The organism is Pseudomonas sp. zfem005, from assembly GCF_032621735.1.
Taxonomy (GTDB): domain Bacteria; phylum Pseudomonadota; class Gammaproteobacteria; order Pseudomonadales; family Pseudomonadaceae; genus Metapseudomonas; species Metapseudomonas solani.
On sequence record NZ_JAVYJE010000011.1, the window covers coordinates 1 to 54,524 of the forward strand.

62 protein-coding genes (1 of these 62 running past the window's edge) are annotated in these 54,524 nt (G+C 63.0%); 19 read left to right on the plus strand and 43 right to left on the minus strand.

The genetic code is table 11. The features are described from left to right. The 3 genes from RTW82_RS23220 to RTW82_RS23230 all read right to left on the minus strand — a co-directional run. The coding region (locus tag RTW82_RS23220) for an acetyl-CoA C-acyltransferase (protein WP_316926632.1) at positions 1-732 on the minus strand (732 nt) is incomplete at its 3' end. 106 nt (positions 733-838) lie between these two features. Then, on the minus strand, positions 839-1,495 hold the full coding sequence (locus RTW82_RS23225; protein WP_173180323.1) for a CoA transferase subunit B: 657 nt from the start codon (positions 1,493-1,495) through the stop codon (positions 839-841). 30 nt (positions 1,496-1,525) lie between these two features. Beyond that, the gene (locus tag RTW82_RS23230) at positions 1,526-2,221 is read right to left on the minus strand and encodes a CoA transferase subunit A (RefSeq protein ID WP_316926633.1); all 696 of its coding nucleotides are present in this window, start codon (positions 2,219-2,221) and stop codon (positions 1,526-1,528) included. Between the two features lie 122 nt (positions 2,222-2,343). On the opposite strand from RTW82_RS23230, the gene RTW82_RS23235 reads away from it, so the two are divergent. The 4 genes from RTW82_RS23235 to RTW82_RS23250 all read left to right on the plus strand — a co-directional run bounded on the left by RTW82_RS23235 (position 2,344) and on the right by RTW82_RS23250 (position 7,267). Next, positions 2,344-3,258, plus strand: a complete 915-nt coding sequence (locus RTW82_RS23235) for a LysR family transcriptional regulator (RefSeq protein WP_316926634.1) — start codon at positions 2,344-2,346, stop codon at positions 3,256-3,258. A gap of 108 nt (positions 3,259-3,366) precedes the next feature. Next, complete coding sequence (locus tag RTW82_RS23240) at positions 3,367-5,322, plus strand: acetoacetate--CoA ligase (protein WP_316926635.1); 1,956 nt, start codon at positions 3,367-3,369, stop codon at positions 5,320-5,322. 157 nt (positions 5,323-5,479) lie between these two features. Next, the gene (locus RTW82_RS23245) at positions 5,480-6,433 is read left to right on the plus strand and encodes a DUF4431 domain-containing protein (RefSeq protein ID WP_052351453.1); all 954 of its coding nucleotides are present in this window, start codon (positions 5,480-5,482) and stop codon (positions 6,431-6,433) included. A gap of 75 nt (positions 6,434-6,508) precedes the next feature. After that, entirely contained in the window at positions 6,509-7,267 is a 759-nt protein-coding gene (locus tag RTW82_RS23250; RefSeq protein ID WP_271660773.1) for a substrate-binding periplasmic protein, read from the plus strand. 244 nt (positions 7,268-7,511) lie between these two features. Here the strand turns inward: RTW82_RS23250 and RTW82_RS23255 are convergent, their stop codons facing one another. Continuing rightward, positions 7,512-8,717, minus strand: coding sequence for a PilT/PilU family type 4a pilus ATPase (locus RTW82_RS23255; RefSeq protein ID WP_021216620.1), 1,206 nt, complete (start codon positions 8,715-8,717; stop codon positions 7,512-7,514). A 158-nt stretch (positions 8,718-8,875) separates the two neighbouring features. Here RTW82_RS23255 and RTW82_RS23260 point away from each other — a divergent pair, with 158 nt between their 5' ends. Then, positions 8,876-9,154: a peptidylprolyl isomerase gene (locus RTW82_RS23260; protein ID WP_021216621.1), complete on the plus strand. Its 279-nt coding sequence runs from the start codon at positions 8,876-8,878 to the stop codon at positions 9,152-9,154. 380 nt (positions 9,155-9,534) lie between these two features. Here RTW82_RS23260 and RTW82_RS23265 read toward each other — a convergent pair whose 3' ends face one another. The 7 genes from RTW82_RS23265 to RTW82_RS23295 all read right to left on the minus strand — a co-directional run bounded on the left by RTW82_RS23265 (position 9,535) and on the right by RTW82_RS23295 (position 17,662). Then, positions 9,535-9,711 (minus strand): hypothetical protein, encoded by a 177-nt coding sequence (locus RTW82_RS23265; protein WP_169708300.1) that lies wholly within the window; start codon positions 9,709-9,711, stop codon positions 9,535-9,537. 42 nt (positions 9,712-9,753) lie between these two features. Continuing rightward, on the minus strand, positions 9,754-10,329 hold the full coding sequence (locus tag RTW82_RS23270; protein ID WP_169708301.1) for a DUF2790 domain-containing protein: 576 nt from the start codon (positions 10,327-10,329) through the stop codon (positions 9,754-9,756). 91 nt (positions 10,330-10,420) lie between these two features. Then, complete coding sequence (locus RTW82_RS23275; RefSeq protein ID WP_021216623.1) at positions 10,421-11,743, minus strand: OprD family porin; 1,323 nt, start codon at positions 11,741-11,743, stop codon at positions 10,421-10,423. A gap of 190 nt (positions 11,744-11,933) precedes the next feature. Further along, positions 11,934-13,169 carry a TolC family protein gene (locus RTW82_RS23280; RefSeq protein WP_031286773.1) on the minus strand — a complete coding sequence of 412 codons (1,236 nt, stop codon included), beginning with the start codon at positions 13,167-13,169 and terminating at the stop codon, positions 11,934-11,936. Beyond that, complete coding sequence (locus RTW82_RS23285; protein WP_021216625.1) at positions 13,169-13,471, minus strand: DUF3240 family protein; 303 nt, start codon at positions 13,469-13,471, stop codon at positions 13,169-13,171. Before RTW82_RS23285 ends, RTW82_RS23280 begins: the two co-directional genes overlap by 1 nt. Beyond that, positions 13,464-16,547, minus strand: coding sequence for an efflux RND transporter permease subunit (locus RTW82_RS23290; RefSeq protein ID WP_021216626.1), 3,084 nt, complete (start codon positions 16,545-16,547; stop codon positions 13,464-13,466). Before RTW82_RS23290 ends, RTW82_RS23285 begins: the two co-directional genes overlap by 8 nt. After that, complete coding sequence (locus RTW82_RS23295; RefSeq protein WP_081672010.1) at positions 16,547-17,662, minus strand: efflux RND transporter periplasmic adaptor subunit; 1,116 nt, start codon at positions 17,660-17,662, stop codon at positions 16,547-16,549. The genes RTW82_RS23290 and RTW82_RS23295 overlap by 1 nt, the downstream gene beginning before the upstream one ends. A gap of 462 nt (positions 17,663-18,124) precedes the next feature. Between RTW82_RS23295 and RTW82_RS23300 the strand changes: the two genes are divergently transcribed. Genes RTW82_RS23300 through RTW82_RS23310 form a run of 3 tightly spaced genes read left to right on the plus strand, consistent with a single transcriptional unit; the run spans position 18,125 to position 21,175 of the window. Next, on the plus strand, positions 18,125-18,799 hold the full coding sequence (locus RTW82_RS23300; RefSeq protein ID WP_031286775.1) for a heavy metal response regulator transcription factor: 675 nt from the start codon (positions 18,125-18,127) through the stop codon (positions 18,797-18,799). Then, positions 18,796-20,187, plus strand: a complete 1,392-nt coding sequence (locus tag RTW82_RS23305) for a heavy metal sensor histidine kinase (RefSeq protein ID WP_021216629.1) — start codon at positions 18,796-18,798, stop codon at positions 20,185-20,187. Before RTW82_RS23300 ends, RTW82_RS23305 begins: the two co-directional genes overlap by 4 nt. A gap of 58 nt (positions 20,188-20,245) precedes the next feature. Further along, on the plus strand, positions 20,246-21,175 hold the full coding sequence (locus RTW82_RS23310) for a zinc ABC transporter substrate-binding protein (protein ID WP_021216630.1): 930 nt from the start codon (positions 20,246-20,248) through the stop codon (positions 21,173-21,175). 9 nt (positions 21,176-21,184) lie between these two features. On the opposite strand, the gene motA is transcribed toward RTW82_RS23310, so the two are convergent. From motA to RTW82_RS23325, 3 genes are read right to left on the minus strand one after another with little or no spacing between them, the layout of a single operon-like run. Beyond that, positions 21,185-22,039 (minus strand): flagellar motor stator protein MotA, encoded by an 855-nt coding sequence (gene motA, locus RTW82_RS23315; RefSeq protein WP_021216631.1) that lies wholly within the window; start codon positions 22,037-22,039, stop codon positions 21,185-21,187. 56 nt (positions 22,040-22,095) lie between these two features. Further along, the gene (locus RTW82_RS23320) at positions 22,096-22,791 is read right to left on the minus strand and encodes a hypothetical protein (protein ID WP_021216632.1); all 696 of its coding nucleotides are present in this window, start codon (positions 22,789-22,791) and stop codon (positions 22,096-22,098) included. Between the two features lie 9 nt (positions 22,792-22,800). After that, positions 22,801-23,529 (minus strand): HupE/UreJ family protein, encoded by a 729-nt coding sequence (locus RTW82_RS23325; RefSeq protein ID WP_021216633.1) that lies wholly within the window; start codon positions 23,527-23,529, stop codon positions 22,801-22,803. Between the two features lie 657 nt (positions 23,530-24,186). On the opposite strand from RTW82_RS23325, the gene RTW82_RS23330 reads away from it, so the two are divergent. The 7 genes from RTW82_RS23330 to RTW82_RS23360 all read left to right on the plus strand — a co-directional run bounded on the left by RTW82_RS23330 (position 24,187) and on the right by RTW82_RS23360 (position 28,741). Continuing rightward, positions 24,187-24,399, plus strand: a complete 213-nt coding sequence (locus RTW82_RS23330) for a hypothetical protein (protein WP_021216635.1) — start codon at positions 24,187-24,189, stop codon at positions 24,397-24,399. A gap of 160 nt (positions 24,400-24,559) precedes the next feature. After that, the gene (locus RTW82_RS23335) at positions 24,560-24,859 is read left to right on the plus strand and encodes a metal-sensing transcriptional repressor (RefSeq protein ID WP_021216636.1); all 300 of its coding nucleotides are present in this window, start codon (positions 24,560-24,562) and stop codon (positions 24,857-24,859) included. A gap of 9 nt (positions 24,860-24,868) precedes the next feature. Further along, a complete protein-coding gene (locus RTW82_RS23340) occupies positions 24,869-25,981 on the plus strand; it encodes a nickel/cobalt efflux transporter (protein ID WP_021216637.1) in 1,113 nt (370 codons plus the stop codon). A gap of 4 nt (positions 25,982-25,985) precedes the next feature. Next, positions 25,986-26,423, plus strand: coding sequence for a YqaA family protein (locus RTW82_RS23345; RefSeq protein WP_021216638.1), 438 nt, complete (start codon positions 25,986-25,988; stop codon positions 26,421-26,423). Further along, the gene (locus RTW82_RS23350) at positions 26,420-27,145 is read left to right on the plus strand and encodes a TraX family protein (protein WP_021216639.1); all 726 of its coding nucleotides are present in this window, start codon (positions 26,420-26,422) and stop codon (positions 27,143-27,145) included. The genes RTW82_RS23345 and RTW82_RS23350 overlap by 4 nt, the downstream gene beginning before the upstream one ends. A gap of 71 nt (positions 27,146-27,216) precedes the next feature. Then, entirely contained in the window at positions 27,217-28,515 is a 1,299-nt protein-coding gene (locus RTW82_RS23355; protein ID WP_021216640.1) for an MFS transporter, read from the plus strand. Positions 28,516-28,606: 91 nt separating this feature from the next. Then, positions 28,607-28,741, plus strand: a complete 135-nt coding sequence (locus RTW82_RS23360; protein ID WP_021216641.1) for a YHYH domain-containing protein — start codon at positions 28,607-28,609, stop codon at positions 28,739-28,741. Between the two features lie 542 nt (positions 28,742-29,283). On the opposite strand, the gene RTW82_RS23370 is transcribed toward RTW82_RS23360, so the two are convergent. From RTW82_RS23370 to RTW82_RS23400, 7 genes are all read right to left on the minus strand, one after another. Continuing rightward, a complete protein-coding gene (locus tag RTW82_RS23370) occupies positions 29,284-29,844 on the minus strand; it encodes a glycoside hydrolase family 19 protein (protein WP_031286776.1) in 561 nt (186 codons plus the stop codon). 90 nt (positions 29,845-29,934) lie between these two features. Then, positions 29,935-30,498, minus strand: coding sequence for a hypothetical protein (locus tag RTW82_RS23375; protein WP_169708302.1), 564 nt, complete (start codon positions 30,496-30,498; stop codon positions 29,935-29,937). A gap of 629 nt (positions 30,499-31,127) precedes the next feature. Further along, on the minus strand, positions 31,128-31,574 hold the full coding sequence (locus tag RTW82_RS23380) for a hypothetical protein (protein WP_021216645.1): 447 nt from the start codon (positions 31,572-31,574) through the stop codon (positions 31,128-31,130). 1 nt (position 31,575) lies between these two features. Then, positions 31,576-33,123: a hypothetical protein gene (locus RTW82_RS23385; RefSeq protein ID WP_201769768.1), complete on the minus strand. Its 1,548-nt coding sequence runs from the start codon at positions 33,121-33,123 to the stop codon at positions 31,576-31,578. A gap of 91 nt (positions 33,124-33,214) precedes the next feature. Continuing rightward, positions 33,215-33,877 (minus strand): hypothetical protein, encoded by a 663-nt coding sequence (locus RTW82_RS23390; protein WP_021216646.1) that lies wholly within the window; start codon positions 33,875-33,877, stop codon positions 33,215-33,217. Further along, complete coding sequence (locus RTW82_RS23395; RefSeq protein WP_037020846.1) at positions 33,878-34,168, minus strand: hypothetical protein; 291 nt, start codon at positions 34,166-34,168, stop codon at positions 33,878-33,880. A gap of 2 nt (positions 34,169-34,170) precedes the next feature. Beyond that, on the minus strand, positions 34,171-37,428 hold the full coding sequence (locus RTW82_RS23400) for a host specificity protein J (RefSeq protein WP_021216648.1): 3,258 nt from the start codon (positions 37,426-37,428) through the stop codon (positions 34,171-34,173). 51 nt (positions 37,429-37,479) lie between these two features. Here RTW82_RS23400 and RTW82_RS23405 point away from each other — a divergent pair, with 51 nt between their 5' ends. After that, positions 37,480-38,307, plus strand: a complete 828-nt coding sequence (locus RTW82_RS23405) for a hypothetical protein (protein WP_169708303.1) — start codon at positions 37,480-37,482, stop codon at positions 38,305-38,307. A gap of 3 nt (positions 38,308-38,310) precedes the next feature. Here RTW82_RS23405 and RTW82_RS23410 read toward each other — a convergent pair whose 3' ends face one another. The 22 genes from RTW82_RS23410 to RTW82_RS23515 form a co-directional block, all read right to left on the minus strand. Then, positions 38,311-38,892, minus strand: a complete 582-nt coding sequence (locus RTW82_RS23410) for a tail assembly protein (protein ID WP_021216649.1) — start codon at positions 38,890-38,892, stop codon at positions 38,311-38,313. Then, the gene (locus RTW82_RS23415; RefSeq protein WP_316926636.1) at positions 38,889-39,671 is read right to left on the minus strand and encodes a C40 family peptidase; all 783 of its coding nucleotides are present in this window, start codon (positions 39,669-39,671) and stop codon (positions 38,889-38,891) included. The genes RTW82_RS23410 and RTW82_RS23415 overlap by 4 nt, the downstream gene beginning before the upstream one ends. A gap of 3 nt (positions 39,672-39,674) precedes the next feature. Further along, positions 39,675-40,535: a phage minor tail protein L gene (locus RTW82_RS23420; RefSeq protein ID WP_021216651.1), complete on the minus strand. Its 861-nt coding sequence runs from the start codon at positions 40,533-40,535 to the stop codon at positions 39,675-39,677. Between the two features lie 8 nt (positions 40,536-40,543). Beyond that, positions 40,544-40,885: a phage tail protein gene (locus RTW82_RS23425; RefSeq protein WP_021216652.1), complete on the minus strand. Its 342-nt coding sequence runs from the start codon at positions 40,883-40,885 to the stop codon at positions 40,544-40,546. Further along, positions 40,885-43,368: a phage tail length tape measure family protein gene (locus tag RTW82_RS23430; RefSeq protein ID WP_021216653.1), complete on the minus strand. Its 2,484-nt coding sequence runs from the start codon at positions 43,366-43,368 to the stop codon at positions 40,885-40,887. Before RTW82_RS23430 ends, RTW82_RS23425 begins: the two co-directional genes overlap by 1 nt. A 22-nt stretch (positions 43,369-43,390) precedes the next feature. Beyond that, positions 43,391-43,648, minus strand: coding sequence for a hypothetical protein (locus tag RTW82_RS23435; RefSeq protein WP_021216654.1), 258 nt, complete (start codon positions 43,646-43,648; stop codon positions 43,391-43,393). Positions 43,649-43,668: 20 nt separating this feature from the next. Beyond that, positions 43,669-44,028, minus strand: a complete 360-nt coding sequence (locus tag RTW82_RS23440) for a phage tail assembly chaperone family protein, TAC (protein WP_021216655.1) — start codon at positions 44,026-44,028, stop codon at positions 43,669-43,671. 3 nt (positions 44,029-44,031) lie between these two features. After that, positions 44,032-44,529, minus strand: coding sequence for a phage tail tube protein (locus RTW82_RS23445; protein WP_021216656.1), 498 nt, complete (start codon positions 44,527-44,529; stop codon positions 44,032-44,034). Between the two features lie 29 nt (positions 44,530-44,558). Continuing rightward, positions 44,559-44,921 carry a DUF3168 domain-containing protein gene (locus RTW82_RS23450; protein WP_021216657.1) on the minus strand — a complete coding sequence of 121 codons (363 nt, stop codon included), beginning with the start codon at positions 44,919-44,921 and terminating at the stop codon, positions 44,559-44,561. Next, on the minus strand, positions 44,921-45,454 hold the full coding sequence (locus tag RTW82_RS23455) for an HK97-gp10 family putative phage morphogenesis protein (RefSeq protein ID WP_021216658.1): 534 nt from the start codon (positions 45,452-45,454) through the stop codon (positions 44,921-44,923). Before RTW82_RS23455 ends, RTW82_RS23450 begins: the two co-directional genes overlap by 1 nt. Next, positions 45,447-45,779 (minus strand): phage head closure protein, encoded by a 333-nt coding sequence (locus tag RTW82_RS23460; protein WP_021216659.1) that lies wholly within the window; start codon positions 45,777-45,779, stop codon positions 45,447-45,449. The genes RTW82_RS23455 and RTW82_RS23460 overlap by 8 nt, the downstream gene beginning before the upstream one ends. Next, positions 45,779-45,961 (minus strand): hypothetical protein, encoded by a 183-nt coding sequence (locus tag RTW82_RS23465; protein WP_021216660.1) that lies wholly within the window; start codon positions 45,959-45,961, stop codon positions 45,779-45,781. Before RTW82_RS23465 ends, RTW82_RS23460 begins: the two co-directional genes overlap by 1 nt. A gap of 12 nt (positions 45,962-45,973) precedes the next feature. Then, positions 45,974-46,525 (minus strand): hypothetical protein, encoded by a 552-nt coding sequence (locus tag RTW82_RS23470; protein WP_021216661.1) that lies wholly within the window; start codon positions 46,523-46,525, stop codon positions 45,974-45,976. Then, complete coding sequence (locus RTW82_RS23475) at positions 46,525-46,683, minus strand: hypothetical protein (protein ID WP_021216662.1); 159 nt, start codon at positions 46,681-46,683, stop codon at positions 46,525-46,527. The genes RTW82_RS23470 and RTW82_RS23475 overlap by 1 nt, the downstream gene beginning before the upstream one ends. A 35-nt stretch (positions 46,684-46,718) precedes the next feature. Next, positions 46,719-48,029: a phage major capsid protein gene (locus tag RTW82_RS23480; RefSeq protein ID WP_021216663.1), complete on the minus strand. Its 1,311-nt coding sequence runs from the start codon at positions 48,027-48,029 to the stop codon at positions 46,719-46,721. 62 nt (positions 48,030-48,091) lie between these two features. Further along, positions 48,092-49,042: a S49 family peptidase gene (locus RTW82_RS23485; protein WP_021216664.1), complete on the minus strand. Its 951-nt coding sequence runs from the start codon at positions 49,040-49,042 to the stop codon at positions 48,092-48,094. Next, positions 49,039-50,307: a phage portal protein gene (locus tag RTW82_RS23490; protein ID WP_021216665.1), complete on the minus strand. Its 1,269-nt coding sequence runs from the start codon at positions 50,305-50,307 to the stop codon at positions 49,039-49,041. The genes RTW82_RS23485 and RTW82_RS23490 overlap by 4 nt, the downstream gene beginning before the upstream one ends. Before the next feature lie 2 nt (positions 50,308-50,309). Then, complete coding sequence (locus tag RTW82_RS23495; protein ID WP_021216666.1) at positions 50,310-50,486, minus strand: hypothetical protein; 177 nt, start codon at positions 50,484-50,486, stop codon at positions 50,310-50,312. Continuing rightward, the gene (locus RTW82_RS23500) at positions 50,483-52,156 is read right to left on the minus strand and encodes a terminase large subunit (RefSeq protein ID WP_021216667.1); all 1,674 of its coding nucleotides are present in this window, start codon (positions 52,154-52,156) and stop codon (positions 50,483-50,485) included. The genes RTW82_RS23495 and RTW82_RS23500 overlap by 4 nt, the downstream gene beginning before the upstream one ends. A 3-nt stretch (positions 52,157-52,159) precedes the next feature. Continuing rightward, positions 52,160-52,606, minus strand: a complete 447-nt coding sequence (locus tag RTW82_RS23505; protein ID WP_021216668.1) for a terminase small subunit — start codon at positions 52,604-52,606, stop codon at positions 52,160-52,162. Positions 52,607-52,692: 86 nt separating this feature from the next. After that, the gene (locus RTW82_RS23510) at positions 52,693-53,028 is read right to left on the minus strand and encodes an HNH endonuclease (protein WP_031286781.1); all 336 of its coding nucleotides are present in this window, start codon (positions 53,026-53,028) and stop codon (positions 52,693-52,695) included. Between the two features lies 1 nt (position 53,029). Then, a complete protein-coding gene (locus tag RTW82_RS23515; protein ID WP_021216670.1) occupies positions 53,030-53,350 on the minus strand; it encodes a phage holin, lambda family in 321 nt (106 codons plus the stop codon). A 126-nt stretch (positions 53,351-53,476) separates the two neighbouring features. Here RTW82_RS23515 and RTW82_RS23520 point away from each other — a divergent pair, with 126 nt between their 5' ends. The 3 genes from RTW82_RS23520 to RTW82_RS23530 form a co-directional block, all read left to right on the plus strand. Next, positions 53,477-53,662 (plus strand): type II toxin-antitoxin system HicA family toxin, encoded by a 186-nt coding sequence (locus tag RTW82_RS23520; protein WP_031286782.1) that lies wholly within the window; start codon positions 53,477-53,479, stop codon positions 53,660-53,662. Between the two features lie 50 nt (positions 53,663-53,712). Further along, the gene (locus tag RTW82_RS23525; protein WP_021216672.1) at positions 53,713-54,156 is read left to right on the plus strand and encodes a type II toxin-antitoxin system HicB family antitoxin; all 444 of its coding nucleotides are present in this window, start codon (positions 53,713-53,715) and stop codon (positions 54,154-54,156) included. Between the two features lie 224 nt (positions 54,157-54,380). Continuing rightward, positions 54,381-54,524: the 5' end (the start) of a pentapeptide repeat-containing protein gene (locus tag RTW82_RS23530; RefSeq protein WP_169708304.1), read on the plus strand. 1,389 nt of this gene lie beyond the right edge of the window; 144 of the gene's 1,533 nt are visible here — the first part of the coding sequence; the start codon lies at positions 54,381-54,383; the stop codon falls past the right edge of the window.

Consider the following 54,524-nt stretch of genomic DNA (forward strand, 5'->3'; position numbering starts at 1 on the left):
GGCGGTGACGCTGCCGTCCTTCTTGAAGGCCGGCTTGAGCTTGGCCAGGGATTCGGCAGTGGTGCCGGCGCGAGGCTGCTCGTCGGTGGCGAAGGCGACGGGCTCGCCCTTCTTCTGCGGGATCAGGATCGGGGTGATCTCATCCACGAAGCGGCCCGCTTCGATGGCGGCGGAAGCCTTCTGCTGGGAAGCGGCGGCGAAGGCATCCTGGGCTTCACGGCTGATGCCGTACTTCTCCACCAGGTTCTCGGCGGTGATGCCCATGTGGTAGTCGTTGAAGGCGTCCCACAGGCCGTCCTGGATCATGCTGTCGACCAGCTTGGCGTGGCCCATGCGCAGGCCGGTGCGGGCGCCGGGCATGACGTAGGGGGCGAGGCTCATGTTCTCCTGGCCACCGGCGATGATCACCTCGGCGTCACCGCAGCGGATGGCCTGGGCGGCCAGGTGCAGGGCCTTGAGGCCGGAGCCGCAGACCTTGTTCAGGGTCATGGCCGGCACGGCGTGGGGCAGGCCGGCGAGGATGGCGGCCTGGCGCGCAGGGTTCTGGCCGCTGCCTGCAGTGAGCACCTGGCCGAGGATGACCTCGTCCACCTGGGCGCCATCGAGGCCGGTCTGGGCCAGCAGCTGGCGGATCACCGCAGCGCCCAGCTCGGGGGCGGGGATGTTGGCCAGCGAGCCCTGGAAGCTGCCGACGGCGGTGCGGGTGGCGGCGACTATGACGACGTCTTGCATATGCGGATCTCCTGCGGGGCCACGCCGCACGGGCCTGGCCGATGAACAAAAGACCGCCCCGCGGACGAAGCGTGCGTGGCGTTTCGTCCGCGAGGCGGAAGAGCAATCAGAAGCTCATTTCGATCACGTCGTCAGGGACGATCAGCTTGCCGGCGGTCTTGGCGACGATCTCCTCGATGCTGACGCCGGGGGCGCGTTCGCGGAGGATGAAGGCGCCGTCCTCGATCTCCAGGTAGGCCAGGTCGGTGAGCACCTTGCGGATGCAGCGGCAGCCGGTGAGCGGCAGGCTGCAATGCTTGAGCAGCTTGGACTCGCCGTCCTTGGAGGCGTGGGTCATGGTGACGATGATGTTGTCGGCACCGGCCACCAGGTCCATCGCGCCGCCCATGCCCTTGACCAGCTTGCCAGGGATCATCCAGGAGGCGATGTTGCCCTGCACGTCCACCTCGAAGGCGCCCAGCACCGTGAGGTCGACGTGGCCGCCACGGATCATGGCGAAGGATTCGGCGGAGTCGAAGATCGCCGCACCCTTGCTGGCGGTGACCGTCTGCTTGCCGGCGTTGATCATGTCGGCGTCGACTTCCTCCTCGGTGGGGAAGGCGCCCATGCCCAGCAGGCCGTTCTCGGATTGCAGCATCACTTCCATGCCCTCGGGCACGTAGTTGGCCACCAGGGTGGGGATGCCGATCCCCAGGTTCACGTAGTAGCCGTCCTTCAGTTCGCGGGCCACGCGCTGGGCCATCTGTTCGCGGGTTAGTGCCATGTCGTTTTCCTCGGATTCTTCTTGTCGTGGTCAGCGAGTGGTGCGCTTTTCGATGCGCTTCTCGAAGGTCCCGCAAATCAGGCGATCGACGTAGATGCCCGGGGTGTGGATCTGGCTCGGGTCCAGCTCGCCGGGCTCGACGATCTCCTCCACCTCGACCACGGTGATGCGGCCGGCGGTGGCCACCACCGGGTTGAAGTTCTGTGCGGTGTGGCGGTAGATCACGTTGCCGTAGCGGTCGGCCTTCCAGCCCTTGACGATGGCGAAGTCGCCGGTGATGGCCGGCTCGAGGATGTAGGGGCGGCCGTTGAATTCGCGGGCCTCCTTGCCTTCGGCGACCGGGGTGCCGTAGCCGGTGGCGGTGTAGAAGGCGGGGATGCCGGCGCCGCCGGCGCGCAGCTTCTCGGCGAGGGAGCCCTGGGGGGTGAGCTCGACTTCCAGTTCGCCGCTGAGCAGCTGCTGCTCGAACAGGGCGTTCTCGCCGACGTAGGAGGCGATCATCTTGCGGATCTGCCGGTCTTCCAGCAGCACGCCGAGGCCGAAGCCATCGACGCCGCAGTTGTTTGAGACCACGGTGAGGTCGCGCACGCCACGGCGGCGGATCTCGGCGATCAGGTTCTCGGGGATGCCGCACAGGCCGAAGCCCCCGGCGAGGACGGTCATGCCGTCGGTGAGCCCTTCGAGGGCTTCCTCGTAGCTGCCTACGCGCTTGTCGAGTCCACTCATGGTGCTGCCTCTTGTGATTGTCGTTGGCCCGGCACGTGGCCGGCGAGTGGGCCCAAGCTTCTCCTCGTTCGACTCATTTGTTAATTTTGTTTTTCCTCGCTATTGATCGGCAAAACAAATCAATGACCGTCAAGCAACTGCGTGCCTTCCTCGCCGTCGCCCAGAGCCTGAGCTTCGCCCAGGCCTGCGAGCGCCTGCACCTGTCCCAGCCGGCGCTGTCCCTGGCGATCAAGAACCTGGAGGAGTCCCTCGGCGGCCAGTTGCTGGTGCGCACCACCCGCAGCGTGGCGCTGACGCCGGAGGGCGAGACCCTACTGCCCATCGCCCGGCGCCTGCTGGCGGACTGGGACAACGCCGAAGAGCTGCTGCGTCAGCACTTCACCCTGCAACTGGGCAAGGTGGCCATCGCCGCCATGCCCTCCTTCGCCGGCAACCTGCTGCCGGTGGGCCTCAAGGCCTTCCGCGACCGCCACCCGAAGGTCAACGTCGCGGTGCACGACGTGATCAACGAACAGGTGCTGGAGATGGTGCGCAACCACCGCGTCGAGCTGGGTATCGCCTTCGAGCCGGAGTCCCTCGACGGCCTGGCCTTCACGCCCTTCTACAGCGACCGTTTCGTCGCCGTGGTGCCCGGCGATTGCCCGCTGGCCGAGCGTCGGGAAGTGAGCTGGGCGGAGCTGCTGGGCGAGCCCTTCATCACCCTGCAACGCCCCTCCGCCGTGCGCCTGCTGCTGGAGGAGCGGGTGGCGGCGCGGCACGGCCGGCTGCCGGTGGCCCTGGAGAGCCACCAGTTGGTGACGGTCGGGCGCATGGTCGCCCAGGGCCTGGGGGTGAGCGCCGTGCCCAGCCTGTGCATCCAGCAGATGGAGGAACTGGGCGCCCGCTGCATCGCCCTCGGCGAGCCGCAGATCGAACGCCGCGTGGGCCTGCTGTGGCTCGCCGGGCACAGCCTCTCCACCGCTGCCCAGGCCTTGGCAGACGTGCTGCTGCACCTGCGCGACTGGAACCGCCAGGTGCCATCGGGACCCGGCGAGTGAGACCAACCCCGAACCTTGTACCGGAGCGGCCGCCCACGGCCCGTGCCATGCTGTGAACATCGCCCGCCAGCGCAGTGGGCCCAGCCGTAGAAGAAGAGGAATCGCCCGATGAACCAGCCCCTGTGGAGCCCCAGCCCGGAACGCATCGCCGCCACGCGGATGGACGCCTTCCGCCGCGAGATCAACCGCCGCCACGGCCTCGACCTGGCCGACTACGCCGCCCTGCACGCCTGGAGCGTCGAGCAGCGGGAAGCCTTCTGGCAGGCGCTGGTGGAGCTGTTCGACGTGCGTTTCCATGCACAGCCCCGCACCGTGCTGGAGGAAGGCGCGGCGATGCCCAGCGCCCATTGGTTCCCCGGCGCCACCCTGAACTTCGCCGAGCACCTGCTGCGCCGCCGTGACGACCACCCGGCGCTGGTGGCCGTGGCCGAGGACGGCCGCCGTGAGCAGCTCAGCCATGCCGAACTGGCCGCCCATGTGGCCGGCCTGCAGCAGCGCCTGGCCGCCGCCGGGGTGGGCGTCGGCGACCGTGTGGCGGCCTTCATGCCCAACACCTGGCAGACGGTGGTGGGCATGCTCGCCACCGCCAGCCTCGGCGCCACCTGGTCGTCCTGCTCGCCGGACTTCGGCACCCAGGGGGTGATCGACCGCTTCGGCCAGATCGAACCCAAGGTGCTGATCGCCGCCGCCGGCTACCACTACGCCGGCAAGACCCTGGACCTGACCGCCAAGCTCAATGAAATCCTCCAGCGCCTGCCTGCCCTCGCCCAGTTGGTGGTGGTGCCCTATGCCCGCCCCGAGGCCCGCGCGGAAGACTTCGCCACCCCGGCCCGGGTCAGCCTGTGGAGTGACTTCTACCGTCCCGGCGGCGAACCCGCCTTCGTTCCCGTGCCCTTCGAGCAGCCGCTGTACATCCTCTACTCCAGCGGCACCACCGGGGTGCCCAAGTGCATCGTCCACGGCGTGGGCGGCACCCTGCTGCAACACCTCAAGGAACACGCGCTGCACAGCGACCTGAAGGCCGACGACACGCTGTTCTACTTCACCACCTGCGGCTGGATGATGTGGAACTGGCTGGCCTCCGGCCTGGCCCTGGGCGCCACCCTGGTGCTCTACGACGGCTCGCCCTTCCACCCCGGCCCCGAGCGGCTGATGGACCTGATCGACGCCGAGGGCATCAGCGTGTTCGGCACCAGCGCCAAGTACCTGGCCGCCCTGGAGAAGGCCGGCGCCAGGCCCCGCCAGAGCCATCGCCTGGAACGCCTCAAGGCGCTGCTCTCCACCGGCTCGCCCCTGGCCCACGAGGGCTTCGACTACGTCTACCGCGAGATCAAGGCCGAGCTGTGCTTGTCGTCCATCTCCGGCGGCACCGACATCGTCTCCTGCTTCGCCCTCGGCAACCCGGTGCTGCCGGTGTGGCGCGGCGAGCTGCAGTGCAAGGGCCTGGGCATGGACGTGCAGGTGTGGGACGCGGACGGCAGGCGGCTCACCTCCGGCAAGGGCGAACTGGTCTGCGCCCGGCACTTCCCCTCGATGCCGGTGAGCTTCTGGAACGACCCAGACGGAGAGAAGTTCCGCGCGGCCTATTTCGAGACCTTCCCCGGCGTCTGGGCCCACGGCGACTACGCCGAGGAGACGGGGCACGGCGGCCTGGTGATCCATGGCCGCTCCGACGCCGTGCTCAACCCCGGCGGCGTGCGCATCGGCACCGCCGAGATCTACCGCCAGGTGGAGAAGGTGGAAGAGGTGCTGGAATCCATCGCCATCGGCCAGGATTGGCAGGGCGACGTGCGCGTGGTGCTGTTCGTGCGCCTGCGCGACGGCGTGGCGCTGGACGAAGCGCTGCAGGCACGCATCCGCCAGGTGATCCGCGCCAACACCACGCCGCGCCACGTGCCGGCGAAGGTCATCGCCGTCGCCGACATCCCTCGCACCCTCAGTGGCAAGATCGTCGAGCTGGCGGTGCGCAACGTCGTCCACGGCCGCCCGGTGAAGAACACCGACGCCCTGGCCAACCCCCAGGCGCTGGAACTGTTCAGGGACCTGCCGGAACTGGCCGAGTGAACACGGCGAGGCCGTAAGCCGGGGGGCAGACCGACGGTTCCCTGGCACTTGCGCGCGTCACCCGCCCTGCGAACCCCATCACGCTTGGACCAATGGCCAAGGGAATGGCCGGGGCACCGGCGCTACCATGGCCGCTCCACCCCACCTGGACCCCGAGATGGATCTCATCCCCCGTGCCCTGCTCTGCCTGGGCCTCGCCCTGCCCTCCATCGCCCTGGCCACGCCCTGCCAGGAGTTCGAACCCGCTACCGCGCGCCTCGAAGGCAAGCTGGAGCGCCAGACCCACCCCGGCCCGCCCAACTTCGAAAGCGTCGAAAACGGCGACGAGGCGCGCACCGGCTTCTACCTGGTGCTGGCCGAGCCCGCCTGCGTGAAGGGCAACGACTACGAGACGGACATGGGCGCCGAGCAGGACGTGCGCCTGGTGCAACTGGTGCTGGACGAAGCCGGCTACAAGAAGCTCGAACCGCACCTGGGCCAGCAGGTGACCCTCGCCGGCCACCTGTTCTCCGCCGAGACAGCCTTCCACTACGCGCCGCTGCTGATGCAGGACGTGCAATGGCTGGAGGACCAGCCGACCGCCAGCGCCGACTGCGAAGCCCTGGCCGCCAAGGCCAACGACGCTGTCGGCTTCCACCCGCCCTGGTGGGGCACGGTGAAGGGCGAAGGCCGGCTGCACTTCCACAGCGCGCCGGACAAGGCCTGCACCATCCCCGGCCTGTTCATCATCCCCGGCGACGGCGTGACCATCTACGCCGCCGAGAACGGCTGGATGCAGGTGATGTACATCAACGCCAAGGGCGAGGACTTCAGCGGCTGGGTGGAAGAAAACCGCCTGGACGCCGCCCCGTCGCGCAGTGAAGGCGACGACCAGCCCGAACCGGCCGCCAGCGGCCAACCCGAGGACGTCACCACCTTCGCCGACCGCTACGCCAACTGCGAGCACTTCCTCGGCGAGGAGCCCTACGACGCAGAGCGGGCCAAGGAGCTGGCCCAGGCCGTGGAAGAACTGTGCACCGGCATCGACGCCCAGCTCGACGCCCTGCGCCAGCGCTACAAGGACGATGCCAGCGTGACCCAGGCCCTGGCCGGCTACGAGAAGGTGGAGTGACCCCTCCGCCGCGCCACCCCGACGCGGCGGCAGCCTCTCCTATACTCCTGGCGTCGCCCTGATACGGACCCCACCGTGCTCGCCAGAACCCTGTGCTTCGCCGCCCTGCTCTGCTGCGCCCTCCAGGCCACCGCCCGGCCCCTGCAGGTCGACCTGTACCTGCCCGATGCGCCGCCGCTGACCATGCTGGAAGCCGGCAACAGCCACGGCATCGTCGGCGACGCCACCCTGCTGGCGCTCAAGCGCGCCGGTTACCAGGTGCGCATCCTCGTCGCGCCCTGGGCACGGGCGCAGAAGCGCACCATGGAAGGCCGCGACATCCTCGTCATCCCCCTGTCGCGCACGCCGGATCGCGAAGCCTCCTACACCTGGGTCGCACCGATCATGGAGTTGCAGCGCGCCTTCTTCACCCTGGACGAGCCGGTGAAGGACTTCGCCGAGGCCCGCGCCCGCTACCGCCAGGTCGGCGTCGGCCTGGGCACCGCGCAGAACGAGATCCTCCGCCGCGAAGGCTTCGACGGCGGGCAGATACGCTCCCTGGTACTGGGCGACAAGCCTGCGCAGCTGCTGGAGATGGGGCGCATCGACGCCTGGTTCACCGGCGTCCCCGAGGCGCTCTACATCTGGCCCAAGGTCTCGCACCAGCGCCTGCGCATGAGCCCGCCCCTGGCGGCTACCGACCTCTACCTCGCCTGCTCCCTGGCCTGCAACCCGCAACTGGTGGACGACCTGCGCAAGGCCATCGAAGCCCTGCGCACGGACGGCAGCCTGAAGCGCATCCAGGCGCGGTACCTGAAGGACGCGCAACCGCTACTGGAACAACAGGCTCCGTAGGTCGGGTGCAACCCGACATGAGCCCATGCAAGCCTCGCGGGTTTCACCCGCCCTACGGGTGGGCAGAAGAGTTCAGAGCACGCACACGCCCAACGAAACTCCACCCCCATCGTAGGAGCGAGCTGTGCTCGCGAAGCCCTTTCCAGAGCCCCGGGCTGAAGCCCGGGCTACAGGCCTCGACGACCCGGTAGGTCAGGTGCAACCCGGCACGGATGCGCAAACGCATCGCGGGTTGGCGGCGTGGTCAGTAGTGCTTGCCGGGGTCTTCCGGCGGCGGATCTTCTTCGGGCAGGTCTTCGAGCTTGAGCTCCAGACCCCAGCTGGCGGCATCCTGGGTCGGCGTGGCCTGGGGCGTCGGTGCGGGAGGCGGGGTCGGTGCAGCGGCGGTGGGCCGGGTGCCGGGGCCGTCGCGGTGCAACTTGAGCTTGAGGCGCAGGTTGTTGGCCGAGTCGGCGTTCTTGATCGCCTCCTCTTCCTGGATCGAGCCCTCGATCACCAGATCGAACAGCGCCTGGTCGAAGGTCTGCATGCCCAGGGCCTTGGATTTCTCCATGATCTCCTTGATCGAGCTGAAGTCGCCGCGCTTGATCAGGTCGCTGATGGTGGAGGTGCCCAGCAGTACTTCCACCGCCGCGCGGCGCTTGCCGTCCGAGGTGCGCACCAGGCGCTGGGAAACGAAGGCCTTGAGGTTGTTGCCCAGGTCGTTGAGCAGCTGCGGCCGGCGCTCCTCGGGGAAGAAGTTGATGATGCGGTCCAGCGCCTGGTTGGCGTTGTTGGCATGCAGGGTGGAGATGGCCAGGTGACCGGTGTCGGCGAAGGCCAGGGCGTGTTCCATGGTCTCGCGGTCGCGGATCTCGCCGATCAGGATCACGTCCGGCGCCTGGCGCAGGGTGTTCTTCAGGGCGGCGTGGAAGCTGCGGGTGTCCACCCCCACCTCACGCTGGTTGATGATGGACTTCTTGTGCCGGTGCACGTATTCCACCGGGTCTTCGATGGTGATGATGTGCCCGCCGCTGTTGCGGTTGCGGTAGTCGATCAGCGCCGCCAGGGAGGTGGACTTGCCCGAGCCGGTGCCGCCGACGAAGAGCACCAGGCCGCGCTTCTCCATTACCACCTTGAGCAGGGTTTCGGGCAGCTTCAGGTCTTCGAACTTGGGGATGTCCAGCTTGATGTTGCGCGCGACGATGGAAACCTCGTTGCGCTGCTTGAAGATGTTGATGCGGAACCGCCCGATGTTGGGCAGGGAGATGGCCAGGTTCATCTCCAGCTCACGGTCGAATTCGCCGCGCTGCTCCGGGTCCATGATGGATTCGGCGATACGCGCCACGTCGCCCGGCTTGAGCGGGTCGGTGCCCAGCGGCTTGAGCACGCCGTTGAACTTGGCGCAGGGCGGCGCGCCGGTGGAAAGGTAAAGGTCCGAGCCATCCTGGGAGGCCAGAACCTTGAGCATCGAGGGGAGATCCATGGGAGCGAACGTCCAAAGGGCATTTCGAATAACGGTAGGCGAATTTCGCCCGGCTTCCTGCGCGTAAACGCGCAACCGATGAACTGTATGGGCGCGCCGCGCGCTGGCACAATGAACGGCTCCACAAACCACGAGGAAATCCCATGGCCAAGGCCCTTGCCCGCCACATCCTGGTCAAGACCGAGGCGGAAGCCGAACAGATCAAGCAGCGCCTGGCCAAGGGCGAGGACTTCGCCGTGCTGGCGAAGAAGCACTCCCTCTGCCCCTCGGGCAAGCGCGGCGGCGACCTGGGCGAAGTGCGCCCCGGGCAGATGGTGCGGGTGATCGACCAGGTGATCTTCAAGAAGCCGGTGCGCACCATCCACGGCCCGGTGAAGAGCCAGTTCGGCTACCACCTGGTGCAGGTGTTCTTCAGGGAGTGATGGGCGGTACCCCGCGCGGGCGGGTGAAAACCGGCGCTCGCCCGCTAAACCGACGCGCCGCCGACAACCGACTCCCCGCCCCGCCCGCAAAACCGCTACAATCGCGCCCTTTTGCGCGTCAGCGCCCCAGCCAGCCCAGGATTCAACCGTGATCTCCACCGCCAACATCACCATGCGATGATTTTGGCGAATAAGCGCGACTCCTGGCGGGCTGAAAGCCCCGGTTTTGCTGGGTCCCTTCCCGCCACTTCCCGCTCCTTTTCGGTACCAGTGGTACAAAAAATGGTATGAGCGCTCGTTCTTCTGGGCCTAGCCATACGCTCACTAACGCGCGCAGATTGCAGGTACTCGCAAAGCACATAGATACCTTGCCCACCTCATCACGACGCTGCCTGCCGCTCCTTCGCAACACCTTGCTCAACAGCTTTCTCTTTCTGCATCCTCTCCAGATGAAACTCTCGTAGCCGATTATTCACGTTGTTGCCTTCGCCCTTCGCCATGGAGGGAGTTGAAGACATGGCCAGAACCGCGACAACAATGAATCTGATAGTTCTCATAGTGCTCACCTATGCTGGTTGATCAATACAAACCATCTCGACTTAACGCCTGTTTATGCATTCGCCCTGGGCCAGGTAACGAATGGTGTGCAGTTCGCCTTTCGAATCGGCGTAACTGAGCAGTTTCTTCACGCTGCCGCAGTACTTAACATTCGGAGAACTGTAGATAACCTTGGCCACATCGAGCTTCATTCCGTAGCCATAATCCTTTATCGCAGGAACAGATTTTTTCACTCTCCCCGCATAGTCCTGAGTCTTCTTGAGGCTGTCCTTTTCGAACTGCTGCTCTATCTCGACACTGGTGCCCATTGCGTAGATATTTTGCGACCCCATCAGCACAGACAGGACAAAGATAAATTTCATAAATTTCATGGGCATACCCTCAGAAGAAATATTCCAGAAGAGATTAACAACCCATGACTGACATGACCGTTGCGCAAACATTACGCCTTTGCAAGATGCTTTTTTACAGGCAAAAAAAAGCGCCTTGAGCCAAGGCGCTGAGGATTCACCCTTTCCAAAGGAGCAATAGCTACCAAGGTGAATATTTACATCAGCCGGGAGCATCCGGACTGTCGACACGAGATAAACTGCGGACCTGCCAGGGTAGCGTTTCATCTCGTGCCATCTGATGATAAGCAACTCAAACTAACAAGAACGTGAGTGAAGAATTACAATCCTGAAAGAATGGAGTTGCCCACCCTGAGCGTTATAGAACGGTAATCGGGTATTCCACGATCAGACGGAACTCATCAAGGTCCGACTCATATTGAGTAGCCCGGGTATTGGCCTGGCGAATGCGGAAAGACATGTCTTTCAGCGAGCCGGTCTGCACCACGTACTTGACCTCGATATCACGTTCCCAGCGCTTCTGATTGGTGAGGGGGTTACCGTCACTGTCACGGCGCATGTAGACGCTGTTCGCGTTGCTGTAGTCGGCGTCGGTACCTTTGGCGTAGCGCGTCATGAAGGACAGGCCGGGAATGCCGTAGTCCTTCATGTTCAGGTCGTAACGCACCATCCAGGACCGCTCTTTCGGCGAGTTGAAGTCGCTGTACTGGATCGAGTTGTCGAGGAAGATCGAGTCGGACTGGCGCAGGTAGTCGAAATCATCGTCGCCGTTGTTGCGCTGGTGAGACAGCGCCAGCGTGTGGGCACCGAACTGGACGCCGATCTTGCCGCTCCAGATGTCGTTGTCGAACTCGCCAAGGAGCCTCTTGCCTTCGTCGACGGCCTTGTAATAGTTGAAGCCGCCGATAAGGGCCATGTTGTCGGAAAGCGGGTAGTTGAGCGTGGTGCCGAAGTAGTACTGGTTCCAGGCGTCTTTCAGGCGGCTGGTGTACAGGCTCACACCCACATTGTCGTTGAGGGTGTAGTCGCCGCCGAAGTAGGCGATCCAGGGTGCTGCCACGGGGCCGGCGTAGAAGGTCGCGAAGTTGTCGCGCATATCGCTGGAGACCGGCTGGCTCATGGAGTGCAGGCGGCCGCCCTGAACGGTCAGGCCTTCGAGGCTGGTGTTGGTCAGCGTCACCCCACGGAAGCTTTCCGGGAGCAGGCGCGAGTCGCCGTAGGCAACGACCGGAGTCACGGGGAATACGTCACCGACTTTGACTTCGGTGTCGAAGGCCTTGACCTTCACGGCCCCGCCAACCTTGGTGTATTCGTCACGGGCCTCACCTTCGCTGTTGACCGGCAGGACGTCGAACGAACTGCGGCCACCATTGCGCCCACCACCGGTATCCAGCTTGATGCCGATCATGGCGAATGCATCGACACCGAAGCCGACCGTGCCCTGGGTGAAACCGGATTCGAACTTACCGATGACTCCGTGCGCCCAGGCTTCGGAGTAACCCGCGCCGCCGGCGCCGTTCTCGCCATTGCGGTTGTCACGGTTGAAGTAGAAGTTGCGGTTGAGAATCGTCAGGCTGCTGCCTTCGATGAAACCTTCGCTTGGCTCTTCGGCGCTCGCGAGAGGGCTGATACTTGCAAGTGCCGCGAAGACGGCAAGCGACAGCTTGGTCTTTGAGTTCATGTTTGCTCCATATTGTTCGGCAGTTTCTTGTTGATTCGTGGCGGCCGTTTTTCTTGTTGCACTGCGAATTAGTGGCCGCTCCCTATCCTTACTGCCCGGAGCTGTCGACAACATGATTGAAGAATTACAATTTTGAAAGACGGCCCGCCAAGCGAGGCTTGGCGGGCCGTCCGGGTACTGCTAGCCGTGCTCAGGACTCGTCGAGCCCCCAGATGCGGTGCGCATCGATCAGCAACGACAAGTGGGCACGCAGGGTCTCGACATGAGCATCGAGGGCGTTCGTGGAGGCGCTCACAGCCTGTCGTCGAGCCAGCAGCAGCGATTGCAGATCCGCCTCGCCGAGCTCATAGGCACGCTGCATCTGGGCCTCGTTCTGCGCCATCGCTTCGGCGCCCTCCTTGGCGATGACGTAACTGTCATAGGCACCGGAGGCGAGGGCCACGTCGCGAGCGACCCGGGTCTCCAGCTCGCGCTTGACCAGGGCGGCATCCTGGCGCGCCATCTCCTCCTGCGAAAGAGCCTGGCTATAGCGGGCACTGCGCGAACCGCTGGGGATGGGCATGCTGATGCTCAGGCCATAGATCCGCTCGCGGCTGCCCTGCTCCGATGTGGTGAACACACCGAGGGTCGGGTCGGGAATCTTGTCGGCCTTGGCCCGTACGGCCTGCCCCTGGGACTTGAGCGCAATCGCCTGCGCACGTCGCAGCTCATCGCTCTCCTGCAGGATCCTTTCGCGCCAGATCGCCAGCTCACCCAACTCCTTTGACGGGGTGGGCAGCTCTACCTTGTTGCGCTCGATGCCTGGGAAGCGGTTCGACAGGCGGGCCCAGCTCGACGCAGCGCGCACCTTCGCATCGTTACCCTGCCGCAGCTGCTCGGCCTGCTCGGCACGCGCCAAGCTCACGTCCAGCTTGGAGGCGTCCCCGGCGCGGCTGCGCTTTTCCACGGCCACCAGGCTTTCCTTGGCCGAAGCCAGTCCCTTGTTGGCAATGTCCAGGGCGTGCTCAGCGGCGAGCCACTCCAGCCACAAGGCCATCAGCTCCTGGGCGCTCTCGTGCCTGGCCTCGCCATATCCGGCATAGGCCTCCTCCACCACCGCGCTGCTGATATCCCGATCTGCACTCATCTTGCCGGGCAAACGGATGGTGCGCTCCACGCCAACATTCCACTCGTTGTAGTTCGGCCCGCTGTTCACGCGGCGCTGCTGCCCCGTCGCCGTCATCACCCACTCATAGGGCGAGTTCCGGATGATGCCGGCCTCCTGCATCGCGGCCTCCATGCTGGCCTTCGCCGATGCCACCCGGGGGTCAGCAGACAGCAGCTCAGAGACGACGGACGTCGGTAATGCCTCCTGAATGGGCAGAGGCTTTGACGCGGCCGATCCGCTGGCGCCCATCAACAGAACCAGAAGAAGAAGTCTTTCCATCAGACGAACTCTCCGAGCAGGTTGATCTGAGACGTCCAGAAGCGCAGGCCCGTCCGGGGAAACTGCTCGCGCAGGGTGTCCAGGAGCTGGATGAGGTATTGCTGCTCGACAACGAGCTGGATCTGCACCGCGCGAGCTCGTCCCATGACCTGCTCGACTGGGTCGAGCGAAGACGTGGAGAGGCCGTGTGCCGCAACGGGCGTGCTGGTGAAAACCTGCGTGCCGGTGGTCACGAGCAACTGGTCGATAAGCTTTTCTTCAAGGGTTGGCGGGCAAAGCAGGGTCAGCCAGATATTAGGCATTCGAGGTCTCCCTCTTGGGATGAGCGAATCGGAGGTAGAGGATGGGCAGCAGCATCAGCGTGAGGGCGGTCACGGTGATGAGCCCGCCGATGACGACGATGGCAAGGGGACGCTGGATCTCGGAGCCGGGGCCCGTGGCGAACAGCAGCGGCACCAGGCCGAATGCGGTGATGGAGGCGGTCATCATTACCGGGCGCAGCCGGCGCTGAGCGCCTTGAACAACGACATCCCGTAGGGCCAGGCCCTCACCGTGCAACTGGTTGAAGTAGCTCACCAACACAATGCCGTTGAGCACCGCGATACCCAGCAAGGCGATGAAGCCCACCGACGCTGGCACGGACAGGTATTCGCCGGTGACCCAGAGCGCGACGATGCCACCGACCAGTGCGAAGGGGATGTTGCTGAGGATCAGCAGCGCCTGGCGGACCGAGCCAAAGGTGGAGAACAGCAGTACGAAGATCAGCCCCAGCGCGACCGGGATGACCACCGAGAGCCGGGCAGCGGCGCGCTGCTGGTTCTCGAACTGCCCGCCCCAGCTGATGCGGTAGCCATTGGGAAGCTCGACGTTCTTGGCGACAAGTGCCTTAGCCTCCTCGACGAAACCGACCAGGTCACGCCCGCTGACGTTGGCGATGACCACGCTGTAGCGGCTGCCCATTTCGCGGTCGATCTTCACCGGCCCTTCGGCCCGCTCCAGCTTGGCGACGCTGCGCAGCGGCACGCTGCTGCCGTCCGGCGCGGTGATCCGCACGGCGTCGAACTCGGCCGGCGATACCCGCACCGATTCCTTGGCCCGGATGAGTATCGGCGTGCGCTGGTTGCCCTCGATGACGATACCGGCGCGCTGGCCTTCGATCTGCGCGCGCAGCGCATCCTGGATGGTCTCCACGTCGAGCCCGAAGCGGCCGGCCTGCAGGCGGTCGATCTCGACGCGCAGGTACTGCACGCCATCGTTCTGCACGGTGTACACGTCCTGGTTGCCCGGCACCGTTTTCAGCAGCCCTTCGATCTGCCCGCCGAGCTCATTGAGTTTCGCCAACTCGGGGCCGTAGACCTTCACGGCCAGATCCCCGCGCACACCGATGATCATCTCGGAGACACGCATCTCGATGGGCTGCGTGAAGCTGTAGCCGATACCCGGCATCGGATCGAGCACCTTGCGGATTTCGTCCATCAGCTCTTCCTTGCTGTCCATCCTCCATTCACTGGTGGGCTTGAGCAGCAGGTAGGTGTCGGTCTGGTTGAGGCCCATGGGGTCGAGGCCGATTTCGTCCGAGCCCGCACGCGCCACGATTCCACGGATTTCCGGAATGGCCCCCATCAGGGCCTTGTGAATCTTCTTGTCCAGCTCGGCGGTCTGCTCCAGGCTCACCGACGGCAGCTTCTCGATGCCGACGATCAGGTCCCCTTCATCCATGGTGGGCATGAAGGTTTTGCCGACCTGCGTATACACCAGGCCTGCGACGACCAGCAGCGCAGCGGCGAGGACTCCGACCACCTTCTGCCGACGCAGCCCCCAGTCGAGCGCAGGCGTGTATGCAGCGAGAAGCTTGCGGGCCAGCCAGGGGTCCTCGTGCTTGACCTCGCGCAACAGGTAAGAGGACAGCACCGGAATCACCGTCAGGGAGAGCAGCAGCGAACCGGCCAGGGCGAAGACGATCGTCAGCGCCACAGGCACGAAGAACTTGCCTTCCAGCCCCTGCAGGGTGAGCAGCGGGAGGAACACCGTAATGATGATCAGGATGCCGGAGGTAACCGGCACCGCTACCTCACGGACCGCACGGTAGATGATGTGCAGGCGCGGAAGCTTGCCGCCCGAGCTGTCCGTAGCCAGCCGCTGGACGATGTTCTCGACGACCACAACCGCAGCGTCCACCAGCATGCCGATTGCGATGGCCAGGCCGCCCAGGCTCATGAGGTTCGCCGACATGCCGAAGAAGCGCATGAGGATGAAGGTGATCAGCGCCGCAAGAGGCAGCACCAATGCAACGGTCAGGGCTGCACGGACGTTGCCGAGGAACAGCGCCAGCAGCAGGATGACCAGCACGGTGGCTTCAAGCAGTGCCTTGGAGACCGCACCCACGGCCTTGTCCACCAGCGAGGAGCGGTCGTAGAACGTGGTGATCTTGATGCCTTGCGGCAAAGTCGGTTCCAGCTCCTTGAGCTTCTGCTGAACCCCCTTGACCACCTCACGGGCGTTGGCGCCAGCCAGGCCGAGCACCAGCCCCTGCACCGCTTCGCCATTGCCATCCTGGGTGACCACGCCATAGCGCGTGAGGGTGCCGATCTTCACTTCGGCGAGATCGCCGATCCGCACAGGCGAGGAGCCATTGGCGTTCACCACCACGGCACGCAGATCGTCCAGGGTGCGAATGCTGCCTTCGCTACGCACCAGCAGGACCTCATCACCCTCCCCCAGGCGGCCGGCGCCATCGTTGCGGTTGTTGACCTCCACCGCCTTGGACAGCTGCTCCAACGTCACGCCACTGGCCGCCATGCGCACCGGGTCGGGCATCACTTCGAATGTCCTGACCTCCCCACCCAGCGAGTTGACGTCGGCCACCCCAGGCACCGTACGCAGTGCCGGGCGGATGACCCAGTCCAGCAGGCTGCGGCGCTCCACCAGGGACATGGAGTCACCGTCCACGGTGAACATGAACATCTCCCCGAGCGGCGTCGTAATGGGCGCCATGCCACCTGAAATGCCTTCAGGCAGGCTGTCGGTGAGGTTGCCCAAGCGCTCCGCCACTTGCTGGCGAGCCCAGTAGATGTTCGTGCCATCCTTGAAGTCGATGGTCACGTCCACCAGGCCGTACTTGGTGACCGAACGCAGGATCTTGGTATCCGGGATGCCGAGCATCTCCACTTCAATCGGGACCGCGATGCGGCTTTCCACTTCTTCCGGGGTCATTCCCGGGGCCTTCATGATCACCTTCACCTGGGTGCTGGCAACGTCGGGGAAGGCGTCGATAGGGAGTCCGCGGTAGGCGTACCAGCCTGCCGCCGCGATGAGGACCGTCGCCAGAAGCATGAACAGCCGCTGCGACAGCGAGAATTGAACAAGACGACTCAGCATCACTCACCGTCCTCTTCAAGCCAGGCGCCTTTGAGGGCGATCACACCGGACACGGCGACTTCGTCCTGCGCCTTGATGTCACCCTCAACGCGCACCAGTTGGCCGGCGCTGGCCTGCACCTTCACCGGCTTTGCCACGAAACCGTCGGGGGTGCGCACGAAGACCACCGAGTCGTCCTTGTTGCGCGCCACCGCTGCCAACGGCAGCGACCACGCCTTGCCCGAAGACTCGACCGGGATTTCCACGGTGACCAGCTCGCCAGGGCGTAACAGACCCGCCGCGCCATCGATCTCGGCACGCAGAACGACGAACTGGTTGTTGGCCGTGATGGTGGGGCTCAGGCTCAGGACCCGCCCGCTCACCTGCTTGTCAGCCACATCAACGCGAGCCCCGACCTTGACGCCGAGGCTGGCGTTCACCGGTATCTGCACATCGAGCCAGAGGGTGTCGACCTGGGTCACGTTGAGGATGGCGGTGGCGGCATCAACACGCTGCCCAGGACGGACGGAAATGGCGCTGACGATCCCATCCTGCGCAGCGGTCAGGGTGATGGAGTCCGAGGGCACTCCAGTGCGGATGACCTGCTCCATCACCTCCTTGGTAAGGCCTGCCAGTGTCAGCTCCGACTTGGCCTGGGAGAGCGTCGCCTCGGCTTCCTTCAGAGTGGCTTGGGACTCCTGCGCACGACGCTGAGGAATGATCCCTTCCTCGAACAGCGACTGCTCCCGCGCATGAGCCTGGCGCGCCAGAGTCGCCCGCGCCGAAGCCTGCAGCAGCTGCAGTTGCAACTGACTCATAGCGGGGCTGGAGAGCCGCACCATTGCCTCACCACGCTTGACGGCCTGGAACTCCCCCACCAACAGCTGCGTCACCAGCCCTTCGAGAGGAGAGCTGATGACCTGCTCGGATCTGGGAGGCACCACAACCTGGCCAGGGTAGCGGCTACGCACCTCACCCATGGCGGTGTCCTGCACGGGGATCAGCTTGATGCCGAGTGCCCGCATCTGCTCCTCGGAAACAGCGAATTTTTCAGCGCCCAGGACAGAGCCCGACACCAGACATGCGCATGCGAGCGACAAACTTTTCACATAGCTCAAATGCCAATTCACTTTCATCGGAAAACCCCTATGCAGCGCCATGTAAAGGACATGAACTCGACCTGTTTTTTGTAGAAATTAATTGGGATGCAATGTGTAGAAGACGGCAAAGACGAGTGGCACACCCATTCATCTGCGCCCTGCATTGCGCAACAAATTAATGACGTAGAATTTCTCTACGGTGAGAAGTCTAAAAGTTCACGACTGTCAGGAACGTGGCGCAATAATTACAAATCTGTAGGGTTTCTCCACGGTCAGGTTTTTCACGCTAGAATCGGCTCAACCCCAGAAAAACAAAGGGATTCGGCTCAAAATCGCTTCACTGCGTCCAGACCGAACCCAGGTGTGCGACAAACTGACGCGGCGCAATGAGATTGCAACTTCCGCCCTTAGATGAATGGACGCGCAAACAGCAAATCACCCAACAACTCTAATAATTTTGTTACCCCTCATTTTTAAATTATTCGAGCGAACCAAAACATGCGTGTACTGGTAGTAGAAGACGAAACAAAAACGGCTGATTATCTTCAGCAAGGGTTATCCGAAAGTGGTTATGTAGTTGATCGGGCCGGCAATGGGATCGATGCACTTCATCTTTTCAGCCACAACTCTTATGGCCTCATCATCCTCGATGTGAACCTGCCCGGCCTCGATGGCTGGGGTGTGCTCGACACCATCCGCAAGACCAGCCGCGTGCGGGTCATGATGCTGACGGGGCGAGGCCGACTGAACGACAAGGTGAAGGGGCTGGACAGCGGCGCCGACGATTACATGGTCAAACCCTTCGAGTTCCCCGAGCTGCTGGCCCGCGTGAGGTCGCTTCTGCGGCGCGGCGATGAGCTGGTGGAGTCACCCACTCTGCGGGTGGCCGACCTTGAGCTCGACCCAGGACGTCATCGCGCCTACCGCGGTGAGCAGCGGATAGACCTCTCCACCAAGGAGTTCACCCTGCTCCATCTGCTGATGAGCCGCTCGGGTTCGGTGCTCACGCGCTCGCAGATCATCTCCCTGGTCTGGGACATGAACTTCGACTGTGACACCAACGTCATCGATGTTTCCATCAGGCGTCTGCGCGCCAAGATCGACGACCCGTTCGACACCAAGCTGATCCACACTCTGCGCGGCGTTGGATATGTGCTTGAGGATCGTTCATGAGCAGCGATAGCCTCGCGACCCGCCTGGGCCTGAAGGTTGGCCTGATGAGTGTTGCCCTGGTGGCACTCATCTCAACCTTTGGCTATCTCATGCTCGACCAGGGGCTGGAGCGCATCGCCAAGTCCAGCGTGCGCACCAAGATGGAAGGCATCGCCCACAGTCTTTCCAGCGCAATGAACATCAATGACGTGAACTCCAAATCCCATGTGCTGGTTGACCTGGCGATGGGACATAACAATCTCTACGTCAGCATCTTCGACTCCGCAGAAAGCAAGCAGCCGATCCTGACGCTCGGCTCGAAGTCGGTGACCTTCGAGCTGCACCGGTTTCCAGCGCACGAGGAAATGGCATTCCATGAGTGGCTGGACCCGCTGGGGCGGCCGATGCTCAGCAGCGCGCAACTCATGCGACTGAAGGACGGTACCCAGGTCGGGGTCTACCTCACCATTGATCAGTCCGCCGACGTTGAACTGCTCGACGCGCTCCTCAAGTGGGCGTTGATCGCCGCGCCTTTCCTGCTGTTGCTGATCCTGCTGGTAGCGTGGTGGACCGTTCGCCGAGGCCTGCAACCACTGACCAGTTTCCTGCGCGTTGCCTCCAAGATCTCCACTGACAATCTTGAGCATCGGCTGCCAACGGAGCGACTGCCCGCCGAACTGCGGGAGCTGGCCAACGGCATCAACTTCATGCTGCACCGCCTGGACAATGGGGTTCAGCAACTTTCCCAGTTCTCCGATGACCTCGCCCACGAGCTGCGCGCGCCGATAACCAACCTGATGGGAAAGGCTCAAGTGACCCTCTCACGCGAGCGCCCACCGCAGGAGTACCGCGAGGTGCTCGAATGCTGCACCGAGGAACTGGACCGGGTCACCCGAATCGTCTCGGACATGCTGTTCCTCGCTCACGTCAGCCACCCCGCCTCCCAGGTTCAGTTCGAAGCGGTCGCCCTGGAGGACGAACTGCAACGGGTGGGCGACCTTTTCAGCCTGAGCGGCGATGAAAAGGGGGTACGCCTTGAGTCTTCCGGTACCGGGCTGGTCATGGGTAATCGCCTGATGATTCAGCGCGCGATCTCCAACCTGCTTTCGAACGCCATCCGCTACTGCCCTTCAGGCGCCACCGTGACGATGAAGATTGGTCAGAAGAACGGAGTGGTTCGACTGTCAGTCGGCAACCCGGGCCAAGGCATCGGCGAGGAACACCTTCCTCACCTGTTCGAGCGCTTCTACCGCGTGGACAAGAGCCGAGCGCGCACCGAGGGTGGAACGGGCCTGGGTCTGGCCATCGTGCGATCCATCATGAGCCTGCATCAGGGCAGTGCCAGCGTATCGGTCGAGCCTAATGGCTTTACGTGTTTCTACCTGGATTTCCCGGCACTGAAGGCATGACTTAACGGAAGGAGTTCCTATAAAATGTTACTTTATATCACTCACTAAGAACCCTTCCATGCGCCTACTTGCCTCGCTATTTCTCACGTCCTCTCTGGCCGCCTTGATATCGACCCCGGCCAATGGCGAGGTCGAAGTGGTCACCAGCATCAAGCCCCTGCAACTGATCGTCTCTGCTATTCAAGACGGCACCGGAACCACCCGCGTATTGCTCCCTCCGGGGGCATCACCGCATTCGTTCAGCCTCCGCCCCTCCGACCTGCGCAACTTGCGCAGTGCCGACCTGATGTATTGGATCGGCCCCGACCTTGAGACCTTCCTCCAACCCGCCCTTGAGGGCCGCCAGGGGCGCACGGTCGCCATACAGGACATGAGCGGGTTGCGCATACGCCACTTCGGCGAACTAGCCCCGGGCAACCTGGATGAACATGCCGGGGAAGAAGACCATGACGACCTGCACCGCCCCGGCTCGATCGATGCGCACCTCTGGCTGAGACCGGAGAATGCACGGATCATCGCCTCACATGTGGCCGAGGACCTGACCAGGATCGACCCCTCGCAGGCGCAGCGCTACAAGGCGAACCTCGCCGCCTTCAGCAAGCGACTGGAGAACGAAGACGAGAGACTGAAGGCCCGTCTGGGCAAGCTCGATGGCAAGCCGTTCTTCGTATTCCACCAGGCTTTCGATTACTTCGAAGAAGCCTACGGCCTGAAGCACGCCGGGGTTCTAGCACTGGGCACCGACGTCCAGCCCGGCGCCCGTCACGTAGCGGAGATGCGCTCCAGACTGCAGGCGACAGGCCCTGTCTGCCTGTTCAACGAGCCACCCATCCGCCCCCGCCTGGCCTCGACACTGAGCGAGGGCCTGCCGGTACGTTTCGCGGAACTTGACGCCCTGGGCTTCGATATCCAACCGGGGCCCAAGGGTTACACAACGCTCATCGGCAAGCTCGGCGACGATCTCGCCAGTTGCCTGGAAGCCCTCTGAGCACCTTGATCACTTGGCGCCCCTGAATGCCTGGTCCATCTCGCCGAAGGTCGGCCGATGGGCCGGGAAGATCACGTTCCTACCGAACTCCACCGCCAGGGTCGGCGGCATGCCTGAAGCGGAAGCGACAAGGGTCACCTTGATGGCCTCGTAGACATTCAACTCCTCCTTGGCATCGTGCTCCAGCGAGGTCGCCAGCGGGCCGAAAAAGCCATAGGCGGCCAGGATGCCCAGGAAGGTTCCCACCAGCGCGGCCGCCACGTGCTTGCCGATTGCCGCCTGGTCCCCCTCCCCCAACAGCCCCATGGTCACGACGATGCCCAGCACCGCAGCAACGATGCCAAAACCTGGCAGGCCGTCTGCAACGCGGGTCACCGCATGGGAGTTATGTTCCAGCTCCTCTTTCAGGCTGCCCAGCCCCGTGTCCAGCAGGCCCTCCAGTTCGTGCGGTGCCATGTTGCCGGACGCCATGATACGCAAGTGGTCGCAGGTGAACGACAGCATGCGGGGATCCTGAACCAGGGTCGGGTACTTGCTGAAGATCGGGCTGGCGCCCGGCTCTTCGATATCCGCCTCGATCGCCATCATCCCTTCACGGCGGGATTTGTTGAGTATCTCGTAGAGGGCGGTGAGGATCTCGACGTAGTAGGCATGGGTGAATCGGCTGCCGAACATCTTCAAGGACTTCTTGAAAACGTGCATCGTCGTACCGCTGGGGTTGGCCTGGAGGAAGGCGCCTAGCGCACAACCACCAATGACCAGCACCTCGTAGGGCTGGATAAGCGCCGCAATGGCGCCTCCGGACAGCACGTAGCCGGCTATCACGCTCGCCAGCACCACGATCATCCCGACAATCTTCATCATGGCTTGTGTTCCTCCCTACGTAGTGACCGGCCCCATAGGGGCCGGCCTCAGGCGCATCAGATGACGCGCTTGATCTGCATGTAGTTGCCATCCGTCTTCAGCGTGACGGTGACGGGCTTGTTGCCACGGTTGCGCCAGAACCAACCGTGCTTGCCATCGAACGCCGCCTCCAGCGTGCCGCTGTCTTCCTGGGTTGCACGGCCCTTGCCGTAGCCGTGGTAGAAGCCGTTCGGCGCGTTATAGGGGTCGCCGTGGGTGTCATAGTTGACGACGCCATCGGCCACGCTCCAGTTAAAGTCCACGCGGGCACCCTTGCGCATCTCGAGCTTCACTTCCGCCCCCTGGTTCGGAGCAAGCGTGATGCTCATCTGATGCTGCTGGCCAGCTGGCTTGGCCGGCGCTTCGGCAACCGGAGCCGCCGGGGCTGCCGCTGCCGGTGCCTCCGCAACCACGGGCTCAGGAGCCGGTACGGGGGCTGCCGGGGCTGGCTGCTGGACCGGAGCACTGGTTTGCAAGGCCGCGTTATCGGCTGCGGTATCGGCCGCAGCCTCTTCAGCGAGCTGAACCTTGATCTCGCCCATCTGGGTCAGCCCCATCGCACGGCCGACACCCGTAGGGTCGATGGCGTACTCGGAAGGCATGACCACTGTCACCAGCAAGGCTGATGCGGCGATCAGCGCGATGATGGTGGAGCGGAGAAGCTGCTTGCTGCTCGGCAGCTCGTTGATAGTGGGAAGCTTGGTATTGAACATGTCTTGTCCTTACTGGGAAATGACCAGGCCGGTGAGCTGGTAGCCCATCAGCAGGAAGCCGGCGCTCATCATGGCGACGTTGGCGGAATACGCGTGCCGCCAGAAGCTGGCGGTGCGACGCCAGTAGCCCATGAGGATGAGGATGGTGCCGAGCGCCATGAGCTGGCCGATTTCGACACCGACGTTGAAGGCGATCAGGTTGGCGATCAGCCCATCGGGGGATATCTCGTACTCCTGGATCTTGGTGGCCAGGCCGAAGCCGTGGAGCAGGCCGAAGACCAGGGTGGCCGCGCGGGTGTCGGGCTGGACACCAAACCAGCGCTGGAAGGCCCCTAGGTTGTCGAGCGCCTTGTAGACCACCGAGAAGCCGATGATCGCGTCGATCACATAGGAGCTGATGCTGATGTCGGCCAGCACGCCGAGCAGCAGCGTGACCGAGTGTCCGACGGCGAACAGCGTTACGTAGAGGCCGACATCCTTGAGGCGATACAGGAAGAAAATCACGCCGAACAGGAACAGCAGGTGGTCGTACCCGGTGATCATGTGCTTGGCGCCCATGTAGATGAACGGCATGACCATCACGCCGGTGCTCTCCTGGATGAACCCCTTGTCACCTTCCGCAACGCCATGGGCGAGTGCGTCTGGCGTCACCAGCAGCATGAGGGCTGCGATGAAGGTCAGCAGGAAGAGCGGGCGGCGCAGAAAGGCATCTGCGCCACTCCATAGAAGTGCATTCATTGCTTACGTCCTAGATTGCTGAAAATGAGAGCTGCCGAGCAGCCCGATTCAAAGCACGAACGTAGTGCGGGGAGGACGCTCTATGAGATGGATGGGCCCGGTGGGCATGGTGAAACGGGGAGTCGACTGGAGCTGGGCGGGTCCAATCAAGGGAGGCAGGACGATCACTGACCCCAGGTAGGGCGTCTCGTGAACGTGATCGGCGGTGAAAGGCGCGTGGTAGTGATCGCCGCAAGCAACGCAGCTGTCCGAGTCGATGTCGTGAGAGTGGGAGTGCCCTTCGACAGAGTGGGAGTGCCCTTCGACGACCGCCCCTTGCTGGCTAGCAGCAGACAACAGCGAATAGGTATGCCCCACCCACGCCATGAGCAGCGCGAGCACCAGGGTAAAAGCTATTCGGGTTGAGGCAGCACGGAACGGCATTGTCTTTCGGCACGCATTTGAATGCCGACAATCTATCCCCTGGGGGTGGATAGGATCAAGCCTCAATTGTTACAGAGTCGAAGGTAGCGGCCCCCACCCTCCGTCTCTCCAGGCCTGCGGCCTTGACTTTCAGGATTGTAATTCTTGCCTCACGCTGGCGTCAGGTTCGATTCCTTAGCATCTGGGTAACGAAATCGGCTTCACATCAGTAGCCGATACTGCCTGGAGCCTCCTATGAAACTCATCAAGATCATCCTCGCCAGCGCACTGCTCATCGGCGCTGCAGCCCCTGCCTACTCCGAAGACGGGTACGACCGCTCCTATCAGATGAATCAGAAGTTCCGTGAAGACCAGAAGCGGCTCTGGGGCGACAAGGACAAAAGCGATGCTCAGAAAACCGAGCGCTCCCTGTCCCGCGAGAAGGATGGCCAGATCAACAAGCCCTGACTCGTCCGCCCTCATATCGCAGGTATCCCCTACCAGGGGATACCCTAACCAAAGGCGCCAAGGCGCCTTTTTTACTGACGAATAGCAAACCTACCTCGTTGACCATATCCCCCCCTAGGGGATAGGATGCCGACACCGGTAACCGAAAAACGAGATATCCATGAGCAGTTCCGAGCACACCCACGAACATGGCCACCGCCATGAAAGCCACGCCGACATCGTCAAGCGCCTGAAGCGAGCGGAGGGACACCTGCGCAGCATCATCACCATGATCGAGAACGGCCGCGAATGCGTGGACATCGCCCAGCAAATGCACGCGGTCGAAAAGGCCGTATGCCAGGCGAAGCGGACGCTGATCCAGGATCACATCGACCACTGCCTCGAACACACCATCGGCGCGATGACCAGCAATGAGCGCGCGCCACTGGAAGAGTTCAAGCAGATCACCAAATACCTCTGAGGTCCCTCCATGGGCAGCTTCTCCCAACTCCTCCAGCAAGGAGCGGCACACGCTTGGCTGTATTTTCCTAGCGCCATCCTGCTAGGTGCCTTGCACGGGCTGGAGCCTGGTCACTCCAAGACCATGATGGCGGCATTCATCGTCGCCATCCGCGGCACAGCCAAGCAGGCGGTTCTGTTGGGGTTGGCAGCCACCCTCTCCCACACCGCAGTGGTCTGGGCTGTGGCTATGGCAGGTATGTACCTGGGCCAGGGGCTCGATGCAGAAACCACGGAGCCCTACTTCCAGATGGGGTCGGCTGCGCTCATCGTCGCCATCGCGCTCTGGATGTTCTGGCGCACCTGGCGTGGCGAACGTGGATGGCTCGCAGAGAGCGCGCACGACCATCACCACGACCATGACGAGACACGCGTGATCGATACCGGGCACGGCGCGCTCGAGCTGTCGATCTTCGAGGTGGGTGTACCGCCTCGCTGGCGCATCAGGTCTCTCAGCGGTACCACCTGGACCCAGGACGACGTCCATCTGATCACCCGTCGCCCCGATAGCGTCGAACAGAGCTTCACCTTCATCGATCGTGGCGGCTTCCTCGAATCCCGTGACGAGATTCCAGAGCCTCACGAGTTCACCGTCAGGCTCAGCCTGGGCCATGGCGGCCACTTCCACTACTTCGATGTCGAGTACCACGAAGGAGAGCACCACCACGGCGAACACGAAGGCCTTGAGCTCTCTGTGGAGGGGTACCAGGACGCCCACGAGCGCGCCCATGCCAACGACATTAAAAACCGCTTCTCCAACCGGGACGTCACCACTACCCAGGTCATCCTGTTTGGCCTCACCGGGGGACTCATCCCCTGCCCTGCTGCCATCACGGTCCTCCTGCTTTGCCTGCAGGTAAAGGAGGTGGCGTTGGGGGCGGTATTGGTCCTTTGTTTCAGCATCGGCCTGGCTCTAACGCTGGTGGCCGTGGGCGTTGCCGCCGCCCTCGGGGCCCGGCACGCGTCGAACCGCTGGCCATGGCTCGGCACCGTGGCACGGAAAGCGCCTTACCTTTCCAGCCTGCTGATCGTGGCGGTCGGGATCTACGTCGGCTGGCACGGCTGGCTCAATCTGGCGAGCTGATGCCATGGATATCGGCGCCTATGCAGGGCTGTTTCTGGCCGCATTCGGCGCCGCAACGCTGCTGCCGATGCAATCGGAGGCGGTCCTCGTCGGTCTGCTGCTGACGGAGCGTTTCCCCGCAGCACTCTTGTTGCTGATAGCCAGCCTGGGCAACGTGCTCGGCTCCACCGTCAACTGGTGGCTCGGGCGGCACATCTCCCGTTGGGGCAACCGACGCTGGTTCCCCCTGAAGGAAAAGGACCTGAAGCGCGTCGAGCATCACTACCACCGGTACGGACGCTGGTCACTGTTACTGAGCTGGGTGCCGGTGATCGGCGACCCCCTCACCTTGCTGGCCGGGGTATTGCGTGAACCCTTCTGGAGTTTCGTCTTGATCGTGACTGTCGCCAAAACCGCCCGCTACCTGGTGCTTACAGCCTTCACCCTGGGGTGGCTCGCATGAACGCCGAGATCCGCACACGAGACAGCGGCCTGGATATGGTCAAGTGGCTGGGTATCGCCACCATGGTGCTGGACCACCTCAGGTACCTCTGGCACGACATGGCCCCGTTTTACCTGGTGGGCCGGCTGTCGTTCCCGATGTTCTGCCTGGCAATAGCCGCGAACGTGGCCCGCAGCCCACGCGGTGAGCTCTATACGGAAGCGAACGTGCGCTACCTGACCTGGATGCTGCTGTTCGTCGTAATGTCGGAGCTGCCTTACCGCATGCTCTCTTCAGGCAGCTCGACCTTCAGCGTCATGCCGACGCTGGTGCTGGGCTTGGTCGTGGCCTGGGGGTTCTACCACCGCAACATCGTCTCGATCATTGCTGCAGCGATCGCGATCACCGCCAGTGTGGTTTTCCATGATCTCTTCATGTACGGCGTGAGCGGTGTGCTGATCCCCGCCGCCCTGGTGCTGGCCATCAAGCAACCCGGGCTGAGCGCCCTGCTGCCCGCCGTGCTTTGCGTCATGGCCAACAACAGGGACAGTTGGATGCTGCAGTGGGGCATTCAACCCTACCCGATAGTGGTCGCAGTCATCGCCTTCACAGCACCGCTCTACGGGCTCTGGCTGCTAAAGAAAGATTGGCCGCTGAAAATCCCACCCGTCACTCGCTGGGGCTACTTCTTCTACCCGGGACACCTGCTGGCGCTGGTGCTTCTCAGGTACGCCGTAACCTGACCCGCCAACCGACACGGCTCCGTTGCTCCACCCCCCCAGGGGGATGCGTCACCACCCAAGAGGGAGTTCACATGCTTTCCGTTCTCGCGAACCGTACGTACAGGCATCTCTTCATCGCACAGGTCATCGCCCTGGTGGGCACCGGCCTGGCCACGGTCGCCCTCGGCCTGCTGGCGTACGACCTCGCCGGCGCCCAGGCCGGGGCCGTTCTCGGCACCGCCCTGGCCATCAAGATGACCGCCTACATTGGGGTTGCCCCCATTGCTGCAGCCTTCGCCGAGCGGCTGCCGCGCCGGGCCATGCTCGTGGGCCTGGACCTGATCAGGGCGGCGGTTGCGGTTCTGCTGCCTTTCGTCACGGAGATCTGGCAGGTGTATGTGCTGATCTTCGTGCTGCAGTCCGCCTCGGCCGCCTTCACTCCGACCTTCCAGGCGACCATCCCGGACATCCTGCCCGACGAGCGCGAATACACCCGCGCACTCTCGCTGTCCCGCCTCGCCTATGACCTGGAAAGCGTCATCAGCCCGATGCTGGCCGCACTGCTGCTCACCGTGGTCAGCTTCCACAACCTGTTTGGCGGCACTGTCGTGGGCTTCCTTGTCTCCGCCGCCATGGTCGTCTCGGTCACCCTGCCGGCGGCTCAGCGCGGCCCCAAGCGGGGTATCTACGAGAGGACCACACGCGGCCTGCGCATCTTCTTCGCCACGCCCCGCCTGCGCGGGCTGCTGGCGCTGAACCTGGCAATCGCATCGGCCAGCGCCATGGTCATCGTCAACACCGTGGTGCTGGTGCAATCTCGCTTCGGCCTGCCCCAGACCTCCACCGCAACGGCGCTGATGGCCTTCGGCGCCGGCTCGATGCTGGTAGCCCTGCTGCTGCCCAAGCTGCTCGACCACATGAACGACCGCAAGGTGATGTTCTTCGGCGCAGCGGTGCTGGTGACCGGCCTCTGCGTCGGCATCCTGCTGCCGAACTACAGCTTCATGCTGGGGCTTTGGTTCTTCCTCGGCGCAGGCTATTCGATGGCCCAGACCCCCTCGGGGAGGATCCTGCGGCGCTCGTCCAACTCACTTGACCGCCCTGCCCTGTTCGCCGCCCAGTTCGCCCTGTCTCACGCCTGCTGGCTGATCACCTATCCGCTGGCCGGCTGGCTCGGCGCGAACGTCAGCCTGCAAGCCTCCTTCATCGGTCTCAGCCTGCTTGCCGCCGCATCACTGGCGTTCAGCCTCTGCATCTGGAAGCCCGAGCACGACCAGACGCTGATCGAGCACACTCACGACGACCTGACGGATGACAACGAACACGTGGCGGATGGCAAGACGCACAGCCACGACTACGTCATCGACGACCAGCATCGTCGTTGGCCCTGAGTAGGTCGAAAGGAGGGGTTGCGAAGTAATGGCCATCCGCCATATTGTCAGATGGCCACTCTTGGCAACCCACTAGAAAAGGAGTTCTACCGTGAAGAAACTTTCCGCTGTCTGCCTGGCCCTGCTTGTGGCCTGTGTGTCCGTATCGGCTCTGGCCCACAGTGGCGGCACCGACTCCAAGGGCTGCCACCGCAACCACAAGACTGGCGACTACCACTGCCATTGAGCGGGGTCACCGAGGGGCTGCTGAGCGAGTCGACACCGCCTGCACGTATTGCTGGCAGGCAGCCAAAGCCATCAGTCCCTCATCTCCGTCGTCAGTGATGGCGACAATTCGTTGAGCATGCGCTGGGTCAAGTCCGGCTCTCGGGGCTGCATGAACCAGGCCGCCGGCGGAGGTGGAGGCAGGCATTCCACAGGAGCTACCGGCAACGCCTGAGTCGAGTAGGACTGACAGCCGCAGATCAGCAGTAGCGATGCGATCACGCAGACGAGTGGCTTCTTGCTGGGCATGGGTGAGTCTCCCGTGATGAAGGGCGTCTTGTCTCTGCAACTGCTGTTCCAGAGCCTGGCGCCTGCCCAGCTCAGCTCGCTGGCTCGCCGCAGCTGCGCGGGCGACTTCGTCGAGTGTGTTTGCGTGCGCCTTGTCTCGGCCGGCGAGCTCGCGTGCGTACTGTTCGCCCAGCCGATAGCTCTGGGCCTTCCAACCAGCCCACCCAGAAAACAGCACCAGCAGAAGCACGGCAAATGCGTTCAGAGTGAAAAGCCTCATGCGCCCTCCTTCGCCATCAGCACCTCGCGAGCGCGGCGCCAGATTCGCTTGCGATCCTCTAGGCCGTTGAGGCCACCGTTGATGCGGCGGGTGATGCGGGTGAACTCGCCCCGGTCCGCCAGCTCGTTGAGCCCAGCATCCCACCAGAACCAGCCCGCCGACTGCGCCGCGTGCTCGGGTTGCTCCAGCAGTTCGGGTTCGGTCAGCAGACGCCGATCACCGAACAGCGCCAGGCTGCAGCGCAGATAGTTGGCTGCCCCGGTTATCTGGATAAGCCCCCTGCCCCGGTACTTCTTGCCGTCGCCATCCCGCTCCGGCGTATTGCCCAGGTCGACGCGCACGTCGTAGCGCTCCTGCGCAGGCGTCGGCCCCCAGATCTCGCGGGTGTAGCGCAGGTGGCCAGACTCGTGGCCGACCTGGGCTAGGAAGGCGGCCAAGCGCTGGGGCGTGTTGATCTGCCAATGTTCGCTGACGGCGTTGAGGTGAGAAACAAAAACGCCCGCAGCATGGCGGGCGTTGGGGAGGATGTGCAGCAAGCGCTGCTCAGTTAAAAGCATACGATTGTCCAAGCAGGAGAAGCCCCTAGGTGAGCGGAGTCACGACGTGGCTCAGAGTTGAGTTACAGGCAGTGATGAAATAAGGAAATTTCAGTTTTTATTACTACTCGGAGTGAGTTCTTTCTCCCAGTGCATATGCCACTTAGGATCATCCGTAGCATCCACCCAAACCAGATTCAGAAGGGCTGTGAGCGAGTTTTTCCCGCCAACAAAATGATCCCCACCCCACAAAAAAATATCTCCTGCCTTACCTCCAGAATAAGTGCCATTTATTAACTCCGCGGAGGCGATATTTCTAGCATTCAGCCTGCTTGCACCAAGAAGAATTTTGGGATCAGCACATATAACCTCCACCTTAAGGGACATTGCAAACGCAGCCACCTCTTTAAGAGTAATTGAACAGCCATGCTGCTCGGGTTCAAGCGCAATGCCCTCCAGTAACTCCTGATGTGACTTACCCTTCAGACTCTTTAAGCCATCATTTCGATACGATGGCATTTCAATAAATAAACGATTCACCACGCCAGCTTCAACCAGCCGCTTCACTAGCTCTCGCCCCTTGGGATTTGTATGATCTTCCGCTATACCTAGAGGCCCCTCCAAGATTACAGAATGAGCAGCACTAAGCTCTTTCTCTTTTGGTAGCAACGGCATATCACACCTCCTTGTGCTTTAACTGCCTTCATAACTTGCAAATGGGAGATACCAGTCTAGGCGCGCCCCCCTTAGCTACTGCTAACTGGGGCCAAACCCCATCTACCCCATCCAACGCCAAGCAAGATGATAGATCGCTTTTGACTGAATCATTAACAGGCCTACCGATCATTTAACCTTAGACTTGAGATGCTCATCATCATTCTGCGGTATTGGTTTACTTGGAGAGCCTCCGGCGAGCCCCCCCTCGCCGGTCGGTATGGGCATACGGCTAGAGTTCCGTCGTATGGCCCAGCAAAATTTTCACCCCTTGGGCCGGACGGAGTATCAAGTGGGCATCGAAGCCGTTGGCCAGAAGGTGTAGGGCTACAACGAGGAGGATTGTGTTTACACGTTGCTTCATTGAGGTATCGCTCTGTTGTTGAGTCGATGCCCACGCTATGTCACTAATTCAGATATGCAAGGGGGGCGAAATCTACCGTTCGTCGGATTTTTTCTACCATCCCAAACCGACATACGGCCCTTCTACATCCACATACCCGATCACAAGAAGACGCCGATATATCCATCAAATGCATATTGATATAAAAAACTAAACATAAGCTCAGCGCGCCAAGAGCGTTTTGTCGCTAGCACTTAACTGAACAGGTCGGCTCAGCCTCTTCTGGCCATTTCATCTTTGGCAGCATCGCCACCAGTTCATCCTGGGTTGGAATCGGCATGGTGCCTGCGAGCACTTGAGCCAGAATGTCGTGCCCAAAAGCCCAACAGACGTCGCGCCAATCTAAACCGGCCTGCGCCTCGGCCCGAAACTGATCGTTGGAGCTGGTGGCGTAAGAGCAAAGGCTGAGCATGCTGTCGTAGCTACGATGCCTAGCTACGCTGTCCATGTAGTCCTGAACAGTAGCCCTGAGCTGTTCTGTCACCTGCTCCTCAGATTCTGGGAGAGCTCTGGGCAACTTCACTTCATCTACCTCGTAGGAGAACCTGGCTACGTCGTAGCCAGAGAAGTCCGCGAGCGCCTGCAGGCTACCAGTCCACTGAGCAAAAAATTCTCCATCGCACAGAACATTCATGTCATGCACTCAACTCGTTAATGGTCGCGAATGGGGAAGTATGAAACCCAACATCAGCCACGCCTCCAAACACAGCCATACAGGCGATATGTACAGAGCTTCCAGGCACACCACATAGATTTGGCCAGGAGTTGCTATAACCCACCCCGGACTGGTTGACCATACGTATATGAACCCAACCATCAGACACCGTGATCGGCGTATTCATAGGCAAGGGAACACCGTTCTTGTAGCAATCAAACTGAAAATGAAAAGAGGAAGTCCTTGCACGAATCCAGAAGACCATGGTTGCGTACTGCTGAGCTTGGAACAATGCTCTGGTGCCGTTGGTAGTAGCCAAGTATCGAGTTACAGAATCAACTCCTACTGACCCATTGGCAGTACCAGTCCCAAATGTGTAGGTATCAACGAAGAACTCAATACCATATCGAGCCCCGCCTCCAACTCTTCCCATTGCCGCCATCAACGAGGAAACAGGCTCACTCAATGCTGGGCCTGCTCCTCCATTGGTGCTGTTGTCGCCGTAGAACTGCCCACCGGATGCGTGGAAGCCCCCATTATAGGCTGCAAGAAAGGTTGAAGAGGAAAAGGTAGAGACGTTAGGTTGCAACGGATTGATACGGCCACCGAATCTGCCGCTATCAGACATCAAATTAATGAGCGGCATCGTGTTTAAAATGGGTGCCGGCGCCCAGATCGACCATGGCTGAGCTGCATAACAGTTTCGCCGCCACTTGCGGCCAGAAGAAACACTGGTGGGCAGCTCCCAGAACTCTTGAATTACACTCTCGTTGGTGATTCCGAACGCGAGAATGGTTCCATCCTGGACTCCAGGTGGAAACGTCCCGGTATCCCCCGCCGGAAAATTGCAGTACCGTATTCCTCTGGCCGTACGATCATCAATATCCCAACGAATATTTACAGAGTCCCCCATCCACCCGCCATCCCCTGCTTTAAGAACCCTGCCTGCAGTGAGGTCAGTCACTGACGTTGTCAGATTGGCGAATGCTGCGGTCCCCAAGTCGTTCAAATACTTCTGAACCTTCTGAAAGGCGACAAGGACCGAGTCGGCCGACGTAATAGCAACGCGAGAGCTCGCCACAGAAAAGCCTGATAGCAACGCTCCAATTGCGGCTGCTCCGAAGTTACTGATCGACGATGCAGGCTGAACGCCGCTATGGGTCGAACGATCCCGCAGTTTTGCATCTGTAGTATTTGCGGTGGCGCCCTCCGCAATACCATCTAGCTTCTTTCTCATCGAAGTAGAGGCCCACCAGGCAGCAGCGGCCTGCCGCACCCGCTCGGCAGTCCAAGCCCGTCGGGTAGTTCCGGTGCCTGCCTCTGACTCGGCCTGTGAAACCGTAGCCGCCACCCAATCCCGAGCGTCGGAGAGACGCGAGTCGCGCGTGCCTACCTTGTCGTTCTCGAGAGTATCTACGCGGGTGTACAGCTCGGCTGTCATCTCATTTATGCGCTCGAAAGCATCGCGCGCACTGTCGCCGCCCTCACCTGTCGGAGAGGTGCCGAGAGGAATTTCTTGACGTGCCATAATGGTTCTCTCTGAATTGGTAACTGCTTGGCCGTGAAAGCAAAACGCCCGCAACGAGCGGGCGAGTCAGACCTTGGAGTGATCTCAAGTTTTACAGCCTCTCCACATCCACAAATACAATCGCTGGCGGCGGGTTGATGTCGTAGCGCACTCCACTACTCCCACTGTTGTTCCCGCCCTGATTACCCCATGGCAACGCGCCAATACTTGCGGTCTGCCTGATGATGCCGACCGCGTCCTTCAGGTAAACCACCTCGGTATAGGGCACGTGGTATTCGCCCATGCGGTGGTAGCCGATGAAGACCGCACAGGTGCGTCCTGCTGGGCCCTGAATCTCACGAGGGTCATACGGCCTGTATCGAGCCATGGGTAGCGGGCCAGGCACAGGCGATATCTGCAAAATCTTCATGTAGGGGAAGCTGGAGTCGTATCCTAGACTGCCGTCCGCCTTGAACACCTGCAGCCCCTCTCGCGCTTTCGGCATAGCAGATGGAGGGCTGTCGAACACATAGACCGTGATGCCGCTATCCACACCACGCAAGGTGAAATGGTGCATATCGCCGTTCAACGTAAATGCTGTTACGCAGGCTCGGCCGCCTCGGAAGGCCAGAATCGGATTGGTGGCGCGGATGCTGAAGTACCCGACGTAGTTGCTGAGGGGAACCTGGTACTTCCCGATGAAAACGAAGTTGGCGTATGCCTCGGTGATCTGGGTAGTGCCCCAATCGTTGACAATTTCGATACTGGCAAACACTTAGCGCACCCCGTAGATGATGCGTACGGGCACGGGATACTCACCCCTGCCGACAAGGTGGTAGGACCAGAAAATGGTTCGATTCTCGACCACCACGCGAGCTGTCTTGCCGCCCCGTTGGATAGACCCACGTGGCAGGCTGAAGAAAAACACCTGGCCCGGCGGGCCGCCAACCGTTCTGCTGCCATCCACGCCGCCTGTATCCACGAAGCCCAGCACCAGCCCGGTACGGTCGTCCGTATCGAGCAGTTGGCGGCCTGAGGCATCCCAGACTTGCAACCCCGCGCGCATGGCTACCCCCACAGTCCGAGTCGAATACGCCGCGTGCCGGCCGCATCGAATATTTCCAGCAAACGGTTGTTGAGCGTCATACGCCCTCCCCCAGGGGCGGCGCTACCGAAGCGCACTTCTCCTGTTTTGAAGTTGAGGCTGAGAACCGGCGTGCCGTCCGGCAGCCTGGCCTTGGATTCCAGCGTTGCCTCCAGCAACGCCTCGCGGACATCCAGCTTCCCGATGAAGGCTTCGTTGATGAAGATCTGCCCGTTCTCCACCACGAAGGGGTGCACCGTGGTGCCAGATCGCGGGTCGATGATGGCGAAGCGGCTGGCGGAGATGAGCACCTGGCTGATCATGCCGCCGGGGGTGTTCTCTACCCCGACGCCGATTCCGGCCATGTAGGTCTGGCCGTTGCGGGCGACTTCGGTCTTGATGGTGTGCATCGCCGAAAGCCGGCCGTCCGTGCTTACCTGTGCCTGGCTGACTTGCTGCACGCTGGCCGAGGCGTTGTTGGCCACGGCCTGGATGTTGTCGACGCGGCGCCCCAGGGCACCATCGGCATCGGCGCGGGCCTTGGCTTCGGCCTGCACGGTCGCCGAAGCCTGCTCGGAAGTTGCGGCTACCGAATCAATGCGCTTGCCCAGGGCGCTGTCGGCGTTGATGCGAGCATCACTCTCGGACTTCACCTGTGCAGCAACGCTGCCCGGCTTGCTAGCGGGCCCGTCCACCAGCTCAATGCGTTCAAGCAACCCTTTGGCGAGCTGGGTCTCGGAGATCTGCTCGCCGAGGTAGTCGAGAATGGGCCCGGCATCGCTGCTGGCCTGGCCTCGCTCCCAAGTAGTCCAGGCGCCGATATTGCCGGCGCGATCCACCAGGCGGGCACGGAACCAGAGCTCAGCGCCGGCTGCCAGCGGGCTGATCGTGTGTGCGCGCTGCGGGTAGGCGAAGTTGCCCAGGTGTTGGGCGTTCTGGTCGTTGGGTGCTGGACTTTGCTGCAGCTCGGTGTAGAGCGTGTCCGCAGTGCCTTCAGGGAAGCCCCAGCGCAGGCCGATGCCGAACAGCAGGCTGTCGGTGGCCAGGAAGCTGGGCACGGCTGGCGCGCCCTTCTTGCCTTCCAGATTGGTGAGCGTGCTGGTGGCAGGCAAGGAGGCGGTGCCCAGGGCATTGATGGCGCGAACGCGGGCAAGGTACTGGCCGGCGTAGATGCCGGGCACGTCCACGAACAGTTCGCCAGTGGCGGGCACACGCACCCAGTCGCGGTGGTTCCACTTCCATTCCACCTCGTAGGCCACGGCGTTGGGTGCTGCCTCCCAAGCGATGGTCATAGTGATGATCGAGATGCCCTGGTCCACTGCCAGCTGCTGGCTGATGACCACCGTTGCCGGTGGAGCCTGGACGCTGGGCGGGACGATGCTGATGGGGCGCTGATCGACTACTGCACCATGGTCCACACGCTCGAACTTGCCGGGTTCGAACTGGATGCCTTCGATCTTGAACGTTCCCCAGTCGGGCCGGGTGACGTTGTAGATGTAGAACTGCATGACGGCCAGGTCGCCGGCGTCCAGCACCCACACCGCTTCGGGCTCTGCGGGCTCGCTGTAGGCAGCCACCAGGGTGACTTTCCGGCCGTTCACGAAGCGCACCTCCCGGGCCTCGGAACGACCGCTGGGCAGGTTGCACAGCAGGCGCGAGCCGACCGGTACTTCGACGTCTCGGTCGAGGGTGATGATGCGGCCGGCGACACTGCGGATTCGCCCACCGTTGGCGCGGCCGGCGAGCAGCTCGTCACTGAGGCTGATGACCTGGCCAGGGCGAGGGATGTGGCCGTCGAGCCCGACGCTGAAGGCCACCGGCCGGATCTGCAGCTTCTCGCTCTGCAATGCCCACTCTCCTGCACGCTGGGCCTGGCCCAGGCTGGTACAACCCACCACGCCCATGCGCAGCTCGCGCAGGCCGTAGTCGGCCATGGCCTCCTCGTCCCACACCGGCTCGGGCTCGGTTTCGAAACCATTGGCGGGGTTGTCCCAGCTGACCAGGGCGAGGGAGTGGCGGTCGCGCCAGCGGGTGCCGGTGTACTTGATGGGGCCTTTGATATTGGCGCGGCTGTAGCTGAAGATCGGGTCCTGCGGCATGTCGGCGGTGACGACCATCTGCTGGCCGTCCCAGTAGCTCATGCCGTGGAAGATGGCAGCAATGTCCTGCAGCACGACATAGGCTTCGGCCTGCTGCTGCAGGTAGAGGTTGCAGGTGAAGCGCGGCTCCTTGCCGCCCTGCCCGTCCGGCACCAGCTCGTCGCAGTACTGGGCGATGCGGTACAGGGCCCAGCGGTTGACCATCTCCGGAGTGATGCGCTGGCCCAGGCCGAGGTAGGGGTTGGTGACCAGGTCGTACCAGACCCAGGCGGGGTTGTCGGTGTAGGCCACCTTGAAAGTGCCATCCCATACGCCGCCAGAGGTACCGGGACCGGTGGTGGCGTACAGGCGCAGCACCGGGTCGTAGTTGGCAGGCACCTGGATCAGTGCGCCGCGCATCAGTACCGAAACCTTGGGCGTGCGCCCGGCGAACTGCACCGCGTCGAACTCGATGGCGCCCACAGCGGTGAGCGGGTAGGTCAGATCCGCATCCACCACTTCGGTCATGGACTCGACGTACATGGAATCGGAAATCAGCGAGCTGAACTGGTTGTCGGTGAGGCGCCGCACGCGCACCGTCCAGCGGCTGCCAGCGGGCAGTTCGATACGGTGGCTGCGCTCGTAGCGCGTGGTGTTCTTGCGGTTGACCTCGCTTTCCAGCGCCGTGACGAAGGGCCCGCCATCGGTTGCCACGTCTACGGCATAAGCGATGCGCCAGCCGTTGATGTTGCCGGCACTGTCCTGGCTCTGCAGGTGCGGCCAGGACAGGCGCAAACGGATTGCGTCGAGATCCGGCGTATGGATCGAGCGCAGCCAGGGCGTGCCCGAACGCAGTTCAACGCCGATGGCGAACTCGTTGTTGATCTCGGGGAAGCCCACCAGCGGCTCTTGATGCAGGGCGCCGGGGCGGAACTGCCACTTCACATCCGGGTAGTTGAGGGTGCCGTCCTCGGCCATCACGGGCGTGCCATCGAGCATCACCGAGCGCAAACCTTCCACCGGGCCGACGATCTCGCCCCAGCTGTAGAAGTAGAGCAGCTTGGCCACAGCCACCGAGGGCGTGCTGTCGCGGGCGATGGAGGGTTGGCGCTGCTTTGGCTTGCCGCCTTTGGCGCCGGCGGCGGATGCTGGGGACGCGGTCATGGGGATTCCTGCGGACATAAAAAAACCCGCACTAGGCGGGCTGGATGAGTAGTGAATCGTGAGGCTTACGACTCTTTACAGAACAGTCGAAGCGATAACATCATTGAGACATTACTCACCATGGAGGGCGAACCGTTGGACTCATTCTTTGCAGCTGAACAATGGGTTGGAGGGCTCATTGGAGCAATTGTTGCTGCGATGCTCAGTGCTGCTTACCGCTTGTGCTCCAAACACTTTCCAAGGTTGTTGAAGTCAACATCAGCTGGTGTCAGGAAATTTGGCAGAAGGCGGATTCGATCCAGGCTTCTCAAGATCAAAGCCAAGAGATTCGATTCGCTGAAAATCACACGCGAGATCGTAAAAACATACGCCTACTTGACGCTCTTCTGGCTCACTGCATCGGTCTGGGTAATTGTGATTCTGCTTGGTGTTATTCGCCCGCAACAGATGATCTTTGCTGCGCCGATCATTCTATTTTTTGAAATTGCTTGGCTCACAAAATCTCAATTCGTCGATGAACTGCTGAAGTCCAACTATCGGATACGCACTAACTTTCGCAAGGCTGAAAGACTGCTTCGCCTGAAAAAAACACGTGAGAATGAGCTTTTCACTGCGCTGGTGGAGCAGTACGGGAGTAACGGCTTTTATGAGCTTCACTTTGCAGACAATAGTACCGAGTCAGGAGTTGTATGGCACTGGAGGTCTGAGCATGGATACCCGCATCAATTCAGCTGTGTAGGTGGCTACGACTTCAACTATTTGTTCGATAAAACGGAAGGTAAGAAGTCTCCGTCGTTCAAGAGTACAACTCTTACACCCCCCGAACTCCCGCCCTTTGAGCGTGAAAAACCGAAAGCTACAGATAAGTCTGTCATCTGACCTTCAAACCTGATCCTGCGCATAAATCCCCGCACTCCCCACGGCCCCACCAATCTCGCGCTCCCCATAGAGCCGGGGCCATGGGTTGCCTTGGGCGATGGTGGTAACCGCGCCGCCGAAGCCGTAGCTGGCGGCGTTGCCCTCCTCCTCCCGCCCCCGCACCTGTCCCTGGGTGGGTGAAAGCATTTGCATAACGCCACCAATGGCGAGCCCAGCGCCTGCGCCCAGCAGCGCCATACCGGCGGCGGTGCTGGTACCGCCAGTGACGACTCCGGCCACGATGAGCACTACGCCGACGATGACCTGAAACAGGCCGCCCCGCTTGCTGCCGGCAACGATGGGGGCAATGCGGATGTCGGTGTCGTCCGCGCCCCGCAGAGTGAGGTCGTGCTCGCCTAGGTTGCGTTTGCCGGCAAAGACGGCGAACACCAGGCCGCGTTCCTCCGCTGTGGCGATAAAGCGCTCGAACCCGGGTAGCAACTGGCAGAGCGCCTGAATGGCGTCAGCGGGGCTGGCGACGTCGAGTCGGTATTCACGGCCGAACCGTTGGCGCAGTACGCCGTAGAGTTTGATGGTACGCATCATGCCGAGTAGTCCTTGTGGCGGAGGATCAGCCGTACGCGCTGGCTGAGGGAGTGGCCGAACACATCGCGACGCGAGGCGTTGCCGTACAGGTGGTGGTAGATGAAGGGGCCGGAACCACCCAGCGGCGCTGCCGGTTCGCTGCTGAAGCTGGGATCGTCGCCCAGGTAGATGGCGCCGTGGTTGGGAAAATGACAGGGGCGCCCCGGGCTGGGGATCTGCAGCACCAGCAGGTCGCCACGCCGAGGCTGCTCGACCCGATCGAAGCCGCAGGCCGTGTAATTGTCTTCGTAGAAGCTGGGGCTTGCAGGGTTTTCCCACCAGAGGTCAGGCCGCTGGAAGTCCGGGAGCTGAATGCCGGCTTCGCGGCCGTACCAGTCGCGGCAGGCAGCCCAACAGTCGAGCACCCCGTGGCCGAAATCGCGCCCCAGCAAGGGTGCAGTGAAGCCCCGTGGCTTGATCCATTCCATGTCCCCACCCGGCCAGCTGACGATGCCCCAGGGCAGGCCGTGAAGCTCACAGGCCACACGGTCGACCATGCTGGCGGTGGCGGCTGCATCGGGGTGGCTGTGGATGATGGCGAGTACTCGGCCACGATCTTCAACCTCGGCCCAGTCGGCCGGGTCGACGACGAAGTGTTCGCTGGGCGTGCTGGCGATGTTGCTGCAGGGCACGTACTCGCGCCGTTTGGCATTGCGGATGAGCAACCCGCAGGCTTCGCGCGGGTGCTCGCGTTCGGCGTGCTCGCGGATAGCAGCACGCAGGTGCTTGTTGATGATCATGGTCTACCTCGAACTGTGCAGCAGGCTGGAGGCCAGGGCGCCGCCGAAGCGGGCGGTGTTGCGACGCAGCTTGCAGGCGCGCCAGTCGCCCCGGCAGCGGTCTAGGGCTGGGTTGTCGGTAGGTTCGTTGAGCTTGGTGAAATAGGCCGTGCCCAGGTAGTTGCAGGCTTCGCCGCGGTACTGCCCCATGTGCGCCCAGCGGCAGCGGCTGGTGATCTGCTGGAGCGGCAGGCGGATGCCCTGTAGGTCGGTCGGGGCGGAGAGTTCGAACTGCACGCGCTGCTCGTCCTCGTCCACCTTCTGCTCGATGTACCAGATGCTGATGCGCTCCTGGTGCGCCGCCTCAGGGTTGCCACCCTCGAAGTTTGCTGCGTCCAGATAGTGGGCGAAGGTCTCGCGGTAGGTGACTTTGGCGCCGGCCAGGTCGCGCAGTGCCAGGCAAAGAGCAGAGACCGCGCCCTGCACACCGTCGATGTTGTTGCCGATGCTGAGGGTGGGGGCCGCCTGACGCCCCTCCCCACGCAGGTCGAAACCTTGGGCATCGATGCTGATGGCGTTGTAGGTATGCCCCTGCCAGATGATGGGCACAGCGTGCTTGAGCCCACGGAGGGCCGAGCGACCACTGCCGGCGAGCCTGAACTGATCTCCGCCCTTCCAGCGCAGGGAGCCTGCAAACAATACGTTCTCGTCAGCTTGCAAACGATCCGGTTGCAGCGCAATTGCATGCCCGTGGAAGCGAAGAATCTCGCCCCCCATCGATGTGCAATCAACTTCAAACAGGCGCACCTGGCTGCCCGGTTGCAGGCGCTGGATATCGGCGCTGAACACAGCCACGCGGGCATCGCCACCTCTTTCAATATTCATGCTTTGCCTCAGGGGTGAAAGGTTTGTTCGAAGGTCCAGCTCAGGTTGAACACGCCGTTGCCCTGGGCGCGGGTGCGGTAGCCGTTGGCCACGAAGAGCCCAGGCTCGCCACCGGGTGGCGTCCAGATGAAGCTGCGCCAGCCCTGGTGGCGGTCGAGAAAGTCCCGCACCGGGGCGATGTCGCGGCCGCGCCCGAATGAGCCGATGACGGATACCGACCACTGCTGCGATTGGCTGTTGAGGCCAACACCGACGCGTTGCACATAGCCATCGCCAAAGCGGTTTTCCAGCACCGCCTGGCGCACCTCGCCACTGGCGCCGACCAGGATGGGAAAGTCGAAGGTTTCCATCAGCGGCGCTCCCGGTTGCGGTCCAGCAGCCCGCCCTGACGTTGCTCCATTTGGATGGAGCGGCGCACGGCCTCGTCCACCAGTTGGCCCAGGTGCTGGCCCATGCGTTCGTACTCCTGTGGCGCCATGGTGTCGGTGCTGGTGTTGCCGTCGCTGTCCACGTGGACGGTCACCTGCACAACGGGGGCGCCAGTGGGTTTGTCGATTGCCTCGCGGCTGGCGAGGAAGTCCTTGAGGTCGGCGTTGGTGCGGGCGTCCACCACCCGCTCGCCACGATCAAGCAGCCAGGTGCCCTCTCGCGGGATTTCGTCGAGGCCGTCGTGGGCCATGCCCGAGAGGTTGATGGAGCCGATGCTGGCGGCCTGGGCCAGCTGCGCGGCAGCAGCGGCCGTGCCCGCCACCGGCGCCAGCACAGGGCCAACGACGGGAATGCCGACTACTGCGGCGTAGGCCTCCGAGTAGGCCTTGGGCACGTTGATCATGGCCTTGGCCATGGCGTAGCCCTTCTCGATGGCGAACATGGCCTTGTACAGCGAGGACTGCTCACCGAAGAACGCCTTGGACAAGCCGGCAAGCCCACCGAAGAAGGCTTCGCCGGCCGCCATGCGGGCGCGCTGGCGGGCCTGCTCGATCTCGTCCAGACGCGCTTCGTGCTGGGCCTTCACGGCCTGCTCCTGGGCGTCCCATTGCTCGGTCATGTCGGCACGCTCAGCCCTGAACTGCTCCAGCATGTTCAACTGAGTGGCGTACCAGCGCGCCAGCTCCTGTTCGGCCTCGTCGAGCTTGTCCAGCTCGCCCATGGGGCCGCCGATTTCGGGAGCGAGGCCACCGAACTGCGGTGCGTCGGTGACCACGGCGGCGGCGATGCGGCCGGCCTGCTGTTCGCGCTCATCAGCGCTGATATCACGTATGGCGTCGAGTACGGCGAGGCGTGCGCGGGCCTGCTCCGTGAGCTTTTCCTCGTCGGTGAGCAGCTCGGCCACCAGGCGGCGGTAATCCTCCTGCACCTTGCGTTGCTGCTCGAAGGCACTGATCTGTTCCAGCGCGGCCGAGGCTTGGGCCAGTTGGGCTTCGGTAGCACCTTCGACGGCGAGGCGGTAGAGCCTCTCCTCATCCGCCGCCATGCCCAGGGTGCGAGCCTGCAGGCTGAGCTGATCGACCTGTTTCTGCAGCGCTTCATGCAGCCGCTGCGCGGCGCGCAGGGCTTGTTCGTCCACTTGGGTGATGGCGTCAGCAGCGAGGCCTGCGCTGGTGGTGAGGTTGCCCAGCAGGCCATCGAGGACCTGGGTGTGCTGCTCGACGGCTGAACCGTCCACGGGTCGCTCTAGGATCTCGTCGATCCGTGTGGCGTATTTCTCGGAGGTTTCGGCGAGGTCTTCGCCGGCTGCCTCCATGACTTCGCGGGTCTGGTTCCAGTTGCTGATCAGGCCGCGGCTGATGGCAGCCGGGGCCGTCTGCAGGCTGAGGTATTCCCACCAGTGGGTGCCCTGGGTGGCCGTTTCGGTGATAGCGGCAACGGCACCTGCAGACTTGCCCGCCAGCTCGAAGGCGGCCTTGGCACCCACGCCGGCGGCATGCACCCAGTGCACGAACTCGGCAAGCTTGGCGGTGGCGGTGGCTACCTCGGTGGCGACATCTGCCACGCCGGCGATGAAGTCGGCGAAGGCAACCTGGGTTTCCTCCGACGAGAGCACGTCGTTGAGGCGTTCCACCGCATCTCTCGCGGCTTCCATGCTGGCTTCATCGCCGGTCAGCAGGCCGTCGATGGTGTTGCGCAGCGCGCTGAGGGCGCCGCCGTAGGTGTCACGCGCTGCACGCGAGGCGCCGGCATAGGACTCTTCCAGCGCTTCGAGCACGATGGCCTGGGCTTCGGCCGTGCGACCGGTGGCTTCCAGATGCTCGGCGAGGCGCTTCTGCTCGGCGGTGAAACGGAAGCCCTGGCGGCTGAGGGAGGTCAGGCCTTGGGATGGTACGTCCAGTGCGCGGCCTACCATCTCGGCGGCGGCACTGACGGACATGCCGGTGCGGGTGGCCATGTCCATGCTGGCCTGCATGGCGCGTGTGAACTCGTTGCCCACCACGCCACTGAAGGCGAGCAAGGTGGTTTGCGCCTGGTTGATCTCGTTGGTGCTGTAGATGCTGACGCCGGCCAGGGAGGCGGCCATGGCGTTGAGCTGAGCACGGTTGAAGCCGGCCGCCTCGCCGGTGGAAACCAACACGGCGGCGAGCTGGGCCTGCTCCTGCTCCAGGGCGCGGGTGTTGTCGATCACGCTGCGCATGACCGAGAGCGCCGAGAAGCCAGCGGCCACGCCGGCGGCGATCTTGGTGAGTTCGCCCCAGGCGACGGCCGCGCCCTTGGCGGACTGACGCATGCGCTTGGCGTTCTTTTCGGCATTGCGCGCGGCCTGATCCATGGGCCCGGTGAAGCCGCCGATACGGGCGATCAGGTCCAGGGTCAGCTGGCCGAGGGATCGGGTCGCCATGAATCACTCCGGTTGTGGGCGGTCAGGCCCAGGTGGCCATGGCCTGCTCCAGGGTCAGCTCGGGTGCCTGCTCGTGGGGCATGAAGTCATAGAGGCTGTAGCCACCCCTGCCGTGGGTGTTGGCGTGCAGGGAAGCGAGGAGCGCGGTACCGCGCTCGATGCGCATGCCGGGGTGCAGGGAGCCGCGCTTGCTGCGGAACCGCGCCCAGCTGAGGAACTCGCGGTAGCTGAGCCGCTGCTGGGCTTCGGCTATGGTCCGCCCGCCGATGCCGTTGAGCACCAGCTCGTGCCAGAGCTCGTCTAGCTCGCTGAGCGCGTGGTCTTTCCCAACTGGTTCACTTCACCGATAACCACCAGCAGGGCCAACGTCAGTTGGTCGTTGAGCGGCCCGCGCTCGGGGTTGGCATCGCCGGTGATGTCGCCCACGGTGAACACCGGCTTGCCTTCGGCGTTGCAGATGCTGGCGGCGATACGTGCGGCCACGGGGTCGCTGTTGTCGCGGCCGGCACGCAGGTCGGTGACGGTAGTGAGGTAGGACAGCGGCCGCACGAAGACGGTAATGCGGTGCTCGGCCACCCCCTGGCGCCAGGTGATCTCACGCTGCACCAGGGCGCCGGTGAAGGCGCCCATGCTTTCGAGGTTGTCGATGGACAAAGGCATGGCTTAGGTCTTCCCCTTTCTGATCCAGGCGGAGCCGCCGCTGCGCTGGATGGTGGCGGCAGTGGTGACGACGGCGTTGGCGGCGAAGTCGAACGGGAAGTCACTGACGTACCCGTCGAACACGAACCAGGTGCGGGTGTTGGGCAGCTCGAAATCATCGCCCTTGGCGTTGAGCTTGGGCGCTACGTCCTTGCCATCGGACCAGCCCACCGCCCAGGCGAGGCTTTCGATGCTGTCGTCCTCGGACAACTCATGCAGACGCACGTGGGAGGCGATGCGCGGGTCGGCGTTGATCGTCAGCGAGGCCTGCCCCGGGGTACGCAGCCCGCGCATGTAGCTGCGCACGCTTTCGTCCAGGGTGGTGGTTTCGATCTGGTCGGCCGGGTTGCCGCCAGGGCTGAAGGCGGTAACACCTTTCACCTCCATCACTTCGAGTTTGTCGGGCGCGGCAGTGCTGGGCACCAGCACATAGAGCTGGGTGCCCTGGGACAGGATGGACATGGGTCTTCCTCGTTGTTGCGGGTATGGGGCTAGCGGGGCGTCCACCAGTCGAGGTCGAAGCTCAGGCGGTAGTCGCCGGTGTTCGGCTCGCGCATCTCCCCACCCCAGCGGGTGATGCAGGCTTCGGTCTCGATGGCATTGCGCAGTGCTCGCCCTACGGCGCGGGCGCTGGCTGCGCTGGGGGCGTATACGTCCACCTGCAGGGCGAAGCTGTCGATATCCGGCGAGCCGGCCAGGAACTGCTCGGGTGCGCCCCCGATGAGTTGCCACACGGCGTAGGGGAGCTGCACGCTTTCCGGTGCCTCACCGAATGGGTAGAGCCGTGTGGGCATGCTGCCCAGCAGCGCGACCACCTCTGCGCTGCGCGCGCAGGTGCGGAAGATGGGTGGCATCAGTTGCTCCTTGCGGCACGTTTGGCAGCGCGCTTGATGGCACGGTCAATGGATTTCTCGTACTCGCTGAGGAAGGTGCCGGTGGCGGCCTGGATGTTCTCGGCGAGCGAACGGCGCATGAAGCCTTCGGCACGGATATGCCGGGTGCCGAACTCAAGGAAGCGCCAGTAGAAGGTGTTGCCACCCGGGTTGCCGCTGTCGCCGTCCACCTGATACTCCCGTGACGGGCGACCGCGCCGGGTGTGGTAGTTGTTGGCCTGCTTGGCGCCACCCAGGACGCCGACCCGGAAGGCCAGGTCACCGGTGCGCCGATGGCGGCGCCTGTCCCAGCGCACTGCGATGTTGGCGGCGATGCTCTGCCGGGTTTCGGGGTCGTCCAGCTTGCGGGCGTTGTTGCGCGCGGCTTCGGCCACCAGCCGCGCGGCACGGCGCAGTGCAGAGCGCCCACTGCGCCGCTTGAGGTCGTCGCTGACGGCATCCAGCTTGCCCAGCAGGCTGTCGATGCCCCCCAGGGTGAATTCGATATCAGCCATGGTTCACTCCCTCGGATGCGGGCAGGGTCAGGTACTCGCGACCGCTCCTGGCATCCGGCAGCACGCCGTGGATGTTGTAGAGGCGGCCACTATGGTTGATGCGCATGGCGGCGGTGACGCCTTCGCGGTAACGGATGGTGATGCGCGCGGTAACTTCGCTCTGCACCGCCTGGGCGGCGATGAAGTCGCGGGCGGAGAGCGGTTCGATGCGGGCCCAGACCCGCGCCCATTCCACCCAGGTGGTGCGCATGGCGCCGGTTTCCGGGTCCTGCTCGTGCTGCGGCGCCTCGATCACCACCTGGTGGCGAAGGGTGCCGGCGCGCATCAGGAGACTTCGCGCATGGACGAGCCGTCCATGTAGGTGCGCGGGGGCGCTTCGCTGCCCTCCTCCTCCAGCAGGACTTCCAGCAATTGGTTGTTGCTGGTTACCAGCCGGTCGATGGCGTCCGCCTGGGCCTGCAGGGTTTCGGTGAGGTTCTGCATCAGTTCGTACAGGTAGCTGTTCATGCGGTCTCCGGATCAGAACCTGGGCGGCAGGGTGATGTCGGCCAGCAGGCTGTCGAGGAAGGAACTGGGCAACGGTTGCAGTTGAGCGCCGGTGACCAGGGTTTCGCGGTATTCGAAGGCGGTGGCGGCGTTCATCAGCAGCCAGTTGCGCACGCCGGGGTGGGCATCCAGATCCACCCCGGCGCGATAGCGGATGCGCAATCGGCCTGGCGGGCGTCCACCGGGGAACTCCAGCTTGCTTTCGCGCATGCCCTGGTAGAGCAGGTGCGAGTCATCCAAGGCCTGCAGCTGGCCGTCTGCATGAACACGTTCGATGTGCTCGATGGTGTGGGCCTGGCCTATGTCGAGCGAGCGACCCGCGTGGTAGTGCACAGGCCAGTCCTCCTCATAGCGGGCTTCGCGGATGGCTGCGCCGGTGAGGGCTTCGCACTGAGCGGTGACGCCGGGGATGATGACCTGCTCGATCAGCTCGGTTTGCAGGTCACTGGGCTCCAGGCGGCACTGCTGCGCCACCTGGGCCAGGGTGAGCACCGGCTCGCCGAGGTAGGCGATGCGGCGCGCCATCAGCTTTGCTCGGCGCTGGCCTTGGGTGCCTTGCCCGGCGGGAAGGCGATGCCGGCCTTCTCCAGGGCCTTGGCGGTTTCAGCGTCGAAGCCGGCCGTCTCTTTCGGCGCGTAGCCACGCCAGGGCTTTACGAATTGGACGATCTCTTTCTTTTCCATGGTGCTTCCTCGGGGTGAGAGTTCGGGGCGCTACGTCAGAGCTCAACGCCCCAGCGCACGCCGGTGCCGATGGCGACGGATTCGATGTGACGCGGGCCGAAGTCATGCTTGGCGATGACGCGGATGAGGGTCTGGTTGCGCTGGAAGGCGCTAACGACTTCACCGTCGGCGTTCTTGTAAGTCGCTTCGCTGGAGAAGTTGATGACCAGGCCGTCGCCTTCGCCGATGTAGCAGTCGCCGAAGTCCACGAAGTGGATTTCCGACTCTTCGCCCTTGTCGCCGAGGTTGATGGGGATCTGGGTGGTGATGCCCACCGGGTAGCCCTTGAGCATCTTCTGGTCCAGCTCCGGGTAGACCTTGTTGCCGTTGCCGTCGCGCAGGGAGGCTAGCCAGCGGCGGGTGCGCGGTGCCATGACCCACCCGGGGCTGGCCATATGGGCGTTGGCGCCCTCCAGGCGCAGTAGGATGGCGGAGAGGAAGAATTCGACGCTCTGCAGGTCGTCTTTCAACGGGGCGGGGACTAGGTTGCCGGGATGCGCCCAGAACCGGGTGCCCTTGGGAAGAACATCACTGCCTGGGCTGCGAAGGAAGTGAAGGTCTTCAGCCAGGCTGGTGCTCTCGGTCAAGTCGAGCACCACATGTTCGTCCACTCGCGGGCTGACACCGGCATAGGCAATCAGGTCGTTGGCGATGGGGACGATGGCTGCCAGCGTCTTTGCGGACAGCTTGAGGTCCGCGAACTCCATACCGGTCACGGGGATGTCGGTGTCGGCACCGATGTACTGCACGGTGGTGCCCTTGCGGATACGTGGCAGCGTGAGGTTGCCGTTGTTCAGCGGCAGCGTGCGGCAGCCCATGGCGCGGACGACGGACTTGGGCCTGAGCAGCTCGATCAGCTCGGTGCTGAAATTCTCCGGCACCAACACGCCGCCAGCGCCCGGGGTGACGGTGTTGAGGGCCATGGCGACGTCGGCGCCAAAGCCCCCCTCCTTGGCCATTTGCGCAGCCATCTGCTGGTTGCCTTGAGTGGCTGCGAGCAGGCGCACCATCTGTGCGACCTTGGCACCTGCGACCGGCTTGGGCGAGTGCGGCCCCTCGATGGTGCCGGGCGGGCTCTGGATGCCCTGGGCGCCCTCTTCCACCGGTACGGCGGAAGCAGCGGCGGCACGCTCGGCCACTTCGGCACGGGCGATGCGGTCGGTGAGTGCGGTGATCTGGCCTTCCAGTTCGGTGAAGCGGGTGAGCTGCTCCTCATTCAGCGTCTCGGTCGCATCCAGCTTGGCCAGGGCCTGCAGCTCGTCATTGAGCTGGGCGCGTTCGCTGCGCAGTTTGAGTACTTGGGACATGGTGCCTCCTGGGCATGAAAAAGCCCGCACTGGGCGGGCTTGGGTGACTGCCGCGAACGCGGTCAGATCAACGTCTGGATGTTGAGGGCAGCGGCGCGCACGGCGAGCTTGCGGCCCTGTCGCTCGGCACGGCTGCTGGCGACGGCACGGGCGATGCCGTCGAGCGCGTCCTGCGGGGCCTGCAGGCGGTCGGCGAGCCCGGCATCGATACCGGCCTGGCCGCTGTAGGTGCGTGCTTCGGTTGCCCGTACCTGGGTGGTGGTGAGGCCGCGGTAGTCGGCCACCGCGTCGACAAAGTGCCCGTAGCTTTCCTGCACCAGCTCATTGAGCAGTTGCAGGGACTGCTCGCTGATGGGTTCGTGAGGGGTGAGGTCGTTCTTGTGGGCGCCGGCATAGACGGTGGTGACGGTCACGCCGATGCGCTCCTCCAGCCGCGACCTGTCGAGGTGGCTGGCGATGACGCCGATGGAGCCGACGCCGGAGGTCTGGCTGACCACCAGCTCGCTGCAGGCGCTGCCGATGAGGTAGCCGCCGCTGAAGGCCATGAAGTTGACGATACCGGTGATGGGTTTCTGCTGAGCCATGGCGCGGATGCTGGCGGCCAGTTCGAACGCGCCTGTGGCGGCGCCACCGGGGGTGTCGATATCCAGCACGATGCGCTCGACCACCGGGTCGGTCACGGCCTGTTGGATGGATGCGCGCAGCCCCTCGTAGCTGGTCATGGTTTCGCAGGGGTTCATGTGCCCGCCCCGGCTGACCAGGATGCCGTGCACGGGGATGACTTCGATGCCGGTCTGGGCGACGCGGGTGCGGCGGCGCTCTTCAATGCGTTCGAGGTGGGCACCGTGGTCGTCGTCATCCTTCCAGAGGCCGAGTGCACCAGGCGGGCCGACGTTGACGATGTTGAGGTTCATGGTCTGATTGGCCCAGCGCACGCCCAGATCGAGCACGTCGGGCGTTACCAGCTGTGGCTGGTTGAACAGCAGGCTGGACGCCCGCAGGTATCGTTTCACTGTGCAAGCATCCTTTCGATCTGGCGTTGCTGCAGCTCCAGCTGCGCGCGTACGCCGGGGCTGTTGAGGTCGGGCATGCCCTTGGTGGAGTCGATCATGTTGAGCGGTTGCAGGTAGATCTCGCCGGCCGGGATGGGCGGTAGGTTCTCCAGCCGGCGGATGTCGTTGACCGAAAGCCAGCCCCATTGGCGGCCAATGGCGTAGGCCTCGTAGCGGCTCTTCTGGTCGCCCCGCAGCAGACCGGAGATGTTGAATTCGATGAAGTACTCGCGCCTGTCCTTGGGCAAGAGCAGGTCGCGCATCTTGGCCTGCTCGTGGCGCTTCACCCAGGGCAGCAGGGCGAAGACCACGTAGTGGATGAGCAGTTGTTCCAGGGTGTTGTAGTTGGACTTCTCCAGGTCGTTGACCATGGGCAGCGGGATCTTGTAGATCCGCGCGACGTCGGTACCGGTGACCTTGAGGATGCCCAGGACCTCGGCGTCGACGTTGCTCATGGACATGGGCTTGAAGGTCATGCCCTCTTGCAGCAGGGCGACCTTCTTGACGTTGTCCATGCCGCCGTACTTCTGCGCCCACTGCTCGGTGATGCTGTTGATGCTCGCCTGGTCTTTGATCGGCGGCGCTTCACGCGGGCGTTCGATAACGCCGGAGATAGCGACGCCGTTGGCGAAGCTTTTGCCGGTGTACTGGCGCACGGCCTGGGCGAGGCCGATGGCGTCGGCATGCAGCTCGATGGGCGAGAGGCCGCGGTAGTAGTTGCGGCTGTGCCAGCGCACGTGGTGGATCTGCCGCATGGGCAGGCGCTCGGGGTGGGCGCCGACCTGGTAGTACGGCAGCAGATCACTGCCCTTGAATACGCCGACGCGCTCCGGGTCCAGCGGCCAGATGGCGGTGACGTTGCCGTCGTCGCGCCGCTCCAGCAGCCCATAGCTGTTGCCGTGCAAGCCGAGTGCGAGCTGCTCGGCCTCGCGCAGTTCATAGGGGGTCTGAAAGCCGTTGGGTTGGTATCTCAGGACGTCGTACAGCGGGTGGTTGGTGGCCGCCTTGCGCTGGCCATCCCCGTAGCGCTGGAAGACTTCCAACGGCAACTGGCCGATGCTTTCGGCGAGCAGGCTGACGCAGTTCTGTAGGACGGGCAGTGCGAGCGCGCTATCTGGCGTGACGGTGATGCCGGTGCTGTTGCGCGAGCCGCCGAGGAACCTGCGCCAGAAGTCGCTGCCGCTGTCGGTTAGGTTGCCACTGCCGAGCAGGTTGGCGAAGAACATGCTCAGCCTCGCTTGCGGAACTGTTGGATGGCACCGGCGCGGTCGGCCAGCCAGGCCCAGGCGAGCAGGCCGAGCCCGGCGATGATCATGGCGCTGGGCCTGTGCATCTGCTCGACGCCGGCCACCAGCAGGCCGAAGCCGGACAGCCCGGTGAGCCAGGAGAGGATCTGCAATTTCATATTCCGACCCCTTGGTCGTAGATGGAGGCGCCGTGGCGTGCCTCCGGGTTCAGCGACATGAGCGTTACGGCGTTGAAAGTGGCCATCAACGGGTCAATTTTCCCGGTGCCGCTGGCCTGCTTGGTGATAAGGATGGAGTTACCGCGTGGCTCTACCCGCGCGTTGCCGCAACACCAGGCCATCAGGGGTTGGCCGCCGTGAGTCAGCGCCCCTTCGGCAAGCTTGCGTTCGGTGGTCTTGATGGCGCCGCCGAGCCTCCAACCCTGGGAGATGCCGATGACCTGCTCCTCGGGCACGCCGGCTTCGACCAAGGCGTCGAGAACGGCGCCGATGCCAGCGGGGTCGACGCCCACCTGGTCGAGCAATCCGGCGTGGTACACCTGGGCGACCAGCCCGGCGACCTCGCTGACGTCTTCGCCGATGTGCTCGACGATGGTGAGGTGGCCATCGCGCTCGAAGTCACGGAAGCGCGGCGCTTCGCTCTTGCGACGCTCCAGCACCGAGGGGTGCGCCCAGGCGTGGGTCCAGAGCAGCCATTTGCGGGTGTGTATCTCGCGCCCCAGGGCGGCGACGCCGAGCAGGTCGTCCAGGCCGCCGCCGTCGATGCCGAAGTCGATGACTTCGCAGCGCTCTATCAGGTCTTCCAGGGTGAGGCCGGTTTCGACGCCCTGGGCTTCCCAGTACTCGGCGCCGGCCCAGCGGTCGGAGCGCAGCGCGAGTCCGATCTCGACGTTGAGGTGCTTGGCGAAGAATCCGCGCAGTGACTCTTCGCCGCCCTCCTCGGCTTTGCGGAATTCGCGCTGGAGGAAGGCTTCATCCACCGATGCGCCGAGGTTGGGGTTGGTGATGTGGAAGTTCGCCGGGTTACGGTGCTCGTTGGCCTTGAGCATGCGTCTGGGAAACTCGTAGATCACCGGCAGCAAGTTGGGGTCGTCGATACGACCGTCCCGCACACCGCGCGCGTACTGCAGCTTTTGCCGAAATACTCCGGCGGGCGGTTCGTCCGATTGGGTGGAGAGGAAGATGACGAACCCTTCCGGGCGCGATGCCAAGCCACCGCAGGCTTCGCGCAGCATGTTCTCGGCGTTGGGCTGCTTGCCGAAGAGCCAGAGCTCGTCGATCAGCACGCCCGTTGCCTTCTTGCCACCCACTGTCTCGCTGTCGGCGGCGATGACCTTGAGCGTCGCACCGGTGACGCGATGGGTGATGGTGCGGATGTGTTCCTGCACGTGGAGCAGGTCGGCCAGCTCGTCGTCCGCCTTGATCATGTCCCGGGCGGGGTGAAAGCTGTTGTTCGCCACCTCGATGGTCGGGGCAAGAATCAGGAACTCTGCCGAGTGCCGCCAGTTGACGATCAACGCGGTGAGCATGATCCCGGCAGCGGTGGTCGATTTGGAGTTCTTCTTGCTGATGAGCAGGAAGAACTCGTTGATCAGTCGCCGGCCGGCCTCCTCGTCGTAGGCACCGAAGACGGCGCCGACGAAGTTCATCACCCAAGGCAGGCTGACTTCACCCATGGTCGGGCTGCCGGGCATGTCGACAATGCGCAGCTCGCGGAACACATCCAGCGATTGCTCGGCGACATGCGGGAACAGCGGCGGGATCGGGACGAGGCTCTGGCGGTTGACGATCCGCGCTTCCCAGTCAGGGCAAGCCGTCGTCCACTGCATTCATCACCTCGTGATCGGCACCACCTTGTTCGGTGCGGCGCCCTGGCCAAAGCGGCCGGTTGCGGCACTCTTCGCTGCGTCAGCTCTGCCTGCCTTCTTGCCGGCCTCCCCCTTACGCACATGCACGTAGGGCATTAGGGCTTTGGCGGCGTCGACGCGCAGCTTGGTATCGACTGCGTCGTCGTTCATGACGTCGATCAGGTAGGCCTGAGGATCGTCCTCAACCGAAGGCCTCGGGGGTTTAACATCTGGGGCCTCGGTGTTAACGGCGACGGTTTCGGGTTTCGCACGTCGGGCGAGCTCGGCGAGCACGTCCGCGTCCTTCGCCAGCCGAGAGCCCGCAGGCCCCGCTGTCGCTGGGCTGTAGCCGGCTTCGATAGCCGCTTCTTTATTGCTCGCGCCGCGCCCAAGAGCGTCGACGAAGCGCCGCTTCCTGGGTGTTAAAGCCATTAACATTTCCTCCAGGGCCGATAAAATCTGTGCGTGAGTCAGGGGGCGGTCTAGCAAGGCGAAAGGTCTGGAAATTTTTCACCCCCCTACCCCTCCTGATTCGCCTCATCGCGCTGCTTGTCAGCCGAGTGGCACGGCGCGCAAAGCGACTGCCAGTTCTCACGATCCCAGAACAACTCCTGATCCCCGCGATGCGCCACGATGTGGTCAACCACAGTGGCCGCTGTCAGCAGCCCCTTGCGCTTGCAGTACACGCACAGTGGGTTGGCCCGCAGGTACTGCTCGCGTGCCTGCTGCCAGGCGTAGTTGTAACCACGTTGGGTCGACGTTTTGCCCTGGCGCCATGAGCTTGGCTGCACGGTGGGCACGCGCCCGCCTCGCTGCATGGAGACCCGTGGGCGCAGCGTCCTGATACTTGCCACGTCACTTCCTCGGCAGCTTGATATCGAAGAAGCGGCTCGCGATCTCGCGGATCTTCTCCACGCCCAGGAACCCCACCCAGCCACCCACGAAGGTGGACATGGAGATGGGTATGTTCAGCCACTCCAGCGCGCTGCACAGCGTCAGCGTCAGGCCACCGCAGAGCGCGCCCTCCACCAGCATCTGCCGGCGCGAGCCGCCTCCGTACAGGATGCGTAGCACCGCCATCGCGAATGCCAGCACTGCCGCGTAAAGCGGCAGCGACTGCTCGCGCAGCCAGTCGAGCAGCGCTCCCCAGGTATCAGGTCTATCAGGCATCTTCATGTCTCAGAACCTCCCGGAACGGAGGCTTCAACAGGCGTATGAGAGGAAACGGCCTACACAACATTAATGTTGCATAGCAACATATTTGTTGTATCGTTGAGCCATCCGAATGACAGAGACGAGGTGATGAAACACAGCGAATTCAGGCGATGGTTACGGGCCCAGGGGGTCACCTTCGAAGCGGCGAAAGGAAGCCACTTCAAGATCACAGCCCCCAACGGCAAGACGACGATCTTCGCGGATCACGGCTCCAAGGAAATGAAAGAGCCGACCCGCAAGGCAATCATCAAGCAACTGGGGCTCACTGAGTGAGCCCCGCCACCGACACTGAAGGCTGAGTGATTCATCTTAAAGGAGCGCCCATGTACGACTACGCAATCCGGCTTGAGGCCGATGACACTCCAGGGCTGGCAGTCTTCTGCCGCGATCTTCCAGAGCTGAACAGCTACGGCGATGACGTTGCGCACGCGCTGGCCGAAGCCGTGGACGCTATCGAGTCAACCCTCTCCCTCTACGTAGACCAGCGCCGCGCTATTCCAGCAGCGAGCCCTGCTGAGGCTGGCGAGCATGTGGTGCGGTTACCCGCCGTCACCGTCGCAAAGATCTACCTCTGGAACGCCATGATGGAACAGGGACTGCGCAAGGCAGACCTGTGTCGCTTATTGAGCGTCGCCCCCATGCAAGTGGACCGCCTAGTGGACTTCCTCCACACCTCGAAGATGGAGGCCGTCGAAGCTGCACTGGCGAAGCTGGGCAAGCGGCTGGCGGTGAGTGTTGAAGCTAGAGAGTGGCCGCAAAGCGCATGACCAAGCCAGAAACGAAAAAGCCCCGGCGCAATGGCTGGGGCTTTTTGTGCGGGGCTAACCGCAAGATGCCTGGAATCTAAGGTTTGTCCCCGGTTCTGTCAAGATAAAACTGTGCACCAGGCAGTTAATATGTTGCAGCCAACTGAAAGGCATAATAAATTCAATTTATTATTGATTTAGGCTCTCCTTTAAGAGCCTTCAAAGCGCAATCAAGGAGGATGCGTATGAATGACAGTCACGCATCAGAAGCAAACACAGATAGCTCGATAAAAAATATAAATGAAAGACTAGACGCTGAGGCACGCATAAGAGAGTTGGCGCTGGTATCGCAAGAGCATCGTCTTCCTCATGCTGCCTACAACCTTGTC

Excerpts from the sequence above, each read along its gene's own strand:
- RTW82_RS23420 (WP_021216651.1), bottom strand. The coding sequence starts at position 40,535 with ATGAATATTGAAAGAGGTGGCGATGCCCGCGTGGCTGTGTTCAGCGCC.
- RTW82_RS23525 (WP_021216672.1), top strand. The coding sequence starts at position 53,713 with ATGTACGACTACGCAATCCGGCTTGAGGCCGATGACACTCCAGGGCTG.
- RTW82_RS23400 (WP_021216648.1), bottom strand. The coding sequence starts at position 37,428 with ATGACCGCGTCCCCAGCATCCGCCGCCGGCGCCAAAGGCGGCAAGCCA.
- RTW82_RS23355 (WP_021216640.1), top strand. The coding sequence starts at position 27,217 with ATGCTTTCCGTTCTCGCGAACCGTACGTACAGGCATCTCTTCATCGCA.
- RTW82_RS23520 (WP_031286782.1), top strand. The coding sequence starts at position 53,477 with ATGAAACACAGCGAATTCAGGCGATGGTTACGGGCCCAGGGGGTCACC.
- RTW82_RS23470 (WP_021216661.1), bottom strand. The coding sequence starts at position 46,525 with ATGGCGCGCCGCATCGCCTACCTCGGCGAGCCGGTGCTCACCCTGGCC.
- RTW82_RS23320 (WP_021216632.1), bottom strand. The coding sequence starts at position 22,791 with ATGTTCAATACCAAGCTTCCCACTATCAACGAGCTGCCGAGCAGCAAG.
- RTW82_RS23475 (WP_021216662.1), bottom strand. The coding sequence starts at position 46,683 with ATGGAAAAGAAAGAGATCGTCCAATTCGTAAAGCCCTGGCGTGGCTAC.
- RTW82_RS23380 (WP_021216645.1), bottom strand. The coding sequence starts at position 31,574 with ATGAATGTTCTGTGCGATGGAGAATTTTTTGCTCAGTGGACTGGTAGC.
- RTW82_RS23445 (WP_021216656.1), bottom strand. The coding sequence starts at position 44,529 with ATGTCCATCCTGTCCCAGGGCACCCAGCTCTATGTGCTGGTGCCCAGC.
- RTW82_RS23325 (WP_021216633.1), bottom strand. The coding sequence starts at position 23,529 with ATGAATGCACTTCTATGGAGTGGCGCAGATGCCTTTCTGCGCCGCCCG.
- RTW82_RS23410 (WP_021216649.1), bottom strand. The coding sequence starts at position 38,892 with ATGATGCGTACCATCAAACTCTACGGCGTACTGCGCCAACGGTTCGGC.
- motA (WP_021216631.1), bottom strand. The coding sequence starts at position 22,039 with ATGATGAAGATTGTCGGGATGATCGTGGTGCTGGCGAGCGTGATAGCC.
- RTW82_RS23230 (WP_316926633.1), bottom strand. The coding sequence starts at position 2,221 with ATGAGTGGACTCGACAAGCGCGTAGGCAGCTACGAGGAAGCCCTCGAA.
- RTW82_RS23375 (WP_169708302.1), bottom strand. The coding sequence starts at position 30,498 with ATGCCGTTGCTACCAAAAGAGAAAGAGCTTAGTGCTGCTCATTCTGTA.
- RTW82_RS23225 (WP_173180323.1), bottom strand. The coding sequence starts at position 1,495 with ATGGCACTAACCCGCGAACAGATGGCCCAGCGCGTGGCCCGCGAACTG.
- RTW82_RS23455 (WP_021216658.1), bottom strand. The coding sequence starts at position 45,454 with ATGGCTGATATCGAATTCACCCTGGGGGGCATCGACAGCCTGCTGGGC.
- RTW82_RS23425 (WP_021216652.1), bottom strand. The coding sequence starts at position 40,885 with ATGGAAACCTTCGACTTTCCCATCCTGGTCGGCGCCAGTGGCGAGGTG.
- RTW82_RS23265 (WP_169708300.1), bottom strand. The coding sequence starts at position 9,711 with ATGAGAACTATCAGATTCATTGTTGTCGCGGTTCTGGCCATGTCTTCA.
- RTW82_RS23335 (WP_021216636.1), top strand. The coding sequence starts at position 24,560 with ATGAGCAGTTCCGAGCACACCCACGAACATGGCCACCGCCATGAAAGC.
- RTW82_RS23440 (WP_021216655.1), bottom strand. The coding sequence starts at position 44,028 with ATGCCTTTGTCCATCGACAACCTCGAAAGCATGGGCGCCTTCACCGGC.
- RTW82_RS23255 (WP_021216620.1), bottom strand. The coding sequence starts at position 8,717 with ATGCTCAAGGTTCTGGCCTCCCAGGATGGCTCGGACCTTTACCTTTCC.
- RTW82_RS23395 (WP_037020846.1), bottom strand. The coding sequence starts at position 34,168 with ATGCGCGCGGGGTTGCAAGTCTGGGATGCCTCAGGCCGCCAACTGCTC.
- RTW82_RS23330 (WP_021216635.1), top strand. The coding sequence starts at position 24,187 with ATGAAACTCATCAAGATCATCCTCGCCAGCGCACTGCTCATCGGCGCT.
- RTW82_RS23460 (WP_021216659.1), bottom strand. The coding sequence starts at position 45,779 with ATGCGCGCCGGCACCCTTCGCCACCAGGTGGTGATCGAGGCGCCGCAG.
- RTW82_RS23415 (WP_316926636.1), bottom strand. The coding sequence starts at position 39,671 with ATGATCATCAACAAGCACCTGCGTGCTGCTATCCGCGAGCACGCCGAA.
- RTW82_RS23490 (WP_021216665.1), bottom strand. The coding sequence starts at position 50,307 with ATGTTCTTCGCCAACCTGCTCGGCAGTGGCAACCTAACCGACAGCGGC.
- RTW82_RS23370 (WP_031286776.1), bottom strand. The coding sequence starts at position 29,844 with ATGCTTTTAACTGAGCAGCGCTTGCTGCACATCCTCCCCAACGCCCGC.
- RTW82_RS23350 (WP_021216639.1), top strand. The coding sequence starts at position 26,420 with ATGAACGCCGAGATCCGCACACGAGACAGCGGCCTGGATATGGTCAAG.
- RTW82_RS23300 (WP_031286775.1), top strand. The coding sequence starts at position 18,125 with ATGCGTGTACTGGTAGTAGAAGACGAAACAAAAACGGCTGATTATCTT.
- RTW82_RS23450 (WP_021216657.1), bottom strand. The coding sequence starts at position 44,921 with ATGCCACCCATCTTCCGCACCTGCGCGCGCAGCGCAGAGGTGGTCGCG.
- RTW82_RS23240 (WP_316926635.1), top strand. The coding sequence starts at position 3,367 with ATGAACCAGCCCCTGTGGAGCCCCAGCCCGGAACGCATCGCCGCCACG.
- RTW82_RS23295 (WP_081672010.1), bottom strand. The coding sequence starts at position 17,662 with ATGAAAGTGAATTGGCATTTGAGCTATGTGAAAAGTTTGTCGCTCGCA.
- RTW82_RS23305 (WP_021216629.1), top strand. The coding sequence starts at position 18,796 with ATGAGCAGCGATAGCCTCGCGACCCGCCTGGGCCTGAAGGTTGGCCTG.
- RTW82_RS23385 (WP_201769768.1), bottom strand. The coding sequence starts at position 33,123 with ATGGCACGTCAAGAAATTCCTCTCGGCACCTCTCCGACAGGTGAGGGC.
- RTW82_RS23430 (WP_021216653.1), bottom strand. The coding sequence starts at position 43,368 with ATGGCGACCCGATCCCTCGGCCAGCTGACCCTGGACCTGATCGCCCGT.
- RTW82_RS23515 (WP_021216670.1), bottom strand. The coding sequence starts at position 53,350 with ATGAAGATGCCTGATAGACCTGATACCTGGGGAGCGCTGCTCGACTGG.
- RTW82_RS23260 (WP_021216621.1), top strand. The coding sequence starts at position 8,876 with ATGGCCAAGGCCCTTGCCCGCCACATCCTGGTCAAGACCGAGGCGGAA.
- RTW82_RS23270 (WP_169708301.1), bottom strand. The coding sequence starts at position 10,329 with ATGAAACGCTACCCTGGCAGGTCCGCAGTTTATCTCGTGTCGACAGTC.
- RTW82_RS23285 (WP_021216625.1), bottom strand. The coding sequence starts at position 13,471 with ATGCCTAATATCTGGCTGACCCTGCTTTGCCCGCCAACCCTTGAAGAA.
- RTW82_RS23290 (WP_021216626.1), bottom strand. The coding sequence starts at position 16,547 with ATGCTGAGTCGTCTTGTTCAATTCTCGCTGTCGCAGCGGCTGTTCATG.
- RTW82_RS23340 (WP_021216637.1), top strand. The coding sequence starts at position 24,869 with ATGGGCAGCTTCTCCCAACTCCTCCAGCAAGGAGCGGCACACGCTTGG.
- RTW82_RS23310 (WP_021216630.1), top strand. The coding sequence starts at position 20,246 with ATGCGCCTACTTGCCTCGCTATTTCTCACGTCCTCTCTGGCCGCCTTG.
- RTW82_RS23480 (WP_021216663.1), bottom strand. The coding sequence starts at position 48,029 with ATGTCCCAAGTACTCAAACTGCGCAGCGAACGCGCCCAGCTCAATGAC.
- RTW82_RS23245 (WP_052351453.1), top strand. The coding sequence starts at position 5,480 with ATGGATCTCATCCCCCGTGCCCTGCTCTGCCTGGGCCTCGCCCTGCCC.
- RTW82_RS23505 (WP_021216668.1), bottom strand. The coding sequence starts at position 52,606 with ATGGCTTTAACACCCAGGAAGCGGCGCTTCGTCGACGCTCTTGGGCGC.
- RTW82_RS23235 (WP_316926634.1), top strand. The coding sequence starts at position 2,344 with ATGACCGTCAAGCAACTGCGTGCCTTCCTCGCCGTCGCCCAGAGCCTG.
- RTW82_RS23275 (WP_021216623.1), bottom strand. The coding sequence starts at position 11,743 with ATGAACTCAAAGACCAAGCTGTCGCTTGCCGTCTTCGCGGCACTTGCA.
- RTW82_RS23495 (WP_021216666.1), bottom strand. The coding sequence starts at position 50,486 with ATGAAATTGCAGATCCTCTCCTGGCTCACCGGGCTGTCCGGCTTCGGC.
- RTW82_RS23500 (WP_021216667.1), bottom strand. The coding sequence starts at position 52,156 with ATGCAGTGGACGACGGCTTGCCCTGACTGGGAAGCGCGGATCGTCAAC.
- RTW82_RS23345 (WP_021216638.1), top strand. The coding sequence starts at position 25,986 with ATGGATATCGGCGCCTATGCAGGGCTGTTTCTGGCCGCATTCGGCGCC.
- RTW82_RS23280 (WP_031286773.1), bottom strand. The coding sequence starts at position 13,169 with ATGGAAAGACTTCTTCTTCTGGTTCTGTTGATGGGCGCCAGCGGATCG.
- RTW82_RS23465 (WP_021216660.1), bottom strand. The coding sequence starts at position 45,961 with ATGAACAGCTACCTGTACGAACTGATGCAGAACCTCACCGAAACCCTG.